The organism is Micromonospora sp. NPDC050495, assembly GCF_040655175.1.
Lineage (GTDB): Bacteria > Actinomycetota > Actinomycetes > Mycobacteriales > Micromonosporaceae > Micromonospora.
The window spans coordinates 113,448-170,402 of sequence record NZ_JBFAJK010000006.1 but is presented as its reverse complement, the minus strand read 5'-3'; the positions used below and the strand labels follow the sequence as shown (position 1 = coordinate 170,402).

53 protein-coding genes (2 of these 53 running past the window's edge) are annotated in these 56,955 nt (G+C 74.2%); 30 read left to right on the top strand and 23 right to left on the bottom strand.

What is annotated here, in order from left to right; all coding sequences use genetic code 11:
* Positions 1-899 carry the 5' portion of a quinolinate synthase NadA gene (nadA, locus tag AB0I11_RS10040; protein WP_357316391.1) on the bottom strand. It extends 277 nt beyond the left edge of the window, so 899 of the gene's 1,176 nt are visible here — the first part of the coding sequence; its start codon is at positions 897-899; its stop codon lies off the left edge, out of view.
* Positions 900-943: 44 nt separating this feature from the next.
* Between nadA and AB0I11_RS10035 the strand changes: the two genes are divergently transcribed.
* The 3 genes from AB0I11_RS10035 (at position 944) to AB0I11_RS10025 (ending at position 3,905) form a co-directional block, all read left to right on the top strand.
* The gene (locus AB0I11_RS10035) at positions 944-2,104 is read left to right on the top strand and encodes a glycerate kinase (RefSeq protein WP_357316388.1); all 1,161 of its coding nucleotides are present in this window, start codon (positions 944-946) and stop codon (positions 2,102-2,104) included.
* Between the two features lie 233 nt (positions 2,105-2,337).
* On the top strand, positions 2,338-2,706 hold the full coding sequence (erpA, locus tag AB0I11_RS10030) for an iron-sulfur cluster insertion protein ErpA (RefSeq protein ID WP_107079767.1): 369 nt from the start codon (positions 2,338-2,340) through the stop codon (positions 2,704-2,706).
* A gap of 221 nt (positions 2,707-2,927) precedes the next feature.
* The gene (locus AB0I11_RS10025; RefSeq protein ID WP_357316384.1) at positions 2,928-3,905 is read left to right on the top strand and encodes a carbohydrate kinase family protein; all 978 of its coding nucleotides are present in this window, start codon (positions 2,928-2,930) and stop codon (positions 3,903-3,905) included.
* 37 nt (positions 3,906-3,942) lie between these two features.
* Here AB0I11_RS10025 and AB0I11_RS10020 read toward each other — a convergent pair whose 3' ends face one another.
* The gene (locus AB0I11_RS10020; RefSeq protein ID WP_357316381.1) at positions 3,943-4,173 is read right to left on the bottom strand and encodes a sulfurtransferase TusA family protein; all 231 of its coding nucleotides are present in this window, start codon (positions 4,171-4,173) and stop codon (positions 3,943-3,945) included.
* A gap of 173 nt (positions 4,174-4,346) precedes the next feature.
* Positions 4,347-5,498 (bottom strand): aminotransferase class V-fold PLP-dependent enzyme, encoded by a 1,152-nt coding sequence (locus AB0I11_RS10015; protein ID WP_357316378.1) that lies wholly within the window; start codon positions 5,496-5,498, stop codon positions 4,347-4,349.
* Between the two features lie 170 nt (positions 5,499-5,668).
* On the opposite strand from AB0I11_RS10015, the gene coxB reads away from it, so the two are divergent.
* Both coxB and AB0I11_RS10005 read left to right on the top strand, forming a co-directional pair.
* Positions 5,669-6,640, top strand: a complete 972-nt coding sequence (coxB, locus tag AB0I11_RS10010; protein WP_357316375.1) for a cytochrome c oxidase subunit II — start codon at positions 5,669-5,671, stop codon at positions 6,638-6,640.
* 10 nt (positions 6,641-6,650) lie between these two features.
* Positions 6,651-7,076, top strand: a complete 426-nt coding sequence (locus AB0I11_RS10005; RefSeq protein ID WP_357316372.1) for a cytochrome c oxidase subunit 4 — start codon at positions 6,651-6,653, stop codon at positions 7,074-7,076.
* Between the two features lie 263 nt (positions 7,077-7,339).
* On the opposite strand, the gene AB0I11_RS10000 is transcribed toward AB0I11_RS10005, so the two are convergent.
* From AB0I11_RS10000 to AB0I11_RS09985, 4 genes are all read right to left on the bottom strand, one after another.
* Complete coding sequence (locus AB0I11_RS10000; RefSeq protein WP_357316369.1) at positions 7,340-7,549, bottom strand: hypothetical protein; 210 nt, start codon at positions 7,547-7,549, stop codon at positions 7,340-7,342.
* A 127-nt stretch (positions 7,550-7,676) separates the two neighbouring features.
* Positions 7,677-8,723: an anthranilate phosphoribosyltransferase gene (trpD, locus tag AB0I11_RS09995; RefSeq protein WP_357316366.1), complete on the bottom strand. Its 1,047-nt coding sequence runs from the start codon at positions 8,721-8,723 to the stop codon at positions 7,677-7,679.
* 136 nt (positions 8,724-8,859) lie between these two features.
* Positions 8,860-9,258 carry a hypothetical protein gene (locus tag AB0I11_RS09990; RefSeq protein ID WP_357316363.1) on the bottom strand — a complete coding sequence of 133 codons (399 nt, stop codon included), beginning with the start codon at positions 9,256-9,258 and terminating at the stop codon, positions 8,860-8,862.
* Positions 9,259-9,336: 78 nt separating this feature from the next.
* Positions 9,337-10,290, bottom strand: a complete 954-nt coding sequence (locus AB0I11_RS09985; RefSeq protein WP_357316360.1) for a cytochrome c oxidase assembly protein — start codon at positions 10,288-10,290, stop codon at positions 9,337-9,339.
* 108 nt (positions 10,291-10,398) lie between these two features.
* On the opposite strand from AB0I11_RS09985, the gene AB0I11_RS09980 reads away from it, so the two are divergent.
* The 5 genes from AB0I11_RS09980 (at position 10,399) to AB0I11_RS09960 (ending at position 15,580) form a co-directional block, all read left to right on the top strand.
* Positions 10,399-10,998, top strand: a complete 600-nt coding sequence (locus AB0I11_RS09980) for a heme-copper oxidase subunit III (RefSeq protein ID WP_357316357.1) — start codon at positions 10,399-10,401, stop codon at positions 10,996-10,998.
* Positions 10,999-11,069: 71 nt separating this feature from the next.
* A complete protein-coding gene (locus AB0I11_RS09975) occupies positions 11,070-11,903 on the top strand; it encodes a c-type cytochrome (RefSeq protein WP_357316354.1) in 834 nt (277 codons plus the stop codon).
* Between the two features lie 67 nt (positions 11,904-11,970).
* A complete protein-coding gene (locus tag AB0I11_RS09970) occupies positions 11,971-13,062 on the top strand; it encodes a Rieske 2Fe-2S domain-containing protein (RefSeq protein WP_357316351.1) in 1,092 nt (363 codons plus the stop codon).
* A complete protein-coding gene (locus AB0I11_RS09965) occupies positions 13,059-14,690 on the top strand; it encodes a cytochrome b N-terminal domain-containing protein (RefSeq protein WP_357316348.1) in 1,632 nt (543 codons plus the stop codon). The genes AB0I11_RS09970 and AB0I11_RS09965 overlap by 4 nt, the downstream gene beginning before the upstream one ends.
* A gap of 209 nt (positions 14,691-14,899) precedes the next feature.
* The gene (locus AB0I11_RS09960) at positions 14,900-15,580 is read left to right on the top strand and encodes a DUF4142 domain-containing protein (protein ID WP_357316345.1); all 681 of its coding nucleotides are present in this window, start codon (positions 14,900-14,902) and stop codon (positions 15,578-15,580) included.
* 117 nt (positions 15,581-15,697) lie between these two features.
* Here the strand turns inward: AB0I11_RS09960 and AB0I11_RS09955 are convergent, their stop codons facing one another.
* From AB0I11_RS09955 to AB0I11_RS09935, 5 genes are all read right to left on the bottom strand, one after another.
* Positions 15,698-15,985, bottom strand: a complete 288-nt coding sequence (locus AB0I11_RS09955; protein WP_357316341.1) for an Lrp/AsnC ligand binding domain-containing protein — start codon at positions 15,983-15,985, stop codon at positions 15,698-15,700.
* A gap of 52 nt (positions 15,986-16,037) precedes the next feature.
* On the bottom strand, positions 16,038-16,898 hold the full coding sequence (locus AB0I11_RS09950) for a sugar phosphate nucleotidyltransferase (protein WP_357316338.1): 861 nt from the start codon (positions 16,896-16,898) through the stop codon (positions 16,038-16,040).
* 500 nt (positions 16,899-17,398) lie between these two features.
* Positions 17,399-17,938 (bottom strand): NUDIX domain-containing protein, encoded by a 540-nt coding sequence (locus AB0I11_RS09945; protein ID WP_357316335.1) that lies wholly within the window; start codon positions 17,936-17,938, stop codon positions 17,399-17,401.
* Between the two features lie 49 nt (positions 17,939-17,987).
* Positions 17,988-19,778: a RelA/SpoT family protein gene (locus tag AB0I11_RS09940; protein WP_357316332.1), complete on the bottom strand. Its 1,791-nt coding sequence runs from the start codon at positions 19,776-19,778 to the stop codon at positions 17,988-17,990.
* A gap of 129 nt (positions 19,779-19,907) precedes the next feature.
* Complete coding sequence (locus AB0I11_RS09935) at positions 19,908-21,665, bottom strand: DEDD exonuclease domain-containing protein (RefSeq protein WP_357316330.1); 1,758 nt, start codon at positions 21,663-21,665, stop codon at positions 19,908-19,910.
* Positions 21,666-21,791: 126 nt separating this feature from the next.
* Here AB0I11_RS09935 and AB0I11_RS09930 point away from each other — a divergent pair, with 126 nt between their 5' ends.
* The 4 genes from AB0I11_RS09930 (at position 21,792) to AB0I11_RS09915 (ending at position 26,387) form a co-directional block, all read left to right on the top strand.
* Positions 21,792-23,228, top strand: a complete 1,437-nt coding sequence (locus AB0I11_RS09930) for an NYN domain-containing protein (protein WP_357316327.1) — start codon at positions 21,792-21,794, stop codon at positions 23,226-23,228.
* Between the two features lie 131 nt (positions 23,229-23,359).
* The gene (locus AB0I11_RS09925) at positions 23,360-23,569 is read left to right on the top strand and encodes a hypothetical protein (RefSeq protein ID WP_357316323.1); all 210 of its coding nucleotides are present in this window, start codon (positions 23,360-23,362) and stop codon (positions 23,567-23,569) included.
* A gap of 437 nt (positions 23,570-24,006) precedes the next feature.
* The gene (locus tag AB0I11_RS09920; RefSeq protein ID WP_357316319.1) at positions 24,007-25,266 is read left to right on the top strand and encodes a M48 family metallopeptidase; all 1,260 of its coding nucleotides are present in this window, start codon (positions 24,007-24,009) and stop codon (positions 25,264-25,266) included.
* Positions 25,263-26,387 carry a glycosyltransferase family 4 protein gene (locus AB0I11_RS09915; RefSeq protein ID WP_357316315.1) on the top strand — a complete coding sequence of 375 codons (1,125 nt, stop codon included), beginning with the start codon at positions 25,263-25,265 and terminating at the stop codon, positions 26,385-26,387. Before AB0I11_RS09920 ends, AB0I11_RS09915 begins: the two co-directional genes overlap by 4 nt.
* A 127-nt stretch (positions 26,388-26,514) precedes the next feature.
* On the opposite strand, the gene AB0I11_RS09910 is transcribed toward AB0I11_RS09915, so the two are convergent.
* Positions 26,515-28,632, bottom strand: a complete 2,118-nt coding sequence (locus AB0I11_RS09910) for an MMPL family transporter (RefSeq protein ID WP_357316312.1) — start codon at positions 28,630-28,632, stop codon at positions 26,515-26,517.
* Between the two features lie 160 nt (positions 28,633-28,792).
* Here AB0I11_RS09910 and AB0I11_RS09905 point away from each other — a divergent pair, with 160 nt between their 5' ends.
* Positions 28,793-30,097 (top strand): histidine kinase, encoded by a 1,305-nt coding sequence (locus AB0I11_RS09905; RefSeq protein ID WP_357316309.1) that lies wholly within the window; start codon positions 28,793-28,795, stop codon positions 30,095-30,097.
* A complete protein-coding gene (locus tag AB0I11_RS09900) occupies positions 30,049-30,723 on the top strand; it encodes a response regulator transcription factor (RefSeq protein WP_357316306.1) in 675 nt (224 codons plus the stop codon). Before AB0I11_RS09905 ends, AB0I11_RS09900 begins: the two co-directional genes overlap by 49 nt.
* 8 nt (positions 30,724-30,731) lie before the next feature.
* On the opposite strand, the gene AB0I11_RS09895 is transcribed toward AB0I11_RS09900, so the two are convergent.
* The 5 genes from AB0I11_RS09895 to AB0I11_RS09875 all read right to left on the bottom strand — a co-directional run bounded on the left by AB0I11_RS09895 (position 30,732) and on the right by AB0I11_RS09875 (position 37,704).
* On the bottom strand, positions 30,732-32,420 hold the full coding sequence (locus AB0I11_RS09895; protein WP_357316597.1) for a bifunctional diguanylate cyclase/phosphodiesterase: 1,689 nt from the start codon (positions 32,418-32,420) through the stop codon (positions 30,732-30,734).
* An 82-nt stretch (positions 32,421-32,502) separates the two neighbouring features.
* Positions 32,503-33,315 (bottom strand): SAM-dependent methyltransferase, encoded by an 813-nt coding sequence (locus AB0I11_RS09890; RefSeq protein ID WP_357316303.1) that lies wholly within the window; start codon positions 33,313-33,315, stop codon positions 32,503-32,505.
* A 204-nt stretch (positions 33,316-33,519) separates the two neighbouring features.
* Positions 33,520-34,188, bottom strand: a complete 669-nt coding sequence (locus AB0I11_RS09885) for a response regulator transcription factor (RefSeq protein ID WP_007072219.1) — start codon at positions 34,186-34,188, stop codon at positions 33,520-33,522.
* Between the two features lie 7 nt (positions 34,189-34,195).
* Entirely contained in the window at positions 34,196-35,887 is a 1,692-nt protein-coding gene (locus AB0I11_RS09880; RefSeq protein ID WP_357316300.1) for a GAF domain-containing sensor histidine kinase, read from the bottom strand.
* A gap of 14 nt (positions 35,888-35,901) precedes the next feature.
* The gene (locus AB0I11_RS09875; protein ID WP_357316297.1) at positions 35,902-37,704 is read right to left on the bottom strand and encodes an AMP-dependent synthetase/ligase; all 1,803 of its coding nucleotides are present in this window, start codon (positions 37,702-37,704) and stop codon (positions 35,902-35,904) included.
* 177 nt (positions 37,705-37,881) lie between these two features.
* On the opposite strand from AB0I11_RS09875, the gene AB0I11_RS09870 reads away from it, so the two are divergent.
* The 6 genes from AB0I11_RS09870 to AB0I11_RS09845 all read left to right on the top strand — a co-directional run bounded on the left by AB0I11_RS09870 (position 37,882) and on the right by AB0I11_RS09845 (position 43,128).
* Positions 37,882-38,337, top strand: a complete 456-nt coding sequence (locus AB0I11_RS09870; protein ID WP_357316294.1) for an SRPBCC family protein — start codon at positions 37,882-37,884, stop codon at positions 38,335-38,337.
* A 41-nt stretch (positions 38,338-38,378) separates the two neighbouring features.
* Positions 38,379-39,032: a hypothetical protein gene (locus tag AB0I11_RS09865; protein ID WP_357316291.1), complete on the top strand. Its 654-nt coding sequence runs from the start codon at positions 38,379-38,381 to the stop codon at positions 39,030-39,032.
* 73 nt (positions 39,033-39,105) lie between these two features.
* The gene (locus AB0I11_RS09860) at positions 39,106-40,053 is read left to right on the top strand and encodes an ROK family glucokinase (RefSeq protein WP_357316287.1); all 948 of its coding nucleotides are present in this window, start codon (positions 39,106-39,108) and stop codon (positions 40,051-40,053) included.
* A gap of 1 nt (position 40,054) precedes the next feature.
* Complete coding sequence (locus AB0I11_RS09855; RefSeq protein ID WP_357316282.1) at positions 40,055-40,756, top strand: endonuclease/exonuclease/phosphatase family protein; 702 nt, start codon at positions 40,055-40,057, stop codon at positions 40,754-40,756.
* Positions 40,757-40,859: 103 nt separating this feature from the next.
* Positions 40,860-42,263, top strand: a complete 1,404-nt coding sequence (locus AB0I11_RS09850; RefSeq protein ID WP_357316279.1) for an NAD(P)-binding domain-containing protein — start codon at positions 40,860-40,862, stop codon at positions 42,261-42,263.
* Between the two features lie 40 nt (positions 42,264-42,303).
* Positions 42,304-43,128, top strand: a complete 825-nt coding sequence (locus AB0I11_RS09845) for an alpha/beta fold hydrolase (RefSeq protein WP_357316276.1) — start codon at positions 42,304-42,306, stop codon at positions 43,126-43,128.
* Positions 43,129-43,142: 14 nt separating this feature from the next.
* Here AB0I11_RS09845 and AB0I11_RS09840 read toward each other — a convergent pair whose 3' ends face one another.
* Positions 43,143-44,561 (bottom strand): trehalose-6-phosphate synthase, encoded by a 1,419-nt coding sequence (locus AB0I11_RS09840; RefSeq protein ID WP_357316273.1) that lies wholly within the window; start codon positions 44,559-44,561, stop codon positions 43,143-43,145.
* A gap of 163 nt (positions 44,562-44,724) precedes the next feature.
* Positions 44,725-45,576: a DUF308 domain-containing protein gene (locus tag AB0I11_RS09835; RefSeq protein WP_357316269.1), complete on the bottom strand. Its 852-nt coding sequence runs from the start codon at positions 45,574-45,576 to the stop codon at positions 44,725-44,727.
* 329 nt (positions 45,577-45,905) lie between these two features.
* Between AB0I11_RS09835 and AB0I11_RS09830 the strand changes: the two genes are divergently transcribed.
* On the top strand, positions 45,906-46,598 hold the full coding sequence (locus AB0I11_RS09830) for a lysophospholipid acyltransferase family protein (RefSeq protein WP_357316266.1): 693 nt from the start codon (positions 45,906-45,908) through the stop codon (positions 46,596-46,598).
* Between the two features lie 230 nt (positions 46,599-46,828).
* Here AB0I11_RS09830 and AB0I11_RS09825 read toward each other — a convergent pair whose 3' ends face one another.
* Positions 46,829-50,410, bottom strand: coding sequence for an adenylate/guanylate cyclase domain-containing protein (locus AB0I11_RS09825; protein WP_357316262.1), 3,582 nt, complete (start codon positions 50,408-50,410; stop codon positions 46,829-46,831).
* Between the two features lie 187 nt (positions 50,411-50,597).
* On the opposite strand from AB0I11_RS09825, the gene AB0I11_RS09820 reads away from it, so the two are divergent.
* Positions 50,598-50,816: a hypothetical protein gene (locus AB0I11_RS09820; RefSeq protein ID WP_357316259.1), complete on the top strand. Its 219-nt coding sequence runs from the start codon at positions 50,598-50,600 to the stop codon at positions 50,814-50,816.
* A 182-nt stretch (positions 50,817-50,998) separates the two neighbouring features.
* On the opposite strand, the gene AB0I11_RS09815 is transcribed toward AB0I11_RS09820, so the two are convergent.
* Positions 50,999-51,691 carry a Crp/Fnr family transcriptional regulator gene (locus tag AB0I11_RS09815; protein ID WP_046571116.1) on the bottom strand — a complete coding sequence of 231 codons (693 nt, stop codon included), beginning with the start codon at positions 51,689-51,691 and terminating at the stop codon, positions 50,999-51,001.
* 247 nt (positions 51,692-51,938) lie between these two features.
* Between AB0I11_RS09815 and AB0I11_RS09810 the strand changes: the two genes are divergently transcribed.
* The 4 genes from AB0I11_RS09810 (at position 51,939) to proC (ending at position 55,111) form a co-directional block, all read left to right on the top strand.
* Entirely contained in the window at positions 51,939-52,436 is a 498-nt protein-coding gene (locus AB0I11_RS09810; RefSeq protein ID WP_357316254.1) for a polyadenylate-specific 3'-exoribonuclease AS, read from the top strand.
* A 71-nt stretch (positions 52,437-52,507) separates the two neighbouring features.
* Positions 52,508-53,011, top strand: coding sequence for a pyridoxamine 5'-phosphate oxidase family protein (locus AB0I11_RS09805; RefSeq protein WP_357316251.1), 504 nt, complete (start codon positions 52,508-52,510; stop codon positions 53,009-53,011).
* A 179-nt stretch (positions 53,012-53,190) separates the two neighbouring features.
* Positions 53,191-54,219, top strand: coding sequence for a 6-phosphofructokinase (locus AB0I11_RS09800; RefSeq protein ID WP_357316594.1), 1,029 nt, complete (start codon positions 53,191-53,193; stop codon positions 54,217-54,219).
* Positions 54,220-54,292: 73 nt separating this feature from the next.
* Complete coding sequence (gene proC / locus AB0I11_RS09795; RefSeq protein WP_357316248.1) at positions 54,293-55,111, top strand: pyrroline-5-carboxylate reductase; 819 nt, start codon at positions 54,293-54,295, stop codon at positions 55,109-55,111.
* A gap of 67 nt (positions 55,112-55,178) precedes the next feature.
* Here the strand turns inward: proC and AB0I11_RS09790 are convergent, their stop codons facing one another.
* Positions 55,179-55,898: a YoaK family protein gene (locus AB0I11_RS09790; protein WP_357316245.1), complete on the bottom strand. Its 720-nt coding sequence runs from the start codon at positions 55,896-55,898 to the stop codon at positions 55,179-55,181.
* A 448-nt stretch (positions 55,899-56,346) separates the two neighbouring features.
* Here AB0I11_RS09790 and AB0I11_RS09785 point away from each other — a divergent pair, with 448 nt between their 5' ends.
* Both AB0I11_RS09785 and AB0I11_RS09780 read left to right on the top strand, forming a co-directional pair.
* Positions 56,347-56,649 (top strand): urease subunit gamma, encoded by a 303-nt coding sequence (locus AB0I11_RS09785; protein ID WP_357316242.1) that lies wholly within the window; start codon positions 56,347-56,349, stop codon positions 56,647-56,649.
* Between the two features lie 44 nt (positions 56,650-56,693).
* Positions 56,694-56,955: the 5' portion of an urease subunit beta gene (locus tag AB0I11_RS09780; protein WP_357316238.1), read on the top strand. It continues 221 nt past the right edge of the window; the window shows 262 of its 483 coding nt (coding positions 1-262); the start codon lies at positions 56,694-56,696; the stop codon falls past the right edge of the window.

Here is a 56,955-nt window from a genome sequence, read left to right as displayed (position 1 = left end):
GTCCGGATGATGTACTCGGTCGAGCCGACGTGGTCGGCGGCGGTGACCACCTCGTGCCGGCACTCCGGGTGGACCAGCACGTTGACCCCCGGCACCCGCTCCCGGACGTCGTTGACGCTGTCCAGCGTGAAGCGGCCGTGCACCGAGCAGTGCCCCCGCCAGAGGATCATCTTGGCGTCGCGCAGCTGCTCCGGGGTGAGCCCGCCGCCCGGCTTGTGCGGGTCGTAGAGGACGCAGTCGTCCAGCGAGAAGCCCATCTCCCGCACCGCGGTGTTGCGGCCCAGGTGCTGGTCGGGCAGGAACAGCACCTTCCGCCCCTGCTCGAACGCCCAGTCCAGGGCCCGCTTCGCGTTCGACGAGGTGCAGACCACGCCGCCGTGCCGGCCGACGAAGCCCTTGATGTCCGCCGACGAGTTCATGTACGTCACCGGGACGGTGTCGGCCGCGACGCCCAGGTCGGTGAGCACGTCCCAGGCGGTCTCGACCTGGGACAGCACCGCCATGTCGGCCATCGAGCAGCCGGCGGCCAGGTCGGGCAGGATCACCTTCTGGTTGTCCGTGGTGAGGATGTCCGCGGACTCGGCCATGAAGTGCACGCCGCAGAAGACGATGTACTCCGCGTCGGGTCGGGCGGCCGCCTCCCGGGCCAGCTTGAACGAGTCGCCGGTCACGTCGGCGAACTGGATCACCTCGTCGCGCTGATAGTGGTGCCCCAGCACGAAGACCTTCGTGCCGAGCGCGGCCTTGGCCGCCGCCGCCCGGGCCACCAGGTCCGGATCGCTCGGCGCGGGTAGGTCACCCGGACACTCCACGCCACGCTCGGTGGCGGGATCGCTGCCGCGGCCGAGGAGCAGCAGCGCAGTGGCGGTGTTGGAGGGTTCAACCCAGGTCGAAGTCACGCCTCCCATCGTCCCACAGCGCGGCGGCCGTGCCGGCGTCCCCGATGTGGCCTGCCACACTGCTCGGCATGCGCGTGCTGCTCTGCCCGGACAAGTTCGCCGGCACGCTGCCGGCCCCGGAGGTGGCCGCCGCGGTGGCCGAGGGCTGGCGGGAGGTCGCCCCCGGCGACGAACTGCTGGTCCGACCGCTCGCCGACGGCGGGCCGGGCTTCGTCGCGGTGCTCGCCGAGGCGCTCGGCGGGCGGCGGCTGGCGGTGCCCACCGTCGACCCGCTGGGCCGCCCGGCCGCCGGTGAGATCCTGCTCACCGACGACGGCAGCGCGTACCTGGAGAGCGCTCAGGCCTGCGGACTGCACCTGCTGTCGGCCGCCGAGCGGGACCCGAAGGCGACCACCTCGTACGGGCTCGGGCTGCTGGTGGCCGCCGCCGTCGAGGCGGGAGCGCGCACCGTGGTCGTCGGGCTGGGCGGCTCCGCCACCAACGACGGGGGCGCCGGCATGCTCATCCCGCTCGGTGTCACCCCGCTGGACGAGGCGGGCCGGGCCCTGCCGTACGGCGGGGCGGCCCTCGCGGCGGTGGCCGCGCTGGACGGCGCGCCCCGGATCCGTGGCGCCGCCCTGGTCGCCGCCACGGACGTGGACAACCCGCTGCTCGGGCTGCACGGAGCCAGCAACGTCTACGGCCCGCAGAAGGGCGCGAGCCGGGCCGACGTGCTGCTGCTCGACGCCGCGCTGGAGCGCTGGGCCGCGGTGCTGGAACGCGACCTGCCCGGCTGCCCGCCCGGCTTCGCCGCGCTGCCCGGCGCCGGCGCCGCCGGCGGCCTCGGCGCGGCCGTGCTCGCGCTGGGCGGGCGGTGCGAGTCGGGCATCGGGCTGGTCACCCGGGCCATCGGGCTGGACGCCGCGCTGGACTCCGCCGACCTGGTGATCACCGGCGAGGGCTCGTTCGACCACCAGTCGCTGCGCGGCAAGGTGGTCGCCGGGGTGGCCGGAGCCGCCCGGGACCGCGGGCTGCCCTGCGTGGTGCTGGCCGGCCGGGTGAGCACCGGGCGGCGGGAGGCGGCCGCGGCCGGGGTGACCGACGCGTACAGCCTGGTGGAGCACTTCGGCGGCGAGGAACACGGCGGGCTGGAGGCGGCGATGGGCCGGCCCGCGGAGGGGCTGCGGGCGCTCGGCGCCCGGCTGGCCCGGCAGTGGAGCCGCTGACCCCCCCCGCCGTGCCGCGCGCCGGCCGTGCCGTCGGGGCGTCGGTCCAGGGCGAGCGTCGGGCCCGCGCGGCGTCGGCCGGCGCGGCGCCGCCCGAGGAGTCCGTGGTCACGCCGCCGGGTGACCCGGCCGGGAGCGGCGTACGATCGGATCTGGACCACACCGGGAATCACTGGCGGACGCGCGACGTTGGCCAGTGCGTCCGGACCCATACCGCGCAGGGAGATTTCCACGTGACCACGCCAGCGCAGACCGAGTCGACCGAGGCCAAGGCCCCCAGCACCGTCGTCCTCACCGACGTCGCGGCGCAGAAGGTCAAGGCCCTGATCGAGCAGGAGGGCCGTGACGACCTGCGGCTCCGGGTCGCCGTGCAGCCGGGCGGCTGCTCCGGCCTGCGGTACCAGCTCTTCTTCGACGAGCGCTCGCTCGACGGTGACGTCGTCACCGACTTCGGTGGCGTCGAGGTCGTCGTCGACCGGATGAGCGCGCCCTACCTGGCCGGTGCGACGATCGACTTCGCCGACCGGATCGACGCCCAGGGCTTCACCATCGACAACCCGAACGCCGGCAGCTCCTGCGCCTGCGGCGACTCGTTCAGCTGAGTCGACGCCGGCGCGACGGCACCTGCCCGAACGGCGGGACCACCCAGCATGGGGTGGTCCCGCCGTTTTGTCGTACCGGCAGGTGTCCGTCCGGCCGGTAGGTGTCCGTCCGGTGACGTCCGGATGGGCGGGGCCGGGCGGGCGGGCGACCTTCCTCCGTCCGGCCGTCCGGACCGACCGGTAGGCTGACCGGCGCCGTGCTCCCGACCACGAGGGTTGACATGAAGATCGCCGTGACCGGCTCGATCGCGACCGACCACCTGATGAGCTTCCCCGGCCGGTTCGCCGACCAGCTCCTCGCCGACCAGCTCGACAAGGTCTCGCTGTCCTTCCTCGTCGACGAGCTGGTGCTCCGGCGCGGCGGCACCGCCGCCAACATCGCCTTCGGGATGGCGCAGCTCGGGCTGCGCCCGGTGCTGCTCGGCGCGGTCGGCGCCGACTTCGCCGACTACCGCTCCTGGCTGGAGCGGCACGGCGTGGACTGCGACTCGGTGCACGTCAGCGAGGTGGCGCACACCGCCCGGTTCGTCTGCACCACCGACACCGACATGTGCCAGATCGCCTCGTTCTACGCCGGCGCGATGAGCGAGGCCCGCAACATCGAGCTGGCCCCGGTCGCCGGCCGGCTCGGCGGCCTCGACCTGGTGCTGGTGAGCGCCAACGACCCGGCCGCGATGCTCCGGCACAGCGCGGAGTGCCGGGAGCGCGGCTACGCCTTCGTGGCCGACCCGTCCCAGCAGCTCGCCCGGATGGACGGCGGCGACGTGCTCGGCCTGATCGACGGCGCCGACTACCTGATGACCAACGAGTACGAGAAGTCCCTGCTGCAGAGCAAGGCGGGCCTGTCCGACGCGCAGCTGCTGGAGCGGGTGAAGGTGCGGGTCACCACGCTCGGCAAGCAGGGCGTGGAGATCGCCGGCCGGGACGTCGACCCGATCCGGGTGCCGATCGCCCGGGAGATCCACGCGATCGACCCGATCGGCGTCGGCGACGGCTTCCGGGCCGGCTTCTTCGCCGCCCTGAACTGGGGGGTCGGCCTGGAGCGCGCCGCCCAGGTGGGCTGCCTGCTGGCCACCCTGGTGCTGGAGAACTTCGGCGGCCAGGAGTACGAGGTCCGCCGCGACCTGTTCGTCAAGCGGCTCGCCGAGTCGTACGGCGACGAGGCCGCCGAGGAGGTCCGCCCGCACCTGCTGCCGTGATCCCGGCCGGGCCCGCCCCGGCGGGCGACCGGTCCGGTCAGCGGATGCGGCGGACGTCGTAGGCGTCCGGGTGGGCGGCGAGGAACTCCTGGCCGCGCATCCGGCACCAGGCCGGGATGTCCACGGCCGCGGCCGGGTCGTCGGCGAGCACCCGGACCACCGCGCCGACCGGCAGCTCGGGCAGCCGGCGGGCCAGGTGGATCACCGGCAGCGGGCAGCGCTGGCCCCGGCAGTCGAGCGTCTCCTCCGGCTCACTCCTCGCGCTCACAGGCCCTCCTTCGTTCGCGACTGCGGGGCTCGCAGGAGCGGCTCACTCCTCGCGCTCACCGGCCCTCCTTCGTTCGCGACTGCGGGGCTCGCAGGAGCGGCTCACTCCTCGCGCTCACCGGCCCTCCTTCGTTCGCGACTGCGGGGCTCGCAGGAGCGGCTCACTCCTCGCGCTCACAGGCCGGTCACTCCCGCCTCGGCGCGCAGGTCCGCGACGATCCCGGGCAGCTCGGCGAGGAACCGCTCGACGTCGGCCTCGGTGGTCTCCCGGTGCAGCGACACCCGAACGTTGCCGTGCGACAGCACCCCCATCGCCTCCAGCACGTGCGACGGGCGCAGCGTCGAGGAGGTGCACGACGAGCCGGAGGAGACCGCGAAGCCACGCCGGTCCAGTGCGTGCAGCAGCGCCTCGCCGTCGACGTAGAGGCAGGAGAAGGTGACCAGGTGGGGGAGGCGGTCCACCGGGTCGCCGACCACCTCCACGTCCGGCACCTCGGCGGCCACCCGGGCCCGGATCCGGTCCACCAGGGGCGCCAGCCGGGCCGCCTCCGCCGCCGCGTCGGCCGCCGCCGCGCGCAGGCTCGCCGCCGCCGCGACCACCGCGGGCAGGTTCACCACCCCGGGGGTACGCCCCGACTCCCGCTCGTCGGCGGGGAACGGCGACTCCCAGCGGGTGCCCTTGCGCACCACCAGGAGCCCCACGCCGGGCGGCCCGCCCCACTTGTGCGCGCTGGCGCTCAGCACCGACCAGCCGGCCGGCAGCGGCGCCCGGCCGGCCAGCTGGGCCGCGTCGACGTAGAGCGGCACCCCCGCCTCGGCGCACAGCTCCGCCGCCGCGGGCACCGGCTGCACCGTGCCCACCTCGTGACTCGCCCCGATCAGCGCGGCGAGGGCCACCCCGGGCGCGGCCACCGCCGCCGCCCAGGCGTCCAGGTCCAGCCGGCCGAGCCGGTCCACCGGTACGGAGACCGCCGTGCCGCCGGCGGCCAGGTGCCGTTCGGCGGCGTGCAGCACCGCCGAGTGCTCGATCGCGGAGTGCACCAGCCGCGCCCCGACCCGGCGCCGGCCGGCCAGCCCGCCCAGCACGGCGGCGTGCGCCGCGGTCGTACCGCTGGGGGTGAAGGAGAGCTCGTCGGCGCGGACGCCGAGGGCCTGCGCGGCGGCCTCGCGGGCGGTGTCGAGCAGTTGGCGGGCCCGGCGGGCCTGGCCGTAGAGCCGGGCGGGGTCGGCCCAGCCGTCGTCCAGCGCGGCCAGCAGCGCCTGTCGCGCGACCGGGTGCAGCGGCGCGGCGCTGGCCGCGTCCAGGTAGACCGGGGCAGCGTTCACGAGTACCGACGCTATCGTGCCGGTACGGCCAAGATCCCCCCGATGGGGGCGGACAGTGACCCCAAGACGGTCCGGCCAGTCATGGTCGAGTAATCTGCGACCGTCGGTGACGCCTTTGCCGTCGGTGTTGACGAAACAACCACCGCGGCGCGCTAGGGAGGCAGGACCAGGTGGTCGCAAGGAGTTCGGAGGTACGGCCGTCGGCCGTACGGCACAGCGCTTCCCCGGGGGCCGGTGGACGCCGGCGGCGTGGTGCTGGTCGACTCGCCGGGCTCGGTCTCGGCGGAGCGGCGCTGCTGGTTCTGCTCACCGGCTGTGACGTCGGCAAGGCGTTCGGCGGCTTCGGCTGGCCGCAGGGGGGCATCACCCCCGAGTCGCACCGCATGTACGACCTGTGGATCGCGTCCTGCATCGCGGCCCTCGCGGTGGGCGTGTTCGTCTGGGGCCTCATCTTCTGGTGCGTGATCCGCTACCGGAAGCGCGGCAACCAGCTGCCCGTGCAGACCCGCTACAACCTGCCGATGGAGTTCCTCTACACCATCGCGCCGGTCCTCGTGGTCTCCGTGCTCTTCTACTACACCGCGGTGGTGCAGACCGACGTGGTGAAGGAGTCGAAGAACCCCGACGTCACCGTCGAGGTCGTTGCCTTCAAGTGGAACTGGCAGTTCAACTACCGCGACGGTCAGGGCCGCGACGCCAACACGGTCGCCTCGGTGCTGGGCACCAGCGAGGTCATCCCGATCCTGGTGCTGCCGACCGGCAAGTCGATCCGGTTCGAGGAGCAGAGCCGCGACGTCGTCCACTCGTTCTGGGTGCCGGAGCTGCTGTTCAAGCGGGACGTCATGCCGGGCAACATCCGCAACACCTTCGAGGTCTCCAGCCTCGACCAGGAGGGCCACTACGTCGGCCGCTGCGCCGAGCTGTGCGGCAGCTACCACGCCTTCATGAACTTCGAGCTGCGGGTCGTCTCCCCGGAGAAGTACGAGCAGTTCCTGGCCGCCAAGAAGGCTGGCAAGTCGACCCAGGAGGCGCTCCAGGCGATCGGTGAGGACCCGTACGCCACCGAGACCGAGCCGTTCAAGACGCGGCGGAACACGGCCAACTTCAACCCGTCCGACGCGACGGCTGGCGCGGGAAGCTGAGGGGTCCGGCATGAAGACCGAGTGGAAGATCTTCCTGATCGTCTCGACGTTCCTCTTCGGCGTCGCGATCCTCTACGGCGCCTGGACGTACGGCGAGGGCGGCCGGGTGGAGTGGGTCGGCACCGTGGCGCTGCTCCTCTCCGGCCTGCTGACCTCGATGTGCGGCGGCTTCTTCTGGTTCGTCTCGCGCCGGATCGACCTGCGCCCGGAGGACCGGGCGGACGGCGAGATCGCCGACGGCGCGGGGGAGATCGGCTTCTTCAGCCCGGGCAGCTACTGGCCGTTCGGCCTGGCCCTGGCCGCGTCGATCGCCGGCCTCGGCCTGGTGTACTGGCAGATGTGGCTGCTCGCGGTGGGCCTGCTCGCGGTGGTCTTCGCCGCCTGCGGCCTGCTCTTCGAGTACTACACCGGCACCCGCCGCACCGCCGAGCACTGACCCGACGACACCCGCAACGGCCCGCGTCCCGACGGACGCGGGCCGTTGCGTCTTTCCCGCCGACCCGGTCGGCGTCGGCGTCGGCTGGACGCTCGGGAATCGGCTTGGGGGCTCGGGCGTCGGCTTGAGGGCTCGGGCGTCGGTTGGACGCTCGCGCGGCGCCCGGCGCGGGCGGACGCCGGGGGCGCCCGGCGTGGGTGGACGCCGGGGGACGCCAGGGGCGGGCGGACGCCGGGGGACGCCAGGGCGCTAGCGGGCGGCGGTCAGGCGGCGCGGGAGTGGGTCTCGCGGGCGCCGCCCGGGCGGCGGCGCAGGCGCGGCGGGCGGAGGGCGAAGGTGGCGATCAGCACGGCCGCGCCGCAGCCGGTGCAGACCAGCTCGGGGCAGTCGGCGCCGTGCCCGTCGACGCAGGGCGGAGCCTCGAACGGCACGACGTCCTGGCAGGCGTCGCAGTGGAGTTCGCGGTCCGACACGGGCCTCTCCTCTCGTTCCGGTGCCCGCCGGGGACGGTGCCCTTTCGGCGGAAAACGGAGAATTACTCCCGTGTAGTTTGGCACGCGGGTCCGACACGTCCGGCCGGACCCGCCCTCCGTCGCCGGCTCAGAGGGACCGGGTGACCTCGAGCCAGCGCTCCAGGGTGGCCGCCGCCGCGCCCGAGTCGATGGACTCCGCGGCCCGGGCCATGCCGGCGCGTACCGCCTCGTGCAGGTCGCCGTCGAGCGGGCCCTGGGTGGCCAACGCCACGCCGGCGTTCACCAGCACGGCGTCGCGTACCGGGCCAGTCTCGCCGGCCAGCAGCCGCCGGGCCACGCCGGCGTTGTACGGGGCGTCAGCGCCTCGCAGGTCGGCCAGGGTGGACCGGGGTACCCCGAGGTCCACCGCGTCCAGCAGCGCCTCCCTGACGGTGCCCTGCTGGGCCACCCAGAGCCGGGTGGGGGCGGCCGTGGTGAACTCGTCCAGCCCGTCCTCGCCGCGCATCACCACCACCGAGTCGCCCCGGGCGGCGAAGACGGCCGCCATCACCGGTGCCATCCGCAGGTCGAAGCAGCCGACCGCGCCGGCCCGGGGGCGGGCCGGGTTGGTCAGCGGGCCGAGGAAGTTGAACGCGGTGGGCACGCCGATCTCCCGGCGGACCGGGCCGGCGTGCCGCATGCCCGGGTGGAAGCGGCCCGCGAAGCAGAAGGCGATGCCGGCCTCGGTGACGCACCGGGCCACCTGCTCGGGCGTCAGGTCCAGCGGCACGCCGAGGTGTTCGAGCAGGTCGGCGGTGCCGCACGAGGAGGAGGCGGCCCGGTTGCCGTGCTTGACCACGCGGACCCCGGCGCCGGCCGCCACCAGGGCAGCCATGGTGGAGATGTTGACCGTGTGGGCCAGGTCGCCGCCGGTGCCGACCACGTCCAGCGCGGTGGCCCGGACCTCCTCCGGCAGCTCGACCGGCACCGCCCGGTTGAGCATCGCCGCCACCAGGCCGGCCAGCTCGGCCGGGGTCTCGCCCTTGGCCCGCAGCGCCACCACGAAGCCAGCCACCTGGGCCGGGCTGGCGGCGCCGGTGATGATCTCGTCCATCGCCCAGGCGGCGTCGGTGGTGGAGAGCTCCTCACCGCGCAGCAGCGCGTTGAGCAGCAGCGGCCAGGTCCGTTCGCCCATGGCGGGCCTCCCGAGCGCGTGGAGGGCGGGTGTGGCGGCCGATCCGCCCGGCGGCGCCGCCCGGGCGGCGGCTCAGGACCGGATCATGGCCGGAGGGGCGGCACGGCCGCGTCGCCGTGACGCCGAGGGTGCGAGATCAGGCCGCGGCGGCGGTGCGCTGCAGCAGTTCCGCGACGGTGGTGCCGGCGGTCACCGGGTCGAGCGGGTAGGTGAGGGTGGCGTCGACCTCGGCGTACGCGGCCAGCCAACGATCGGCGGCCCGGGCGATCACCACGCAGGTCGGCGGGGCGTCGTCCCGGTCGTCCTTGACCTGGCGGGCGATCCCGATGCCGCCGCCGGGACTGGCCTCACCGTCGAGCAGGAGCAGGTCGATCTCGTAGTCGTCGACCAGCCGGATGCACTCGGCGTACTCGGACGCCTCGGCGAACTCGATCTGGAGCCCCGGCGCGGGTCGGGTGCCGACCGCGAGCCGCATCCGGTCGCGGACCTTGGGGTCGTCGCTGTAGAGCAGGACGGTGCACAGACGATCGCTCATGCCTTACTTGCTCCCACCTCGTAGCTGCCCGCTGATCGTAGCGGGCGTCACATCCGGCCCGTCGCTCCGCCCTGTCGGTCAGGCGCTCGCCTCCGCGGCGCGCTCGCGGGCCTCCTGGCGGTCCAGTTCGCGGTCCAGCCGGCGGGCCTCCCGCTCGGACTGCTTGATCCACTGGACCACCAGCACGGCCAGCATGGTGACGCTGACGAACTCGCCGCCGGCCCAGAGCACCCCGCCGGCGACCACCTGGTCGTTCCACGGGTCCGACCAGCTCAGGTGCAGCGACGGGTACCAGTCGCCGCCGAACAGGGTGGTGCTCTGCATGATGGTGAGCCCGAGCACGGTGTGGAACGGCACGGAGAGCACCATCAGCAGCGCCCGGGCCGGGTACGGCCAGCGCCCGGGCAGCGGGTCCAGGCCGAGCAGCGGCCAGAAGAAGACGCAGCCGGTGGCGATGAAGTGGGCGTGCACCAGTTCGTGCGCCCAGTCGTGCGCGAGGGTGTACCCGTACAGGTCGGTGAAGTAGAGCGCGAACGGGTTCACCACGAAGATGGCGAAGGCCACCAGCGGGAAGCTGTAGACCCGGGCGACCCGGCTGTGCACGATCGCCAGCAGCCGCTTGCGGGGCCGCAGCGGCAGGGTGCGCAGGGCCAGGGTGATCGGCGCGCCGAGGGCCAGGAAGATCGGCGCGACCATGGCGAGCACCATGTGCTGCACCATGTGCACCGACAGCAGCGTGGTGTCGTAGGCGCCCAGGCCGCTGAGCGTCACCGCGGCGATGCCGCCCAGGCCCGGGCCGAGGAAACAGATCGTACGGATCGCCGGCCAGCGGTCGCCGCGCAACCGCAGCCGGTACACCCCGTAGAGGTACAGGCCCGCGGCGAGCACCAGCGCGAGGCCGAGCCAGTTGTCGAGCTGGACCTCGGTGAAGACCCGGGCGACGGTGAACGGCGGGACGCTCCCGCCGCCGTCGGCCAGGGTGGTCGCGACGGCACTCGAGGTGGCGGCGAAGATCGGATCGACGTGCAGCACGCTTTTCAGGGTAGGTCAGGCGAAGCGGACCACCCCGATCGGGCCACTGTTGGCGCAGGTTTGCCACCCCGCTGATCGTCGGTCCCGGTCAAGGGCAATAATGACCGCGTGACTGCGGCCCCAGCCATTGACAAGAGCCGGATCCACTCCCTGACGCGACCCAACATGGTCAGCGTCGGGACGATCGTGTGGCTCTCCAGCGAACTCATGTTCTTCGCGGCGCTGTTCGCGATGTACTTCTCGATCCGCGCGGCGGCGCCGGAGCAGTGGGAGAAGCACACCGAGATCTTGAACATCCCCTATGCGACCACCTTCACGGTGATCCTGGTGCTCTCCTCGGTGACCTGCCAGCTCGGTGTCTTCGCGGCCGAGAAGGGCGACGTGCACGCCCTCCGCCGGTGGTTCACCCTCACCTTCGTGATGGGTCTGATCTTCGTCCTCGGCCAGGCGAACGAGTACCGCAACCTGGTCCACGAGGGCGTGAAGATCAACGCCGACGGGTACGGGTCGATGTTCTACCTGACCACCGGCTTCCACGGCCTGCACGTGACCGGCGGTCTGATCGCCTTCATCATCTTCATGGTCCGTACGACCATGGGCCGGTTCACCCCGGCGCAGGCGACGTCCGCCATCGTCGTGTCCTACTACTGGCACTTCGTCGACGTCGTGTGGATCGGGCTCTACGCCATGATCTACTGGCTCCAGTGATCTTGGCGCGTCACGAACCGCGCCGCTGCTCCGTCCCCTGAGACAAGGTCAACCGGTTAAGGACACAGGTCATGACTTCTGACAACGACCGCCGACGCGGTCTGCTCGCGCGGCTGCGCGGGCGGCCCGTAGCGCGCAGCAGGGGCCGCCGCCGGCTGGGTGCCGCGGTCCGGCTGGCCGCCGCGCTGATGCTGGCCGGCGGCGCCTACACCGCCTTCGCCCCCGGTGTGCAGGCGCAGGACAACCCGCCCCTGAGCGCCGCCGCGAACGAGGGCAAGGCGCTGTTCGACGTGAGCTGTGTGACGTGTCACGGTCGCAACGCCCAGGGCGTCGAGGGTCGCGGTCCGAGCCTGATCGGCGTCGGATCGGCCTCGGTCGAGTTCCAGGTCAGCAGCGGTCGCATGCCGATGGCCCGGCAGGAGGCCCAGGCCATGCGCAAGCCTCCGCAGTTCACCGACGAGCAGGTGCGCCAGCTCGGCCAGTACATCCAGGAGCTGGGCGGCGGCCCGCAGGTGCCGAACGGCAACCTGCGCGAGGGCGCCAACGTGTCCACCGGTGGCGAGCTGTTCCGGATCAACTGCTCGCAGTGCCACGCCTTCGGCGGTGGCGGCGGCGCGCTCTCCTCCGGCAAGTACGCGCCGAGCCTGCACCCGGCCAGCGACCGGCAGATCTACGCCGCGATGCTGAGCGGCCCGCAGAACATGCCGGTGTTCGGTGACAACCAGATCACTCCGGAGCAGAAGGCGGACATCATCGCCTACATCCAGGAGACCCTGAAGCACGACCAGGACCAGGGCGGTTTCAACCTGGGCCGGTACGGCCCGTCGACCGAGGGTCTGGCGATCTTCCTGGTCGGCATCGTCGCGCTGGTCTTCGCGAGCCTGTGGATTGCGGGCAAGTCGTGACCGAGCGGATCATTCGTTTCAGTGCTGTGACGCCGACCCCCGGCGTCACCCGTAGCGAGGTGACGGCATGAGCACCCACACCGAGCACCAGGCCCCGCAGGGCCGGGAGCCGCTCGACGTGAACGACCCCCGGGTGTCCCGGTTCGACATCGTCCAGGAGGGCGCCCGGCGGGACGACATCGAGATCGTCCACTACGAGCCGCAGGTGGTCGCGGGCAGCCGGGCCGAGCGCCGGGTTACCCGTACCGTCGCCTCGTTCTTCCTGCTGACCGGCCTGGCCGCCACCGCGTTCCTGATCATCTACATCTGGTGGCCCTGGCAGTGGGAGGCCGGTCGCGGCGGCGACAAGCTCTACACCCCGCTGCTCGGTCTGACCCTCGGCGTCGCGCTGCTCGGCATCGGCTTCGGCATCCTCACCTGGGGCAAGAAGCTGCTGCCCAAGGAGGTCTCGATCCAGGACCGGCACGACCAGCCGGGCCCCCCGGAGGAGCGCAAGATCACCGGCCAGACGATGCTCTACATGGCCGACGAGATGGGCGTGCGGCGCCGTCCGCTGCTCGGCATCTCGCTGCTCGCCGGCCTGGCGCCGGTCGGCGCGGTCGCCGCGGCGCCGCTGATCGGCGGGCTGATCAAGAACCCGCACGACAACAACCAGATGTTCACCACCGGCTTCGCGCCGGCCGACGGCGGCAAGACCAAGATCCGGCTGATCCGCGAGGACGGCCGGCCGATCCGGCCCGCCGACGTCAGCGTCGGCGGCCAGCTCACGGTCTTCCCGGGCGTCGACGGCGGAGTGAGCAACAAGTACGCCGACTCGCCCACCCTGCTGATCCACCTGCGCGAGGACGACGCGCAGAAGTCCCGCGCGGCGAACGCGACCAAGGGACACGGCGACTTCATGTGGGGCAACTTCGTCGCGTTCTCCAAGATCTGCACGCACGCCGGTTGCCCGGCCAGCCTCTACGAGCAGCAGACCAACCGCCTGCTCTGCCCCTGCCACCAGTCGCAGTTCCTCATCACCGACAACGCCAAGCCGGTCTTCGGCCCGGCGAACCGGCCGCTGCCGCAGCTGCCGATCGAGGTCGACGAGGAGGGCTTCTTCGTGGCGAAGTCCGACTACACCGAAACCATCGGTCCCGACTTCTGGGAGCGGCCATGAAGCGCCGAAAGTTTGATCCGGCCGCGCTGCCGGCCAAGACCGCCGGAGCGGTGGACGACCGCTTCCAGGTGGCCACCCCGCTGCGCAAGCTGCTGAACAAGGTCTTCCCCGACCACTGGTCCTTCCTGCTGGGCGAGATCGCGCTCTTCTCGTTCATCGTCCTGCTGCTGACCGGTGTCTTCCTGACCTTCTTCTTCGAGCCGGCGATGACCGAGGTGGTCTACGACGGCAGCTACGCCCCGCTGCGGGGCACCCCGATGTCCGCCGCGTACGCCTCCAGCCTGGACATCTCGTTCGATGTCCGGGGCGGTCTGATCATGCGGCAGATGCACCACTGGGCGGCGCTGCTGTTCATGGCCGCGATCGTGGTGCACATGCTGCGGGTTTTCTTCACCGGCGCGTTCCGCAAGCCGCGGGAGACGAACTGGATCATCGGCTCGCTGCTGTTCTGGGTCGGCTTCCTGGCCGGCTTCACCGGCTACTCGCTGCCGGACGACGGCCTCTCCGGCACCGGCCTGCGGATCGCCTCCGGCATCATCCTGTCGATCCCGGTGATCGGCTCCTGGGTCAGCTCGTCGATCTTCGGCGGGGAGTTCCCGGGCACCATCATCATCAGCCGCTTCTTCATCGCCCACGTGCTGCTCATCCCGGCCCTGCTGGTGGCGCTGATCAGCGTGCACCTGGGCCTGGTGTTCAAGCAGAAGCACACCCAGTGGCCCGGCCCCGGCCGGACCAACGAGAACGTGGTCGGCGAACGGATGTTCCCGCGCTACGCGCTCAAGCAGGGCGGCTTCTTCATGGTCGTCTTCGGCGTGATCGCGCTCTTCGGCGGCCTGTTCCAGATCAACCCGATCTGGTACTTCGGCCCGTACGAGGCGTGGGTGGTCTCGGCGGCCAGCCAGCCCGACTGGTACGTCATGTTCCTCGACGGCTCGACCCGCCTCATGCCGGCCTGGGAGATCTCCATCCCGATCGGCGACGGGTACGTCATCCCGCCGCTGTTCTGGCCGACGGTCGTGCTGCCGGGAATCCTGGTCGGCCTGTCGACGATGTACCCGTTCCTGGAGGCGCGCCGCCTCAAGGACTACAAGCACCACAACCTGCTCCAGCGGCCCCGGGACGTACCGGCCCGGACCGGCGTGGGCGCCATGGCGGTCGCCTTCTACATCGTGCTGACCCTCTCCGGCGCCAACGACGTCATCGCCGACAAGTTCCACATCAGCTTGAACGCGATGACCTGGGCGGGCCGGATCGGGCTGCTGGTCGTCCCGCCGCTGGCCTACTACTTCACCTACCGGCTCTGCCTGGGTCTCCAGCAGCACGACCGGGAGGTGCTGGCCCACGGCGTGGAGACCGGCATCATCAAGCGGCTGCCCGACGGCCGGTTCGTCGAGGTCCACCAGCCGCTCACCGCGGTCGACGGGCACGACGGCCACGGCCCGGCGCTGGACTACGTCGGTTGGGTCGTCCCCAAGAAGATGAACCGGCTGGGGGCCCTCGGCCCGGCCATCCGGGGCTTCTTCTACCCGATCGAGAAGCCGGCCGAGGCGCCGGTCTCGCCGGGGCACCCGCCGGTCGAGCCCCGAGCGGAGCGCGAGGAGATCGGCAGCGGCGAGAGCCGGCGCTGACCCCCGAGAGCCGACACACCGTGGCGCCCGCCGGATCTCCGGCGGGCGCCACGGCCCGTTTCCGGGCCGTTCGTCCCGTCCCGCCCGTCAGGTGACCGGCGGTGCCGCTCCGCCACCTCGCCGCCCCCCGACACGGACGGGTGGAATCGCAGGAATAACCCCGGTCAGCCGGGTATCCGTGCGGTCCAACGTCTCAAGGGGGGGAAAGCATGTTGGGAATCAAACGCCTGGGCCTGCTGGCCGCGCTGGTGCTCGTCGGCCTGGCACCCGCAGCGGCCGCGCAGGCCGCGGCGCAGCCGTCGACGCAGGACACCCAGTACCTGCAGGCGGTGCACCAGGTCAACCTGTTCGAGATCACGGCAGGTAACCTGGCGCAGCAGAAGGGCAAGAACCAGCAGGTCAAGGACCTGGGCAAGATGTTCGTCACGGACCACACGCAGCTGGACCAGACGGTGCAGTCCACCGCGCAGCAGCTCAACGTCCAGCTGCCGGGCGACCCGACGGCCGACCAGCAGAAGGTCCTCGACAAGCTGAACAACGTCAGCGGCGCCGAGTTCGACAAGGCGTGGGTGACCGCCCAGCTGGCCGGCCACGTCCAGGCCATCCAGGCCACCCAGACGGAGATCTCGCAGGGCTCCGAGCAGTCGGTGGTCCAGATCGCCCAGGACGCCCTGCCGGTGCTCCAGGCGCACTACGACGCCCTGGTGGCCTTGGCCCAGACCCTGGGTGTCCCGGTCCCGCAGGCCAGCGCCAGCGGCACGCCCAGCCCGGGTGGTACCGAGTCGCCGGCTCCGGGTGGCACCGAGACCGAGTCGCCGGCTCCGGGTGGCACCGGCACCGAGGAGCCCGCTCCGGGCACCACGGAGACCCCGGTGCCCGGCCAGAGCTGACCCACCGCACGGCCGACCGTGGCCGGCCCGCCCCGCCGGGGTGGGCCGGCCACCGGCGTGCTCAGCCGGCCGGCGGGCGTGCTCAGTCGGCGTTGGCCCGGCCACCGGCGGGCGTGCTCAGTCGGCGTTGGCCAGCCCGATCGCGAACGCCTCCTCCAGGTCGTGCTGCGAGTACGCCCGGAACGCGATGTGCGACTGCGTGTTGATCACGCCCGGCACCTTGGAGATGCTGCCGGCGATGACCTGGGCGATCTGGTCGAACTCGCGGACCCGCACCATGGCGATCAGGTCGACGTGCCCGGCCACCGAGTAGACCTCGCTGACACCGGGCAGGTTGGCCAGGGTCTCGGCCACCTCGGGAATGGAGTCGGTGGCGCAGTCGATCAGCACGATCGCGGTGATCACGGGACATCTCTCCGTTCGTCGGCGTCGTCGCCCATGCTAGAGGTTGTGCCGTTCACGCCGTCCCCGGCCGCTCGATTCGCCCCGCCGGGACGGTCAGGTCCGCGCCGACCCGGATCGCGTCGGTGAGCCGCTCGTCCGCCCGTACCGTCGCGCCGGGCCAGACCACCGCCCGGGTGACCGCGCCGCGCACGATCGCGCCCGCCCCGACCACCGCCCGGCGCACCGGCCCGGTCACCGTCGCCGACGGGTCGACCAGGCAGCCGTCGCCGGCCGCGTGCAGGTTGGCCGCCAGGTAGTCGGCCGGGGTGCCGGTGTCGACGAAGACACCGCGGTAGGGCACCACCTGCAGCGCGCCGGCGGCCTCCGCCGGCCGCCACACCGCCCGGACCAGGTCACCGAAGGTCGCCGGCAGGTCCCGGACCAACCGCCACGGCAGCAGCGAGAACCCCACGAACCGGTGACCGCTGAAGGTGCCGGGGGCCGCCGGGTCGTCGGCCGGCTGGCCGAGCAGGCGTACGCTCCGCCCGTCCCAGCCGTCCAACAGCGCCGCCACGTCCGGCCCCGGCGGGGCGTCCGGATCCGCCAGGTACGCGTCGGCGTTGCCGACCAGCACACCCCGGCCGGCGATCCAGTCCCGCAGGTTGCCCAGCCCGCCCGCGGTGCCCAGCGGCGCACCCGGCTCGACCGAGAGCCGGGCCCGGTCGCCGACCCGGGCGACCACCTGCTCGCCCAGGTAGCAGGCGTTCACCGCGACCCGCCCCGGGCCGGTCAGGCCGAGCCCGGCGAGCCGGGCCAGGGCCCGGTCCAGCAGCGGCACGTTGCCGACCGGGCAGAGCGCCTTGGGCACCCGCTCGGTCAGCGGTCGCAGCCGGGTGCCCTCGCCGGCGGCGAGCACCACCGCGCAGACGTCCACCGCCGCCCGCCAGCCCGGGCCGCTCGACCCCGTGCCCCGGGACCCGCCGGACCCGCCCGCGCCGTCCGGACCACCGGGTCCGTCGGGCCTGCTGGTCCGGTCCGGGCCATCGGGTCGGTCGGATCGGTCCGGGCCATCGGGTCGGTCGGATCGGTCCGGGCCATCGGGTCGGTCCGGGGCGTCGCGTCTGTCCGGTCGGTGGGGCCGGTCCGGGCCATCGGGCCGGTCCGGGACGTCGCGTCTGTCCGGTCGGTCGGGCCGGTTCGAGTTGTCGCGCTCGTCCGGTCGGTCGGGTCGGTTCGGGCCGGCGGGGTGCCCACCGGCGGCGGAACCGTCCCGGTCGTCGCGGTGGTCCAGGTCGTTCGGGCCGTCGGGGCCGGTGGGGCGCTCGCCGCCGGCAGGGCCGGTGCCGGCCCGGCCAGCCGGGCCCGCGGGTCGGTCCGGGCCGGCCGGGCCGGTCGCCCGTCGTGCGCCACCCGGCCGGCGCGGGCCGGGGCCGGTCACGAGCCGGACGGCGGCGCCGGCGGCGTGTCGCCGGCGCGCGGGCCGATGCCGTAGTGGGCGAGCAGGTTGGCGGTGGCCCGGCTCAGCCGGGGCAGGTCGTCCAGCGGATGCCAGGCCGCCTCGTAGACCTCGGCGCCGTCCACCCTCAACTCCGTCGTGGAGGCCGGCACCTCGGCCTCGAAGACCACGTCCACCCAGCCCTTGGCGTGCACCACCGCGTTCGGCACCGCCGGGCGGAGCCGCTCCGGGGCGAGCCGGACGCCAGACTCCTCGTACAGCTCGCGGGCCGCGCCGACCACCGGAGCCTCGCCGCGCTGGAGCAGGCCGGCCGGGAGGGTCCAGCTGTGTCCGGGCGGCTGGCGCAGCAGCAGGATCCGCCCCGCCCCCTCGGCCTCGGCGTCCCGGACCAGCGCGACCGCGCCGACGATGTACTTCGGCACGGCGAGACGGACCAGCCGCCGCCGCAGCGGCACGGGCAGCCGGTAGAAGAGCTGGTAGCCGAGGGCCCGTCCGGTGGCACGCGCGCGGGGGATCATGCCCGTAAGGCTAGTTGCCGCGCGGCCCGCCCGGGCGACGGGCGTTCACCTACTGGCGGTGGTCGACCAGATCGATCAGCTGCTCGACCACGGCGTCCGGCTCGACCGCCCGGTCGAAGACCGCCACCAGCAGGGTCTCCAGGTCGGGGTAGCCCAGCTCCTCGGAGAGGCGCAGCAGCGGCAGGTCGCTGGCCAGCCCCCGGTTGTGCTTGCGCAGGGTCAGGCCGATGGTGGCCCGGCCCAGGCGTACCTTGTCGGCGATCGAGATGCCCGGCTCGGTGTGCTCGGCGAACCAGCGGTTGATCTGCATCTGGGCGTGCGGCGACTTGACGAAGCCCAACCACTCGCGGCGCGGCCCGCGTGGGGCCGCGTCGGCCTCGAACCCGCTCTCCGCGTCGTTCTCGGTGAAGATCTCCACCACGTCGCCGTCCTCCAGTTCGGAGGAGAGCGGCGCCAGCCGCCCGTTGATCCGCGCGGCGAGGCAGTGGTCGCCCCGCTCGGTGCCCAACTCGTAGGCGAGGTCGACCGGGGTGGCGCCGGCCGGCAGGACCACCTGCCGCCCGTCGGCGACCACCTGGATCTGGGCCTCCGCCAGGTCGCAGCGCAGCGACTCCATGAACTGCGTCGGGTCGACCGTCTCCTGCTCCCAGTTGAGCACCCGGCGCAGCCAGGTCAGCTCGTCGGCGCGGTCGGTGGCCCGGCCGGTCGCCCGGGGGAAGCGGTAGTGCGCGGCGATGCCGTACTCGGCGTCGCGGTGCATCTCCTCGGTGCGGATCAGCACCTCCACGGTCCGGTCGTGCGGACCGCAGACGCTGGTGTGCAGGGACCGGTAGAGGTTGTTCTTCGGCGAGGCGATGAAGTCTTTGAACCGGCCCGGCACCGGCCGCCACAACCCGTGCACCGCACCCAGCGCGGCGTAGCAGTCCGTCGCCGGACCGTCCACCACGATCGCGATGCGGGGCAGGTCGTACGGCGCCGCGTGCCCGCCGGCCACGGTGTCCTTCCAGATCGAGTAGAGGTGCCGGGGTCGGGGCGAGACCTCGGCGTCGACCCGGTTGCGGCGCAACGCCACCTTCGTCCGGGCCACCACGTCGTCGAGGTACGCGTCCCAGCCCGGCCGGTCGTGCACGTGCCGGGCGATCCGCGCGTGCTCCTCGGAATGCAGGTGCAGCAGCACCACGTCGTCCAGTTCGCGTTTGAGGGTCTGGATGCCGAGCCGGTCGCAGAGCGGGACCAGCACCTCCAGCGTCTTGCGGGCGATCCGCTCCCGGGAGGCGGCGGACCGCACGCCGAGGGTGCGCATGTTGTGCAGCCGGTCGGCCAGCTTGATGATCAGCACCCGGACGTCCTTGCCGGCCGCGACGATCATCTTGCGCACCGTCTCCGCCTCGGCGGCCGTGCCGTAGAACGCCTTGTCGAACTTGGTCACCCCGTCGACCAGGTGGGCCACCTCGCCGCCGAAGTCCTCCTGGAGCGCCTGGAGGGTGTAGCGGGTGTCCTCGACGGTGTCGTGCAGCAACGCGGCGACCAGGGTGGTGGTGTCCATGCCGAGGTCCGCGCAGATCTGGGCGACCGCGAGCGGATGGGTGATGTACGGCTCGCCACTCTTGCGGAACTGGCCGCGGTGCATGTTCTCGGCGATCGTGTAGGCCCGGCGCAGCACCGAGGCGTCGGCGTTGGCGTGGATCCCGCGGTGCGCGCGGACCAGCGCGGTGACCGGGTCGTTGTCGGTGGTGGGCCAGGTGAGCAGGGAGCGCAGCCGGCGGGTCAGCGGCAGGTCGCCAGGCTGGGTCGGAAGGGCGCCGCCCAGGGCGGCGCCGTGTCCGGCGTCGACGTCCACCTGGGACACCTCCTCACCCGGGCCCCCAGGGCCGCCCTGACCGACGACCGGGAGCAGGCCCGCGAATCGGGCAGGACTGCACTTCTCCAACAGCCTAAGCGAGGTGACGTCGTCCGATCGGACAGTTGGTCATGAGCGTTCGGTCGAGAGTTGCCGGGACCCTCCGTTCTCCGCCTTCGCCAACAGGGCCCGGAACCGGCCCGCGCCGGTGATCGGGGACGCCCAGCCGGCGGAGGCCTCCACCAGCCGGGTCTCCGGTCGCTCCAACCAGGACAGGATGCGTTCGGTCTCCTCGGCGGTGGCCGCCGGGACCGGACCGTGCCCCGGCAGCACCGTCTCCGCGGTGGCCCGGATCGCGGCGATGGTCGGTCGCGGGTGGACGCCGGGCGGGGAGACGCCCGCGCCGGCCAGCCGGCCGTGCCGGATCAGGGCCAGCTCCCAGCCGCCCCGGGCGGCCGGGCGGGCGGCGGCCAGCTCGGCGATCCCGGTCAGCGCGGCCAACCGCTGCATCCGCACCGCCGCGCGCAGCACCGCGGCCAGCCGGGCACGCACCACCGCCGCCTCCTCGTAGCGCTGGGCGGCCGAGAGCGCCTCGATCCGGGTGAGCAGGGCGTCCACCACCACCCGCGGGTCGTCGGTGGTGGCCGTGCGGAACGGGGCGGCGGCGACGTCCTCGTACTCCGCCGGGCTGATCCGGTGCTCGCACGGCGCCGGGCAGCGACCCAGCTCGGCCAGCGCGCAGGCCGGCATGGTGGTGCGCCGGGAGAGCCGGTGCGTGCACTGGCGCAGCGGCACCGCGTCGTGGAAGCCGGCGGCGGCCAGCTCGGCGGCCTGCTTGGACCGGAACGGGCCGAGGTAGGCGGTGTCGGTCGGGGCGAGGTCGCGCACGATGGACAATCGCGGGTACGCCTCGTCGGTCAGCTTCAGCCAGACCTGCCGCTCCGGATACTTCGAGCGGCGGTTGTACGGCGGCGCGTGCGCCGCGATCAGCCGCAGCTCGCGCACCTCCGCCTCCAGCGAGTGGGCGCACTCCACCGCCTCCACCCGCTCGGCGGCGGCCAGCATCTCGGAGATCCGGGCCCGCTTCTCCGCGGCGGTGAAGTAGCTGCGCACCCGGGTGGCGATGTCGCCGGAGGTGCCCACGTAGAGCGGCCGGTCGTCGGCGGCCCGGAAGATGTAGACCCCGGGCACCTTCGGCAGCCCGTCGGCGAGGTGCCGCTTGCGGCGCTGGGTCGGGGTGACCGCCCGGGCGAACTCGATCGCCTCGCCGACCGTGTCCACCCGGTGGCCGCCGAGCCGCCCGATCAGCCCGTGCAGCACGTCGACGGTGGCCCGGGCGTCGTCCAGCGCGCGGTGGGTCGGCTGGGTGGCGGTGCGGAAGTAGGCCGCCAGGGTGCCCAGCTTGCGGTTCGGCACCTCGTCGCGGGTCAGCACCCGGCGGGCCAGCGCCGCGGTGTCCAGCACCCGCGGGTTCGGCCAGCGGTAACCGTGCTTGACGCAGGCGGCCTTGAGGAAACCCACGTCGTACGGGGCGTTGTGGGCCACCAGCACGGTGTCGGCGATGAACTCCAGGAAGCTCGGCAGCACCTGCTCGATCGGCGGGGCGGGCAGCAGCATGGCCTGGGTGATGCCGGTCAGCACGGTGATGAACGGCGGGATCGGCACCCCCGGGTTGACCAGGGTGGCCAGCACGCCCAGCTCCTCGCCGCCGCGTACCTTGACCGCGCCGATCTCGGTGATGCCGCCGCCGTCGGGCGCGCCGCCGGTGGTCTCCAGGTCGACCACCACGAAGGTGGTCGCGTAGAGCGGCAGCGCGGGGTCGACCCCGCCGCCCGCCACCCGGTCCAGGCCGGCCAGCGCCTCCTGGACGTACTCCGCTGCGGTCACCCGCGGGACGGTAGCGGCCGGGTCCGACACTCCCGTCCCAGCGGTCCCAACCGTCACCGCAGGGTAGGATGAGAGATCGGCTCACTCACCGGGCGGTGGGCCCGTTCGGGGTGGGAGACTTGCCACATGCCCCTCACCGAGCCGCACGACGACCGCTTCTCCGCGGAGGAGCCGGTGGTCGGCGGGCCCGAGATCGGTGAGACCCCGCCCGACCCGCCGGCCGACGCCGGCCCGGACGTCCCGGCCGCGGCCCCCGAGCCGGAGCCCGTCCTCCCCGAGCCGGTGCGCCAGCGGATCGTCACGCTGACCGCCACCGTGCTGCCGGGCCTGCCCGCCGACGAGGTGCCCGTCCCGCTCCGCCGGGTGGCCAAGTTCGCCCCCAACCGGCGGGCCCGGCTCGGCGCCGCGGCCATCGCCGCCCAGCTCACCGCCGACCCGCTGTTCCGGCAGCGGGTCACCGCGCGGGTGCTGGCCGACGCCGGTGACCTCGGTGCCGCGGTCGTCGAAGGGACCGCACCGGCCGCCGCCGACCCGGTCGAGGTGGCCGCCCTGGCCTACCTGGCCCGGCCACGCGGCTGGCGCGAACTGATCGAGGCCAGCGGGGCCGCGGTACGCGCCGAGGCGGACAGCGCGGTCGTCGCCGAGCTGGTCCGGGAGGCCGAGCAGCGGGCCAGCCGCGCCGAGCACGACCGGGCGGTGGCCCGGGTCGAGGCGGAGAAGCTCCGCGACGAGCTGGCCCGGGTCCGGGAGGAGCTGGGGCAGCTCCGCGAGGAGGCCCGCCAACTGGCGCGTACCCTCCGGGAGACCCAGGCCCGGGAGCGCAAGGCCAGCGAGATGCTGGCCACCGAGCGGGGCCGGGCGGCGCGGGCGGCGGCCGACGCGGACGCCGAGCTGCGCCGGGCGCGGGCCCGGCTGGCCGAGGCGGAGGCCGCGGCCGGGCTGGCCCGGGCCAGCGCCAAGGAGGCCCGCTCCGTCGACGACGCCAAACTCTGGCTGCTCCTCGAGACCATCGGACAGGCCGCCGTGGGGCTGCGCCGGGAGCTGGCGCTGGAACCGGTCGACCGGATGCCCGCCGACTTCGTGGCCGACGCGTTCGCCGACCAGTCGGCCACCACCCAGGCCGGCGCGGCCACCCGGGCCCGGGACACCGACGACCCGGCCCGGCTCGACCAGCTCCTCGCGCTACCGAAGGCGCACCTGGTCGTCGACGGCTACAACGTCACCAAGCGCGGCTTCGGCGAGATGTCCCTGGAGCAGCAGCGCAAACGGCTGATCAGCGGGCTGGGCGGGATCGCCGCGCAGACCGGGGACGAGGTCACCGTGGTCTTCGACGGCGCCGAGCGCATCCACGGGCTGCCGCCCGCCCCGCGCGGCGTGCGGGTGCTCTTCTCCCGCAAGGGAGAGACCGCCGACGAGCTGATCCGCCGGCTGGTCCGGGCCGAGCCGGCCGGGCGCCCGGTCGTCGTGGTCTCCTCCGACCGGGAGGTCGCCGACGGGGTACGCCGGCACGGCGCCTACCCGCTGGGCGCGGACTCGCTGGTGCGCCGGCTCGCCCGTTCCTGAGCGCGATGCTCGGGTTCGGGGCGGCTGCTGCCTCGTTGTCCGGTTCTGTCACACCCCTGGCCTAGCGTCGTGGTGACCGACGGTGGTCGGGGGTCACCCGTCCGCCACCGGCGACGCGTCAGGAGGCGTTGATGCGCATCGACTGCGACACCTGCGGGATCCGCGGCGCCGGCTGTTCCGGCTGCCTGGTGACCGCACTGCTCGACACCGGCTCGCCGGCGGCCGACCTGGGCCCCGCCGAGCACCGGGCGATCGAGGTGTTCGCCCGGGCCGGCTTCGAGGTGGAGGTGCTGCCGCCGACCGCCCGGCCCACCCGCCGGCCCCGCCGCCGGATCGCCTGACCACCCGTCCCCGACCACCGCGTACGCCGGCCGGCCCAGGGCCGCGCCGTGCCGTGGGTCGGCCGTGTCGTGGGTCGGCCGTCCCGGGGCCGCGCCCGGTAGTGGGCCGGGAGTGCGCCGGCCTGGCCAGGGCCGGGCGGCGTTCCGGGTCCGGCGGGTGATCGACTCAGGTTGCGGCATATCGGGGCTTCCGTGGGCGTGGAGGCCACGCTTTGCCGCGACTCGCGCGGTCGCCACCGCCGTCCGCCGTCCGCCCGTCCGCCCGTCCGCCGGCCGGCCGGCCGGGTGTCGGGTGGCCGGGCGTCGGGTGGCTGGGCGTCGGGTGGCGGTTCGGTGGGCGCGGGCGGCGGGTCCGGCGGCGGCCGGTCGGGCTTAGGATGAGCGGTCACGGCGGAAGGGAACGGCATGACTCGGGCGCGATACGACGGCGGGGCGCGGTGACCCCGCGCGGCTGGGCGGTGCTCACCCTGGCCGGGCTGGTCGTCGCGCTGGTCGTCGCCGGGGCGGTGCTGATCCCGTGGGGCCGGCCACCGGCCCCCCGCGCCGACCAGCTGGCCGCGCTGCGGTCCCTGCCGGTCGAGCAGGTGACCCGGGGGCGTGCCTTCCACGGCGCGCTGCGCCCGGCCGCGTGGTCCGCGCTGGCTGTCGGCCTGCTGGTCGCCCTGGTGCTGGGGTTCACCCCGCTGGGCGGTCGCCTGGTCGAGCTGGCCGGCCGCCCCTTCGGGGACCACTGGATCGCCCAGGCGGTGCTCGGCGGGCTCGCCGTGCTGCTCCTGGCCGACCTGCTCACCCTGCCCTTCGCGGCCTGGCGGCAGACCGTGCTCGTCCGCTACGGGCTGAGCACCCAGGGCTGGAGCGGCTGGGCGGTCGACCTGGTCAAGTCGTACGCGGTCAGCGCGATCATCGGCGCCCTCGTCTTGCTCGGCTTCTACGCGGTGGTCCGGCTCGCCCCGCGCTGGTGGTGGGCGCTCGGCGCGGCCGGGGCGGCGCTGCTGGTCGTGCTGCTGTCGTTCGTGCTGCCGGTGCTGGTGGAGCCGGTGTTCAACAAGTTCACCCCGATGGAGCCCGGCCCGCTGCGCGCCGAGCTGATCGCGTTGGCCGACCGGGACGGGGTGCCGGTCCGCGACGTGCTAGTCGCCGACGCCTCGCGGCGGACCCGGGCGGTCAACGCGTACGTCTCCGGGCTGGGGCCGACCCGGCGGGTGGTGGTCTACGACACGCTGCTGCGCGAGGCCACCCCGGAGGAGGTGACCAGCGTGGTGGCGCACGAGCTGGGGCACGCCCGGGACCGGGACGTCTGGACCGGCACCGTGCTGGGGGCGCTCGGCGCGGCCGCCGCCGTGGTGGCGCTGTTCCTGATCGGCTCGTGGCCGCCGTTGCTGCGGCTGGCCGGCGTCGACGGGATCGCCCAGCCGCGGGCGTTCCCGCTGCTCATCGCGCTGATCACCATCGCCGGGCTGGTGGCCACCCCGGTGCAGGCCCTGGTGTCGCGGCAGGTGGAGGCCCGGGCGGACGCGCACGCGCTCGCCCTGACCGGCGACCCGGGCACCTTCGAGGCGATGCAGCGCCGCCTGGCCGGAGTGAACCTCGCCGACCCGGACCCGCCCCGCTGGGAGTACCTCTGGTCGGCCAGCCATCCGTCCACCGTGGAGCGGATGGCCGCCGCCCGCGCCTACGCCAGGGGGAGCGGCGGATGAGCCGGACCTTGCTGATCACCAACGACTTCCCGCCGCGCCCCGGCGGCATCCAGTCGTTCGTGCATCACCTCGCGATCCGCCAGCCCGCCGGCTCGGTGGTGGTCTACGCGTCGAGCTGGCGCGGGGCGGCGAAGTTCGACGCCGACCAGCCGTTCGAGGTGGTCCGGGAGCGCACCAAGGTGCTGCTGCCCACCCCGCTGATCGCCCGGCGCGCCGCGAAGCTGGCCCGGGCGTACGACTGCGACACCGTGTGGTTCGGCGCGGCGGCCCCGCTGGGGCTGCTGGCGGCGGGGCTGCGCCGCCGGGCCGGGATCCGGCGCGCGGTGGCCCTCACCCACGGTCACGAGGCCGGCTGGGCGACGCTGCCCGGCGCCCGGTCGGCGCTGCGCCGGATCGGTCGGGGCGTCGACGTGACCACCTACCTGGGCGAGTACACCCGGGTCCGGCTGGCCCGGGTGCTGGACGGGGTGACCGAGCTGCGCCGGCTCGCCCCGGGCGTGGACGTGGAGACCTACCACCCGGCGGTGGACGGGGAACGGGTGCGGGTGCGGCTCGGGCTGGCCGACCGGCCGGTGGTGGTCTGCGTGTCCCGGCTGGTGCCCCGCAAGGGGCAGGACATGCTGATCCGCGCCCTGCCGGAGATCCGCCGCCGGGTCCCGGACGCGGCGCTGCTGATCGTCGGGGGCGGGCCGTACCGGGCGGCGCTGGAGAAGCTGGCCCGGCAGACCGGGGTGGACCGCGACGTGGTCTTCACCGGCTCGGTGCCGTCGGCCGAGCTGCCCGCCCACTACGCCGCCGGTGACGTGTACGCGATGCCCTGCCGGACCCGCAACCGCGGCCTGGACGTGGAGGGTCTGGGCATCGTCTACCTGGAGGCCAGCGCGACCGGGCTCCCGGTGGTGGCGGGCGACTCGGGCGGCGCGCCGGACGCCGTCCGGGAGGGGGAGACCGGGTACGTGGTGCGTGGCCGGGACGTCGTCCAGCTCGCCGACCGGGTGGCCACCCTGCTCGCCGACCGGGACCTGGCCCGCCAGTTCGGCGCGGCCGGCCGGGCCTGGGTGGAGCGGGAGTGGCGGTGGGAGACCCAGGCCGAGCGGATGGCCGCCCTGCTCGCCGGCTGACCGGCCCCCGCCGGCAGCCCAGCGGCGCCCACGAGCACGACGCCCGACGTCGAGCGGGGCCTGGGCACCGTCCGACGTCGAGCGGGCCCCCGGCGCAACGGCGGGCGTTGACCGGGGGCCGCTGCTGTCACGCCGTCAGGGCCGGTTCGGGGGCGGGCGGCGGCGAGGTGGGCTGCGGGGAGCGGCGGGACAGCCGCCCCGGCCACCAGGTGCGGACGCCCAGGTCCAGGGTGAGCGCCGGGATCAGCAGGCTGCGGACCAGCAGCGTGTCGAGCAGGATGCCGACCGCCACGATGACGCCCACCTGCACCGACGGCACGAGCGGCAGCACCAGCAGCGACCCGAAGGTGGCCGCCAGCACGATGCCGGCGCTGGTGATCACCCCGCCGGTGACGGTGAGGGCGCGCAGCACGCCCGGCCGGTGCCCGATCAGCGCGGTCTCCTCCCGGGCCCGGGTCATCAGGAAGATGGTGTAGTCCACGCCGAGGGCCACCAGGAACAGGAACGTCTGCAACGGGACCCCGACGAACAGCCGGGGGTGCCCCATGGCGTCGAGCAGCAGCCCGGCGGCCCCCATCGCGGCGGCGAACGACAGCACCACGCTCGCCATCAGCAGCAGCGGCGCGACCAGTGACCGCAGCAGCAGCACCAGCACCGCCAGGACGACGAGGAGCACCAGCGGGATGACCACCAGGTTGTCCCGGTCCACCGTGCGCCGCTCGTCGAGCAGCGTCGCGGTCCGTCCGCCCACCACGGCCTGCGCCCCGGGCACCGCGTGCACGGCGGCCCGCAGTCCGGTCACCGCGTCCCAGGCGGCGTCGCTGTCCGGGGCGTCGGCGAGCACCGCCGTCACGCGCACCCACCGGCCGTCGGCCGACCGCTGCGGCGCGGCCACCTCGGCGACACCGGGCACCGCGCGGGCGGCGGCCACCACCCGGTCGGCCGCCCCGGCGGCGGCCAGGATCTCGGCGGGCGCCGCCGAGCCGCCCGGATAGTGGGCGGCGATCAGACGCTGCCCGGTGACCGAGCCGACCTCGGTGGTGAAGGACTCGTCGTCGGTCAGGCCGACGCTGAGGTTGCCGATGCCGAAGGTCAGCGCGACCAGCACGGCGGCGGTGCCGAGCCAGACCGCGCGGGGCCGGCTGGCGACCAGGTTGGCGACCCGCCGCCAGCCGCCGTGGTCGGCGGTCCGGTCGCGGGTGTCCGCGTCGGCGCTGTAGCGGGGCACGAACGGCCAGAACAGCCACCGGCCGAGCAGCACCAGCACCGCCGGGAGCAGGGTGGTCATGGCCAGCAGCGCCGCGCCGATGCCGACCGCGCCGACCGGGCCCAGCCCACGGGTGGCCGGCAGGTCCGCCGCGAGCAGGCAGAGCAGCCCGATCGCCACGGTGGCCGCCGACGCGCACACCGCGCCGTACGAGCGGCGCAGTGCCGCCGCCATCGCCCGGTGCCGGTCGGCGTGCCGGCGCAGCTCCTCGCGGTAGCGGGCGATCAGCAGCAGGGCGTAGTCCACGCCGACGCCGAACACCAGCACGGTCAGGATGGTCTGGCTCTGGAAGTCCACGGCCAGCCCGGCGTGCTTGGCCAGCAGATAGACCACCGCGCCGGCGAGCTGGTTGGCCGCACCGACCGCGAGCAGCGGGATCAGCCACAGCACCGGGCTGCGGTAGGTGACCAGCAGGAGCAGGGCGACGGTGAGCGCGGTCGCCAGCAGCAGCGCGCCGTCCATCCCACCGAACGCGTCGAAGACGTCGTGCTCGGCGGCGGCGTCGCCGGTCAGTGCGATGCGCAGGCCCGGCGGGGCGCCGTCGGTCAGCCGGTCCTTCAACGCGCCGACCGCCTCGGCGCGCCGGTCCTCGTCCATGCTGACCGGCAGGGAGAACAGCAGCGCCCGGCCGTCGGCGGCGGGCACCGGTGGGGAGACCACGCCGCCCTCGGCGTACCGGGCGAAGGCCGCCCGGTCGGCGTCGACGCGGGCCCGGTCGGCGTCGGTCAGGCCGGTGTCCCGGACGTAGACGGCGATGGCGAGCTGCCGCCGCGACTCGGGGAAGGCGTCGGCGGCCCGCTGCGCCGCCCGGCTGCTCTCCGCCCCGGCGGGCAACGCGCCGAGCGTCGAGTTGTCCTGCACGTCGCCGAGTTTCAGCGCGAGCGGCCCGGCCACCGCCAGCAGCACCAGCCAGAACAGCAGCACGGCGTACCTGCCCCGGCGGCCGGACGGCAGGCCGGCCAGTCGTTGTGGTGACATCGGTTGTCCTCTCGGTCGGTCACCGTCGGGAACCGGCACGGCCCCCGTCTCATCCCCGATCCTTCGGCCCGGGCCGCCCCCGGTCAGGGGTGTCATCCCGCCGACCCGGGTGGTGCCAGCACCACCGCTTCCGGCGCGGCGGTGCCGGAGAATGGGCGCCGTGGACAGCCGGGTACCCGACCGAATCCGCGCCGGCCTGCGGCCCGCCGCGGTCACCGCCGCGCAGGGGCTGCTGATCGCCCTGCTGTCGCTGACCACGCACGTGCTGCTGGTCGTGTTGTCGCTGGTGGCGCTGCTGCTCATCCCGGCCTTCGGGGTGGGGTTCGCCCTGTTCCCGGTGGTCACCGCGCTGGTCCGGCTCTGCACCGGGCTGCACCGGCGGCTGGCCCGGTGGAGCGGGGTGGAGCTGCCCACCCCGTACCTGCCGGCCCCGCCCGGCGCGCAGGTCGCCACGTGGCGGCGGTTCCGTTGGGTGGTGACCGACCCGGCCACCTGGCGGGACCTGTCCTGGCTGCTGCCCGGCGCGGTGACCGGCGCGGTGTGCCTGGCCGCGTTCGCGCTCCCGCTGTACGGCCTGGAGGGCGCGCTCGGGGTGCCGGTGCTGCTGCACCTGGCCGACGTCTGGTACGGCTACGGGCCGTTCTGGCCGATCGACAACCTGTTCCAGGCGGTGCTCTGCGTCCCGCTGGGGGTGCTGGTCCTGGCCGCCGGGCTGGCCGCCGGGCGCTGGCTGGTCTGGCTGCACCTGACCTTCGCCGGCTTCTTCCTGCCGCCGACCCGGGCCGCCGCGCTGGCGTTGCGGGTCCGCCAGCTCACCGTCACCCGGGCCGAGACGGTCGACGCCCAGGCGGCCGAGCTGCGCCGGATCGAACGGGACCTGCACGACGGCGCGCAGGCCCGGTTGGTGGCGTTGAGCATGAGCATCGGGCTGGCCGAGCAGCTCGTCCAGCGCGACCCGGAGGCGGTGCGCCGCCTGCTCGCCGAGGCCCGGGAGACCAGCGGGCAGGCCCTGGCCGAGCTGCGCGGGCTGGTCCGGGGCATCCACCCGCCGGTGCTCGCCGAGCGCGGGCTGGACGGTGCGGTACGGGCGTTGGCGTTGTCCGTGCCGCTGCCGGTGGCGGTGAGCGCGGAGCTGCCGGGCCGGCCGCCGGCGCCGGTGGAGTCGGCGGCGTACTTCGCGGTGGCGGAAGGGCTGGCCAACGTCACGAAGCACAGCGCGGCGTCCCGGGCGTGGATCACCGTGCGGTACGCCGACGGGCGACTGACCCTGGTGGTCGGTGACGACGGGCGGGGCGGCGCCGATCCGGCGGCGGGCAGCGGCCTGGCGGGTGTCGGGCGCCGCCTGGCGGCCTTCGATGGAACGATGACGGTGACCAGTCCGGTCGGTGGACCCACCGTCGTCACCATGGAGCTGCCGTGCGAGTTGTCATCGCCGAGGATCTCGCCCTCCTCCGGGACGGGTTGACCCGCATCCTCGAGGCGTTCGGCTGCCAGGTGGTCGCGGCCGTCGACAACGGACCGTCGGTGCTGCCCGCGCTCACCACGCACCGCCCCGACGTCGCGGTGGTCGACGTACGGCTGCCGCCCACCTTCACCGACGAGGGGTTGCAGGCGGCCATCCGGGCCCGGGCCGAGCTGCCCGGGCTGCCGGTGCTGGTGCTCTCCCAGCACGTCGAGCGGCTGTACGCCCGGGAGTTGCTCTCCGACCGGCGTGGCGGCGTCGGGTACCTGCTCAAGGACCGGGTGTCGCACGTCGACCAGTTCGTCGACGCGGTGCGCCGGGTGGCCGCCGGCGGCACGGTGATGGACCCCGAGGTGGTCGCCCAGTTGCTGGCCAGCCGGGCCGGCGCGGAGCCGCTGGCGGACCTGACCGCCCGGGAGCGGGAGGTGCTGGGCCTGATGGCCGAGGGGCGCTCGAACGCGGCGATCGCCGGCCGGCTCTTCGTCACCGAGAAGGCGGTCAGCAAGCACATCAACAGCATCTTCAGCAAGCTGCGGATGCCGCCGTCCAACGACGACAACCGGCGGGTGCTCGCCGTGCTGGCATACCTGGACGGGGAGGACGGCCGCCAGCCCCGCGCGCCTGCCTGAGCCGGCGGTCAGGCGCCGGTGCCGGAGAGGGCGGGGGAGCGGTCCAGGTGCTGCCGCGCCGGCCCGGGCCGGCCGAAGTGCCAGCCCTGCGCGGCGTCGCAGCCGATCGCCCGCAGCCGGGCGGCCTGCTCGGCGGTCTCCACGCCCTCGGCGGTCACCGTCACCCGCAGCGCGTGGGCCAGCGACACCAGCGCGGCGAGGATCCGCTCGTCGGTGCGGCTGGCCGGGTCGTCGGCGGGGGCGCGCAGCCCGGTGACGAACTCGCCGGCCACCTTCAGCTCGGTCACCGGCAGGCCCCGCAGGTACGCGAGGTTGCAGTAGCCGGTGCCGAAGTCGTCGATGGCGATCCGGACGCCGAGGTCGGCCAGCACCCGCAGGGCGCGTACCGGTTCCTCGGCGGTGCTCATCATGGTGCTCTCGGTGATCTCCAGCTGGAGCCGCCCGGGCGGCAGGCCGGTACGCCCCAGCAGCGCGCGTACCTCGTCCACCAGCCCCGGCCGGCGGACCTGCTGCACGGCCAGGTTGACGCTGACGAACGGGGCGTCGCCGGCCTGGTCGGCCCACGTCCGGGCCTCCCGGCACGCCTCGGCCAGCACCCAGCCGCCGAGCCGCCCGATCAGCCCGGTCTCCTCGGCCAGCCCGATGAAGCTGTCCGGCCGCAGCACGCCCAGCTCCGGGTGGCGCCAGCGGACCAGCGCCTCCATGCCGAGCACCCGGCCGTCGCGCAGCGCGGTCAGCGGCTGGTAGTCGAGGTAGAACTCGCCCCGCTCCAGCGCGGTGGGGATGGCCGCGGAGAGCGCGTACCGGGCCAGCTCGCGGCGGTTGCGGTCGGCGTCGAAGAGCGACCAGCGGGCGCCGCCGGCCGCCTTGGCCCAGTGCAGGGTGCTGTCGGCGGCCCGCATCAGCTCCACCGGCGTGGTGTCGGCCACCTGCCGCTCCACGATGCCGATGCTGGCCGAGACGGTCAGCTCGTGCCCGTCGACCAGGGCCGGCTCGTTCACCGCGGCGAGCGCCGCCTCGGCCACCCGGACCGCGTCGTCGGTGCCCGCGGTCCGTTCCACCAGGATGACGAACTCGTCGCCGCCCAGCCGGGCCACCAGGTGCTCGCCGAGCGCGCCGCGCAGCCGCTCCGCCACGGCGATCAGCAGTCGGTCGCCGACCTGGTGGCCGAGGGAGTCGTTGACCACCTTGAACCGGTCCAGGTCGAGGAAGCAGACCCCGACCCGGTCGGCGTCGCGGCCCGGTCGGGTCAGCGCGGCGGTGAGCCGCTCGGTGAACAGGGTGCGGTTGGGCAGGTCGGTCAGCGGGTCGTGGGTTGCCTGGTGCCGGAAGCGCGCCTCGCTGTCCCGCAACGCCCGTTCGGCCTGTGCCCGGGCCATCATGGCGGCCCGCCGGATGGTCTCCTGCTCGTCCAGCGTGCGGTCGCGCAGCGCGCGGGCGTACCCGGTGGCGACGGTGGCGAGCAGCCGGGCCATCCGGTCCTCGACGTCCTCGGCGACCAGGCCGAGGTCGCGGACCAGGCGCAGCTGGATGACCTCCACGGTGCGGCCGAGCCCTTCGGCGGAGGCGATGTGCGCGCGGACCAGTTCCGCGCCGACCTGCTGGCCGATGCGCAGGTCGAACGGTTCGGACCGGAGCGCCGCGGCCAGCCGCTCGGTGAGCCGTTGCAGCAGCGCCTCCAGCTGGGCCTGGGTCATCGGCAGGTAGCTCGTGCCGGCGACCGCCTTGGCCCAGGCCCGGGCGAAGGTGCCCGGGCAGGAGCGGCCCCGCCCGGCCGGCTCAGTCACCGAGCCGCCCGACGCCGCCGATGAAGACCGCCTTGGCCGCGTCCTCCGCCTGCTCCGGGGCATCCGGCCGCCACTGCGGCACCCAGACCACGCCCGGCTCGACCAGGTCGAAGCCGGCGAAGAGCGCGGTGAGCTCGGCACGGCTGCGGATGAACAGCTGGCTGTCGGTGCGGCGGTAGACCCGCTCGGCCTCCGCCCGCTCGCCCGTCTCGCCCCGGTCGTCGTCGCTGGCCTGCGACATGACCAGGTAGCTGCCGGGGGGCAGCGCGGACCGCAGGGTCCGCAGGATCTCCTCCGGGCGGTCCTCGTCGGGTACGAAGTGCAGCACCGCCACGATCATCACGGCCACCGGCTGGCTGAGGTCCAGCAGCGAGGTCACCTCGGGATGCTGGAGGATGGCCGCCGGGCGGCGCAGGTCCTCCTGGATCACCGTGGCCCGGTCGTTGCCGGCCAGGATCTCCCGGCTGTGCGCCACCGCGACCGGGTCGACGTCGACGTAGACCACCCGGCACTCCGGGTCGATCCGCTGGGCGACCTCGTGCACGTTGCCGACGGTGGGGATGCCGGAGCCGATGTCGAGGAACTGGCGCACCCCGGACTCGGCGAGGAACTGCACCGCCCGGCGCAGGAACGCGCGGTTGGCCTGGGCCATCAGCGGGGCCTCCGGCACGGCCGCCATCATCGCCTGGGCGGCGGCCCGGTCGGCCGCGAAGTTGTGCGAGCCGCCGAGGTAGTAGTCGTACATGCGGGCGACGCTGGGGCGCTCCATGTCGATCGAGTCGGGTGCCCAGTCCGGCCGCTGCATGCCTCTGCCCCTTTGTTCACAGCGCGCGGGGTCCCGCCCGCGCGACCACCCGGGTATTCTGCCCGCCCGCGGTCGCGGTGCAAAGACCACCGTCGTTGCGTCACTGTCCGATCACGGTACGCGGCCGGGGTTGCCCGGCATGCCGGAGCGGCCCGCGCCCCGGGCGGGTACGCGGGCCGCTGACCGACGGGCGTCGGTGCGGGGTCAGAACTTGGGGGCGTCCGGTGCCTCGAGCAGGCCCAGCCGCAGCGCGGTCATCAGCGCCTGGGCCCGGTTGGCGGCACCCAGCTTCTCGTAGAGCTTCGAGATGTGCGTCTTGGCGGTGGACTCGCTGACGAAGAGCTGCTTGGCGATGCCGGCGACGCTCATGCCGTCGGCGAGCAGCCGCAGCACCTGGCCCTCCCGTGGGGAGAGCTGCGGGCCGGACGGGGCCAGCCGGCGCTTCATGGCCTCGGCCAGGTCGGCGGCGGTGAACGCGCTGGGGGAGGAGGCGGCGTGCCGGGCGGCGGCCACCACCTCGTCGGCCGGGGCGGTCTTCGGCACGAACGCGCTCGCCCCCGCCTCCAGGGCGCCGAAGAGCTGGTCGTCGCCGGCGTACATGGTGAGCACCACGATGCCCATCGAGGCGCTGGACTTACGCAGCGCGCGGGTGGCCTCCAGGCCGCTGCCGTCGGGGAGCCGCAGATCCATGATCACCACGTCCGGCTGGAGGGCGCCGGCCTGGCGCACACCCTCGGCGGCCGTGGCGGCCTCGCCCACGACCTCGAACTGCCGGTCCCGCTCGAAGGCGTGCCGCAGTCCCTTGCGGATCAGGTCGTGATCGTCGACAAGGAGAACCTTGGTACGGGTGGCCGGTGTCGGACTAGTGGTCATCCTCGGGTTACTCCCCTTCTGCTGCTGCGCTGCCGCGCACCTTATCGCGCCGGGGCGAGGAGCCGAGTACCACCGCCACGGTCGTGCCGCTGGGTCGCCGCGGCCTGATCTCCAACCGGCCCCGGATACGTTCCGCCCTCTCCGCCATGATCGCAAGACCATAGTGCCCGTCGGGGCGCTGGTCACCGATGCCGTGACCGTCATCCGACACTTCAATTTGCGCGTACGGCGGGTCGACCTCACAGGTGACCCACAAATTCGACGCGCCGGCGTGCTTGCGCGCGTTGGTGACCGCCTCCTGCGCGATCCGCAGCAGCTCCGCCTCGGTGGCCGCGGGCAGCCGGGCGGTGGACTCGTCCAGCGACAGGTGCACCCGCAGCCCGCCGGACGCGCCGACGGTGCGAGCGTACTCGGCGATCGCGGCGGCCAGGCCGCCGTGCCGGTCCACCTCGCTGCGCAGCTCGAACAGGCTCAGCCGCAGCTCGGTGATCACCCGGGTGACCTCCTGCCGCAGCGTCCGCAGCGACTCGGCGGTCTCCTCGGCGTCGTCGTGCACGGTGGCCAGGGCGTTGTCGATGCCGTACCCGACCATCACCAGTTCCTGGGCGACCCCGTCGTGGATCTCCCGGGCCAGCCGCTGCCGCTCCTCGTTGGTGGCCAGCGAGCGCACCTCGTCGAAGAGCAGCGCGGCCTCCAGCCGCAGCGCCGCCGGCCCGGTCAGCGCGGTCACCCGGGACACCACCGCCGGCGGGTACGCGTGCGGGGCGTCCGCCTCGACCACCACCAGGCCGACCGTCCGCACCCCGGCGACCAGCGGCACGATCAGCGCGGAGACCTCACCGGCATGCCGAGAGCGGGCCTGCGAGCGGGCGGCGGTCTGCGGCTGCTGGCTGGCCCACGCGTCGGCGATGGCGGAGTCCGCGTCGAGGGTGGTCTCCCAGTCGACCCGGTCCGCGCCGATCTGGGCGAGCACCACCAGCCGGCCGCCGCCGGAGGCGGAGAGCACCGCGCCCCGGTCGGTCTTGGCCACCGTCCGCAGCTCCTCCAGCAGGTGCTCGGAGATGCCCCCCGGGTCCAGGGTCGCCCCGGGCAGCTGGCGGGCCACCGTGCGCAGCTGGGTCAGCAGCCGGGTGGCCTCGGCGTACGGCTGGGGCTTGCTCTCCCCGCGCACCCGCACCACCCGCTGGAAGGTGCCGGCCGTGTACAGGCCGAGGCCGGCCAGGATCAGCCACTGGGCGCAGACCGCCAGGTAGCCGAGCTGGCCGAGCTGCGGCTCGCCGCCGACCTCGGTGAACGCGGCGCTGACCAGCAGGGTGGCGGCCGCCACCGCGAGCAGCGCGGCGCCCTCCCGGAACCGCCGGCGCAGCGCCGTCACGGTGACCGGCACGGCCAGGTACGGCAGCACCGCCGAGGCGCCGAGGCCGCCGGTCACCCCGGTCAGCCGGGTGTCGGCGGCGATCTGGCTGGCGGCCAGCCCGAGCACCACCACCTCGGCGAAGCGGCTGAGCAGCCCGAGCAGCCGGTGCTGCGGAGCCAGCACGGCGGGCAGCCCGGCGACGCCCAGCAGGGCGATCCACCACAGCGCCGCGGCGTCGCGGGTGGCGAACAGGGTCAGGGCGGCGACCAGCGCGAGGAGGACCAGGCGGGCGGCCGCGGCGAGCGGCTGCGTCTGGGGCGGGCTGGGTGTGGAGGCGGGCACGTGACGGATCGTAGTCAGCCCCGGTAGATATCCGCGATCTCCGCGGCGTACGTCTTGTGCACGACCTGCCGCTTGACCTTCAGCGAGGGGGTCAGCTCGCCGGTCGCCTCGGTGAAGTCCTGTGGCAGGATCCGGAACACCTTGATCGCCTCGGCCTTGGAGACGGACTGGTTGGCCCGGTCGATCGCGTCCTGGATCTCGGCCCGCAGCGCCTCGTCGTCGCGCAGCCCGGCGACGTCGGTGGTCTCCGGGCGGCCGTGCCCGGCCAGCCACTTCGGCAGGGCCTCCTCGTCGATGGTGACCAGCGCGGCGATGAACGGCTGCCGGTCGCCGACCACCACGCACTGGCTGATCAGCGGGTGCGCCCGGACCTGGTCCTCCAGCACCGCCGGGGCGACGTTCTTGCCGCCGGCGGTCACGATGATCTCCTTCTTCCGGCCGGTGATCCGCAGGTAGCCGTCCTCGTCCAGCTCGCCCAGGTCGCCGGTGCGGAACCAGCCGTCGGCGCTGATCGCCTCCGCGGTGGCCGCCTCGTTGTGCCAGTACCCCCGGAAGATGATCTCACCGGAGATGAGGATCTCGCCGTCGTCGTCGATCCGGATGGTGACGCCCGGCAGCGGCCGCCCGACCGTGCCGATCCGGGTGGCCGTAGGCAGGTTCGCGGCGGCCGCGGGGGAGGTCTCGGTGAGGCCGTACCCCTCGCAGATGGTCACCCCGATGCCGCGGAAGAAGTGCCCGAGCCGCGCGCCGAGCGGCGCGCCACCGGAGATCGCGTCCCGGCACCGGCCGCCCATCGCGGCGCGCAGCTTGCGGTAGACCAGCCGGTCGAAGACGGCGCGCTGGGCGCGCAGCCCCACGCTCGGCCCGTCGGCGGTCTCCAGCGCCTCGCTGTACGCGATGGCGACCTTCTCCGCCCGGTCGAAGATGCCGCCCTTCCCGTCGGCCTCGGCCTTCTGCCGGGCGCCGTTGTAGACCTTCTCGAAGACCCGGGGCACCGAGAGCACGAAGGTCGGCCGGAACTCCTGCAGCTCGTCGACCAGGTTCTTGGTGTCCGCGCAGTGCGCCATGGTGGCCCGGGCCTGCACCACGCCGATCTGGATGAGCCGGGCGAAGGCGTGCGCCAGCGGCAGGAAGAGCAGGGTGGAGGCGCCCGGGCGGAACAGGTTCGGCAGCACCGGCACCGCGTTGGCGATGTCGGCGTACATGTTGCGGTGGGTCAGCACGCAGCCCTTGGGGCGGCCGGTGGTGCCGCTGGTGTAGATGATGGTGGCGATGTCGTCGGCCCGGAGCGTGCTGCGGCGTACCTCGATGTCGGCCGGGTCGACCGCGTCGCCGGCGGTGACCAGCTGGTCCACCGCGCCCAGCTCGATCTGCCACACCTCACGCAGCGCGGGCAGCCGGTCCCGGATGCCGGCGACCAGGGTGGCGTGCCCGGTGGTCTCCACCACCACGGCGACCGCGCCGGAGTCGGCCAGGATCCAGGCGGCCTGCTCGGCGCTGGAGGTCTCGTAGATCGGCACGGTGACCCCGCCGGCGGCCCAGATGGCGTAGTCGAGCAGGGTCCACTCGTAGCGGGTGCGGCTCATCAGCGCGACCCGGTCGCCGGGGTTGACCCCGGCCGCGACCAGGCCGCGGGCCACCGCGACCACCTCGTCCCGGAACTGCCGGCAGGTCACGTCGGTCCAGGCGCCGCCGTCGCCGGCCCGCCGGGCGAACTGCACGGCGTCCGGGGCGACCTCGGCGTTGTCCCAGACCGGGTCGGTCAGGTTGGCCGCGTCGCCGACGGTGACGATCGGCGGGACGGAGAACTCGCGCACCTGCACTCCCTCGTGCTCGCACTGGCCGGGCCGGCCATGGACGGCTGTGTCGAAACCTACCCGGCGCCGTCGCCGAGTGCCGGAGGGAGGTTGCCCGCCCGGCTGCTGGGACACCCCGCGCGCGCCCGGGTGGGGTGGAGCGGCGCGGGGCGGGCGCCCGCCGGGTAGCCTCCCCCCATGGCGGACTCCTCCACCCAGTCGATCATCGTCGGCGCGTCACCGGACGACGTGGCGGCGGTCATCTGCGACTTCCCCCGGTACCCGGAGTGGGCCGAGGCGGTGCGGCGCGCGGAGGTGATCGAGGAGTACGAGGACGGGTACGCCAGCCAGGTCCGGTTCACCATCGACGCGGGCGTGATGGCCGACGAGTACGTGCTGGCCTACGAGTACGCCGAGGACATCTCCCGGATCGAGTGGCACCTGGTGGCGCCCTCGAAGATGCAGAAGTCCCAGCGCGGCTCGTACGACCTGGCCGGGAATCCGGACGGCACGACCACGGTGACCTACACCCTGGAGGTGGAGCTCTCCGTGGCCATGCTCGGCATGTTTCGCCGCAAGGCTGAGAAAATGATCATGGATGCGGCGTTGAAGCAGCTCAAGCGCCGGGTAGAAGCACCCGGTGCGGCCCACTGACCCGACCGGCCGACCGGTCGCCACGGTAGAGGAGCCGACCCATGGGCACCACTGATCCGGGTTCGGCCCGGGAAGAGGCCGAGCGTCTCGTCGCCATGCTGCTGGCCAGCGCCCGGCTGGCCGCCGCCTCGCCCGGGGCCGGTCCCTGGGGTCCGCTCGGTGGGATCCTCTCCGGTGTGCTCGGTCACACCCCCGGCGCGGCCGGCGCCGGCGACCGGGACGCGGCGGCCGGCGGCGGTCCGGGGCGTTTCGCCACCGGATCGGCGGAGTGCTGCGTCTGCCCGGTCTGCCGGGGTATCGCCGCGTTGCGTGACCCGAGTCCCGAATTCGCCGAACGCCTCGCCACCGGCGCGGGTGATCTCGCGGCCGGGGTGGCCAGCCTGCTGCGCGCGTTCGCCCCGGACGGTCCCGCCGCCCCGACCGGGTCGGGCACCGACCAGGCGACCGCCGGGCACCCGAGCGGGGACCACGTGTGGCGCGAGGCGACCCGTACCGGGCATGATTCTCAGCCGGCGCCCGAGCAGGACGTCTGGTCCGCCGCCACCCGCGCGGAGGAGGCGGCCGAGCCGGAGCCCGTCGACGTCGCCGGGCCGGACGTGCCGGCCACCCGCCGGCCGCCGGCCGGCCGACCCGCGGTGCCCGCCTCGCGGGCGTCCGGCGAGGTGGGCGAGGACGCACCAGGCGACGGGGCCTGAGCACCGGACATCCTGACGTCGCACGGCCGGTCCGGCCGACGTCGGGCAGCACAGCAGAGGGGAGTTGGCAGCGGTGACGCTGACCATCGGAGTCGACGTCGGTGGCACGAAGGTGGCCGGCGGTGTCGTGGACGACACCGGCACAGTGCTCGTGCAGACGCGACGGGACACCCCCGCCGACGACGTGGCCAAGACCCGGGACGTCATCATCGAGGTGGTCGCCGAACTGGCCACCGGCCGTACGGTCGAGGCGGTCGGGATCGGCGCGGCCGGCTGGATCGACGCCTCCCGGTCCACCGTGCTCTTCGCCCCCAACCTGGCGTGGCGGGACGAGCCGCTGCGCGCGTACGTCAGCAACGCCACCGGCCTGCCGGTGGTCGTGGAGAACGACGCGAACGTGGCCGCCTGGGCGGAGTTCCGCTACGGCGCCGCCCGGCACGCCGACGACTCGATGGTCATGTTCACCATCGGCACCGGGGTCGGCGGCGGCATCGTGCTCGGCGGTGAGCTGCTGCGGGGCGCCAACGGCATCGCGGCCGAGCTGGGCCACATGCTCACCGTGCCCGACGGGCACCAGTGCGGCTGCGGCCGGCTGGGCTGCATCGAGCAGTACGCCAGCGGCAGCGCCCTGGTCCGGTTCGCCCGCGCCGCCGCCCGCCAGGAGCCGCACCGCGCCGTCGCCCTGCTGGAGCTGGCCGGCGGCGAGGCCGAGGCGGTCACCGGCCCGATGGTGACCGCCGCGGCCAAGGGCGGCGACCCCGTCTCGACGGAGGCGTTCGCGCAGGTCGGCCGCTGGCTGGGCACCAGCCTCGCGGACATGGCACAGATCCTCGACCCGCAGGTGCTGGTGGTCGGCGGCGGCGTGATCGACGCCGGTGAGCTGCTGCTCGGCCCCACCCGCCGGTCGTACACCGACGCCCTGGCCCAGCGCAGCCGGCTGCCCGTGGCCGAGGTACGCCCGGCCGAGCTGGGCAACACCGCCGGCGTGATCGGCGCCGCCGACCTCGCCCGGCGGATCTGAGGTGCCCGGCGGGGGCGTGCCGCTGCGGGTGGTGTCGTACAACATCCACAGCCAGCGGGACGACACGGCCGCGCTGGCCGAGGTGGTCCGGGCCGCCACGCCCGACGTGGTCATCGTGCAGGAGGGGCCCCGGCGGTTCCGGTGGCGGCAGAAGACCGCCACGCTGGCCGACTCGTTCGGCCTCGTGGTGGCCGCCGGCGGGCTGCCGTCGCTGGGCAACGTGCTGCTCACCAGCCTCCGGGTCCGGGTCACCGGCACCCGCTGCCAGCGCTACCCGCTGACCCCCGGCCGGCACCTGCGCGGGGCCGCGTACGCCGAGTGCCGGGTCGGCGGGAGCCGGTTCCTGCTGGCCGGCTCGCACCTGTCCACCGACCCGGCGGAGCGGCCCGCGCAGGCCGCCGCGTTCAAGCGGGAACTGGCCGCCGCGACGCTGCCGGTGGTGGCCGGCGCCGACCTGAACGAGGGGCCGGACGGGCCGGCCTGGCGGACGGTCGCCGAAGGGCTGACCGACGCGGCGGTGGCGATGGACCGGGCCGACCGGCACACCTACTCCTGCGCGAACCCCCGTCACCGCATCGACGCGCTCTTCGTCGACCCGCGCGTCACGGTCGTCGACTACGACGTGCTGGACACCCCGCGTACCCGGCAGGCCAGCGACCACTTCCCGATCCTGGTCGACCTGCTGCTGCCCGCCGCCGGCTGAGCCCCGCCCCGCCGGGCGCGGGCGGGGCTGGACAACGGCGGGCATTCTCGGCAGGATTTCGCACCGACCCGGCCCGCGTGCCGCACAAAGGAGATGTCCCCCGGTGCCCTCCTCCACCGACCTCGGCCGCCCCGACCCGGACTCGGCGGTCGCCCTGACCCGCGACGGCCGCCCGGTCTCCGACCGCGGCGACACCGTCTGCGTGATCGGCGCCGGCGCCAGCGGCCTCACCGCCGTGAAGAACCTCCGCGAACACGGCTTCGGCGTGGACTGCTACGAGCGGGAGACCGGCGTCGGTGGGGCCTGGAACTGGCGGCACGACCGCAGCCCGGTGTACGCCAGCACGCACCTCATCTCGTCCCGGCCGTTCACCCAGTTCCCCGACTTCCCGATGCCGGACGACTGGCCGGACTACCCGCACCACGCCCAGCTGCTGTCCTACTTCGAGCGTTACGCCGACCACTTCGACCTGCGCCAGCACGTCTGGTTCGGCACCGAGGTGGTCCGGGTGGAGCCGGTCGAGGGGGACCGCTGGGACGTCACCACCCGCAGCACCGGCGGGTACGGCCCCGAGCGCACCTCGCGCTACGCGGCGGTGGTGCTGGCCAACGGGCACAACTGGTCGCCCAAGCTGCCCCGCTACGAGGGGCTGGAGCAGTTCCGCGGCGAGGTCATGCACGCCTCGTCCTACAAGGACCCGGCCCAGCTGCGCGGCAAGCGGGTGCTGGTGGTCGGTGCCGGCAACACCGGCTGCGACATCGCCGTCGAGGCCGCCCAGCAGGCCTCCCGCTGCTGGCACTCCACCCGCCGCGGCTACTGGTACGCCCCGAAGTACGTCTTCGGTCGCCCGGCCGACCAGGTCAACGACACCCTGCTGGCGCTGCGCGTGCCGCTGCGGGTACGGCAGTGGCTCTACCACTGGACGCTGCGGCTCACCGTCGGCGACCTGACCCGGTTCGGTCTGCCCAAGCCGGACCACCGCGTCTACGAGACCCACCCGATCGCCAACAGCCAGCTCGTCTACTACGTCGGGCACGGGGAGATCACCCCGGTGCCGGACGTGGCCCGGTTCCACGACCGGACGGTGGAGCTGACCGACGGCCGGGAGATCGACCCCGAGCTGGTCGTCTTCGCCACCGGCTACCTGCCGCGCTTCGAGTTCCTGGGCGGCGGCGTGCTCGGCGACGAGGAGGGCACCGGGCGGCCCCGGCTCTGGCTGAACGCGTTCGCCGCCGGCCACCCCACCCTGGCCGTGGTCGGCCTGGTGCAGCCCGACTCCGGCATCTTCCCCATCGCGCACTGGCAGAGCGTGCTCTTCGCCCGGTTGCTCGCGCTGCGCACCAGCCGGCCGGAGCGGGCCGGCGCGTTCGCCCGCCGGGTCACCGCCGGCGTCGGCGAGCGCTACTCGGGGAAGGTCAAGGACAGCACCCGGCACTGGTTCGAGGTCGGGCACGCCGACTACCTGCGCGCGCTCCAGCGCGCCCTGTACGAGCTGGAGGGCAAGTGACCCGGGAGCGTGCCACGGTCGTGACCGAGGGAGCGGCGCAGTGAGCGCCGAGCGGGTCCGGGTCGTCCGGGCCTGGGAGTGGGCCCGCCCCGAGCGCGCCGCCCGCCGCGAGGTGCTCTCCGCGCTGCCCCCGCTGGAACAGGCGAAACCGCCGCTGCTCTTCGTGCCCGGCTTCGGGCACGGCGCGTGGGCCTTCGCCGAGCACTGGCTGGAGCACGCCGCGTCCCGCGGCTTCCCCGCGTACGCGGTGAGCCTGCGCGGGCACGGCGGCAGCGAGCCGGCGCCGGGCGCGACGCTGCGGTCGTACACCCATGATGTGGTCCAGGTGGCCGCGGGCCTGCCGCGGCAGGCGGTGCTGGTGGGGCACGGCGCCGGCGCCCGGGTCGTCGCGCACGCCCTGGCCCGCTACCCGGCCCGGGCCGCGGTGCTGGTGGCGCCGGTGCTCGGCGACTGGGCGACGTTCGGCACGGCGCTGCGCCGCAACCCGCTCGGCACCCTGCCCGCGGTCCTCGGGGCCGGCCTGCGGCTGAACCGCCGGCAGCTGTTCAGCCGGGAGCTGCCCGACGCCGACGCCCGCCGGTACGCCGCCCGCCTGGGCCGGGCCAGCCGGCGGGCGCAGTGGCAGCTGCTCACCGGCCCGGGGCCCGAGCCGGCGGTGGGCCGCCCGCCGGTGCTGGTGCTGGGCAGCCCGGACGACCGGGTGGTGCCGCCGGCCGCGCTGACCCGGGCCGCCCGCCGGTACGCCTCCGCGCCGCTGCTCTTCCCCGGGATGGGGCACGACCTGATGCTCGACGCCCGCTGGCGGGAGCCGATCGACGCGATCCTGGACTGGCTGGAGAAGGACCCGGCGCCGGCGGCGGGCTGACCGCCGGCGCGCGGTCAGTCGACGGTCGCGAGCCGGCTGAGCAGCGAGCCGGTGTGGTCCAGCGCCCGCAGGTACGACCGGGCCCAGGCGTGGATGTCGTGGTGGTGCAGGTGCGCCCGCATCGCCCGCATCCGGGCCGAGACGTCCTCCGGGGTGGCCCGCAGCGCGGCCAGCAGCGCCTGCTTGAGCCCCTCCAGGTCGTGCGGGTTGACCAGGTACGCCTGTTCCAGCTCGGCGGCGGCCCCGGCGAACTCGGACAGCAGCAGCGCCCCGGTGTCGTCCACCCGGGCGGCCACGTACTCCTTGGCCACCAGGTTCATCCCGTCGCGCAGCGGGGTCACCGCCATCACGTCGGCGATCCGGTAGAGGGCGACCAGCTCGGCCCGGTCGAAGGGCTGGCTCAGGTAGTGGATGGCCGGCTCGCCCACCCGGCCGAACTCGCCGTTGATCCGGCCGACCTGGTGTTCCACCCGCTCCCGCAGGATCTGGTACTGGCCGACCCGTTCCCGGCTCGGCACCGCCACCTGGATCAGCACGGTGCCCGGGATCTTCACGTCCCCGCTGGCCAGCAGCTCCCGGTACGCCTTGAGCCGCTGCTCGATGCCCTTGGTGTAGTCCATCCGGTCGACGCTGAGGATGACGTGCTCCGGGTCGCCGAGGTCCTGGCGCAGCCGGCGGGCCCGCTCGGCGACCTCGGGCCGGGTGGCCAGCGCGGCCATCTCGGCGGTGTCGATGGAGACCGGGAACGCGCCGATCCGCACCACCCGGTCGCCGACCCCGATCCGCCGGTCGGTGGCCGGCAGCTCCAGCACCTTCGTCACGAGCTGGGCGAAGTTGTGCGCGGCCTGGGCCCGCTGGAAGCCGATCAGGTCGGCGCCGAGCATCCCGCGCAGCAGCTCGGCCCGGCGGGGGAGCTGCATGAACAGCTCCGGCGGCGGGAACGGCACGTGCAGGAAGAAGCCGATCCGCAGGTCGGGGCGGAGGTCGCGGAGCAGCCCCGGCACCAGCTGGAGGTGGTAGTCCTGCACCCAGACCAGGCCGCCCGGCTCGGCCACCTCGGCGGCGGCCGCGGCGAACCGCTGGTTGACCCGCTGGTACGCCTCCCACCAGCGGCGGTGGTATTCGGGCTGCTCGACGGCGTCGTGGTAGAGCGGCCACAGGGTGGCGTTGGCGAAGCCCTCGTAGTGGTCGCGCAGGTCCTCGCCGCTGAGCGGCACGGCGTGCATCCGCACCCCGTCCACGGCGGGCAGGCGCGGCGCCGGGCCGGTGCCGCCCGCCCAGCCGACCCAGGTGGCCGGGGTGTGCCGCAGCAGCGGGTGCAGGGCGCTGACCAAGCCACCGGGGCTGCGGCGCCACTCGAAGGCGCCGTCCGGCGCCACACTGTCGTCGATGGGCAGCCGGTTGGCCACCACCACGAGGGGGCTCTGTCGCATCTCGGGCGTTCCGATCAGCAGGGGGGACCGGCCGACGCGGCGAGGAGCGATCCGGACAGCCGGTGCGGGATGTGACGGACAGCGGTATTCCTACTGACCGTAAGTTACACCCCTGTTACGCGATCGGCCCGGGGGCGCGGGCGTCCCGCGATCCGGGCGGCGGTCAGACGACCGCGCCGTCGTCCGGGTCGTGGTCCTCCGGGTCGCCGGGGCGCAGCCGCCAGATCAGCATCACGAACCCGGCCAGGATGCCGGTGAAGCCGAACAGGGTCACCAGCGACGGGTCCACCACCGACAGCAGGGTGGGGGAGAGGAAGAGCAGGAAGCCGAGGACGATGCAGAGCACCCCGACCACGGCGTACTTGGAGAAGCGGGGCAGCGGCGGCGGTGGCGGCGGGGTGTAGTGGTCCTCCTCCCCGCCCGGCAGGTCCGCCCCGAAGGTGTCCAGCCCGTCCAGCAGCGACGGCTCGTCGGCCTGGCCCCGGCCGAGCGACACGCCGGAGATGTCCGCCGCGTACGGCAGACGGCGCACGTCGGTCGCGGTCGGGCCGGCGGTCTCCTCGGCGCGGCCACCGGCGCCTGGGCCCGGGCCGGCCGGGTCGACCGGGTCATCGTCGTCGTCGACGTCCTCGGCGGCGGGCCACGGATGGCTGCCGGCCGCCGGGGTGGTGTGGAAGCCGGCGACGATCCGCGCCCACTCGGCCTCGATGTCCGGCTCGTCGTCGCGGGCGGGCTCCCGGCCCCCCTCGTCAGCCAGCTGGGTGAGGTAGTCCCGGGCGGTGGTCAGGTGCGAGCGGTCGACGTAGAGCCGGTCGACCGGGCGGGGCGGCACCGTCGTGGTGCGGGTGACCGGGTTGAGGTCGGCGGAGGGCTGGAGGTACGCGGCGATGCCGCCGGCGGCCAGCACGTCGAGCAGGTGCTCGCCGACGCGCGGGTCGACGTCGCCCGCGACCGCGTACTCGGCCGCGTCGAGCCCGTTGTCCCGCCGCCCCCGGCGTGCCCCACCCGCTGACACCGGACACCCTCCCTCGCCGCACCGTCGTGCGTCCGCTCCGGCGCTCGATACGCCTGCGACAACCTCGGCCCGGCGGGCGATGTTCCCGGACCGGATGAGGGCCGGCCCGACGCCCTGCCACGACCCGAGGTGGTCGTGCTTTGAATCGTGACACGTCGGGACCCGGTTCCGGGAGTGCGTTGTGGCGTGCCGCTCCCGGTTCGTAGGCTTCTCCCCGACAGTCCCGCTCGCCGACGGCGCCCCGGGCACGGTCCGGGCGTGGCCCGGCGGCCCGCACCGGGGGTCCCGGCGGCCCGGGCGTCACCGTTCCCGGCTGCGGAAGGACCCCGGTGCTGTACTGGCTGCTGAAGTACATCATCCTCGGCCCGCTGCTGCGGCTGATCTTCCGCCCGCAGGTCGACGGGCTCGAGCACGTGCCGGAGTCCGGCCCGGTCATCCTGGCCAGCAACCACCTCTCGTTCTCGGACTCGATCTTCACGCCGCTCATCGTCAAGCGAAAAGTCACATTCATCGCAAAGGCGGAGTACTTCACCGGTAAGGGCCTCAAGGGCTGGCTGACCAGGATGTTCTTCGTCGGCTCCGGGACCATCCCGGTCGACCGCTCCGGCGGCCGGGCCGCCCGCGCCGCGCTGGACACCCAGCTCAGGGTGCTGCGGGCCGGGGGCATCGCCGGCATCTACCCGGAGGGCACCCGCTCGCCCGACGGTCGGCTCTACCGGGGCAAGACCGGCGTGGCCCGGCTCGCGCTGGAGAGCGGCGCCCCGGTGGTGCCGATGGCGATGCTCAACTCGGACGCCATCCAGCCCACCGGGCAGCTCATCCCCAACCTCGGCCGGGTGCGGATCCGCTTCGGCCGGCCCCTGGACTTCTCCCGGTACGCCGGGCTGTCCGGCGACCGGTTCGTCGAGCGGGCCGTGACCGACGAGATCATGTACGAGCTGATGGAGCTCTCCGGCCGCGAGTACGTCGACACGTACGCCCAGAAGGTGAAGGCCACCCCCCGCCAACCCGTCCCCGCCTGACCCCCGCCCCGTCCGCCCTCGCCTCCCGCCCTCGCCCCCCGCCGCCCGTCCGGGCGCCGGGGTGTCCCGGGCGTGGGGCGCGGATTGCGGCGAACCGGCCCCATCCCGCGCCGGGCAGGGCCGACTTGCGGGAGAGCGCGCCTACCGTCCGACCACCTTCCGCCCGACCACCTTCCGCCCGACCACCTTCCGCCCGACCACCTTCCGCCCGGGCGGGCCGCCCGGGCGGGTCAGCAGGCGACGGCGGGGCCGGTGTCCGGCACCGGGCGGCGAGCCAGGGCGAGCAGGCCGGGCGCCTCGTTGCGCTGGGCGAAGGCGCGTACCTCGGCCAGCGGCGCGGCGGCCGCGGTGTCGCCGGCCAGCTCCAACTCGCCCGCCGCGAGGGCGAGCGCCAGCATCCGGTCGGTGACGTCCGGGATCCGGGCGTAGATCTCGGCGCCGGCCAGGTGCAGCTCGCCGGCCCGCCGGTGGTCGCCGTCGGCCGCGGCCACCGCCCCGGTCACGGTCCGCAGTGCCGCCTCCGACCAGGGCGTGCGGTGCTCGATCCGGTCCAGCATGGCGCGGACCCGCACCGCCGCGTCCCGGCCGGCCAGGGCGGCCGCGTACGCCGCCGCGGCGATCCACTCACCGCTGGCCAGCGCCGGCACCGCCGACCACGCGTCGGCCAGCTCGTCGATCAGCTCGGCGGCCTCGTCGGCCCGGCCCTGCAACGCCCGGCAGAGCGCGGCCATGCCGAGCATGGTCCAGCGCGGCCGGTGGAAGCCGCTGCGCCGGGCGCTGTCCAGCGCGGCGGCCACGTCGTCGCGGTGCCGGGGCGACTCCGGCGCGGCGTCGCCCCGCTGGGCCGGCGCCGGCCGGGGCGCCGGCGGTACCAGCTGCCCGCGCAGCACCAGCAGGCACGAGCGCAGGCCCCGGACCTGCATGTCCCAGCCTCCGGTCGGGGTGTCCAGGAACGCGTCGGCGGCGGCGATCAGCCGGCCGAAGTCGCCGTCGAAGTACGCCCGCATCGCCTCGCCGGAGTAGCTGGTGGCCAGGGTCTGCCCGCTGCCCCGGGCCGCCGGAGCGGTGGACAGCAGCGCGTCCGAGCGCAGCCAGTCGCCCTCCTCGCGGACCGCGTACGCCAGGTTCTGCAGGGCCCGGGGCAGCGCGAGCAACTGCTGGGCGCGGCTCGACTCGACCAGCGCGTGCAGCTCGTCCAGGCCGGACCGGTCGCCCGACTGGTAGCGGGCGGTGGCCGCGGTGATCCGGGCGCTGACGTTGACCTCGACCAGCCCGAGCCGCGCCCCGATCCCGGCCGCCGCCTCGGCCGCGACGACCGCCGCGTCCCGCTCGTAGTTGAGCATGTGCAGCCGGCCCAGCTCCGCGTACGCGTCCGCCTTCTGGGCGCTGTCCGGCAGCGGCTCGAACAGGGCGACCGCCCGGTCCAGGCAGGCCACCGCGGCGGCGTGGTCGGCGCGCAGCCAGGCGGCCTGGCCGAGCAGTGTCCAGGCCCGGGCCGCGCAGGCGTCGTCGCCGTGCGCGAGCAGCCGGCCGGCGAGCGCGTGCAGCTGCTCCGGCCCGCCGCCGGAGAGGAAGCCGTTGCCGTCCCGGTAGAACGAGATCTCCGTGCTCAGCAGCTCCAGTTGCAGCCGGCCGACCGGGTCGCTGTCGTCGGCCAGGCCCAACGCCCGGCCGGCGTGCGCGGCGGCCGCGTCCAGCCCGTGCAGGGCGTACGCCCGCCGGGCGGCCCGGTGCAGCGCGGCGCGTGCCGGACCGGCGTAGCGGTGGGTGTCCAGGCCGAGGGTGCGGGCGATCTCGTGGGCGGCCCACCGGTGGTGCGCGAGCACCTCGGCCAGGTCGGTGTCCCGGCTCTCCGACAGCGCGTCCAGCCAGTCCGCGGTCCGCTCGTGCCGGGCCACCCGCTCGGTACGCGGCAACCGCTGGTAGCAGACGTCCCGGACCAGTACGTGCCGGAACCGGAACTCCGGCTGCCCGGCCATCGTGGACGCCGCCTGCTCGTGCACGAAGTCGCGCTGCTCCAGCCGGCGCAGCGCCCGCTCCACCGACTCCACCTGCTGGCCCAGCGCGGCGGCCACCGCGCCCGGCCAGAACTGCACGCCCACCGCCGAGGCGGCCAGCAGCACGGCCCGGTCCTTCGCGTCGAGCAGGTCGACCCGGTTGGCGATGACCGCGTGCACGCTCTCCGGCATCGGCAGGTCGAGGTGCTTCTCCAGCGACCAGCCGCGGCCGGACTGGCGCAGCGCGCCCTGCTCGATGAGCATCCGGACGTACTCGTGGGCGTAGAGCGGATTGCCGTCGGCCACCTCGACCAGCGGGGTGAGCATCTCGGCGGGGAACGCGGCCTGGCCGAACATGTGCGCGTAGAGCGCCGCGATGCCGGTGTCCCGCAGCGGCGGCAGGGTGATGGTCACCGAGCCGGTGATCGTCCCCGCCCAGGTCGGGTCGCGGTCGACCAGCTCCGGGCGGGCGGTGCAGAGCAGCAGCAGCGGCGCGTCCCGGGCGGCGGCGCCGAGCAGGTCGACGAAGCGGAGCATCGCGTCGTCGGCCCAGTGCAGGTCCTCGAAGACCAGCACGGTGGGGCGCCGGGCGGCGAGGGCGAGCAGGAAGCGCCGCCAGGCCGACTCGGCCTCCTCGGCCGGCAGGGTGGGCCCGGCCAGCCCGACCAGGGGGCGCAGCGCGTCGACCACCCGGTCCCGTTCCGCGGTGCCGACCAGTTCGGCGACCGCGCTGGTGAGCCGCTGCGCCGCGGCGGACGCCGGGTCGGTGTCGAGGATGCCCGCCTCGGTCTTCACGATGTCGGCCAGCGCGGCGAAGGTGACGTTCTCCCCGAACGGCGGGCACCGCCCGGTACGCCAGGTGAGCGGCTCGTCGACCAGCCGCTCGGCGTGCCGGTGCAGCTCGCGTACCAGCCGGCTCTTGCCCAGGCCGGCCCGGCCGAACACGGTGACCACCTGCGGCAGGCGGTCCCGCAGCGACCGGTGCAGGGCGTTGACCAGCATGCCCAGCTCGTGCTCGCGGTCGATCAGCGGTGTGGTGTCGGGCTCCCGCTCGGTGGGCTGGCGACGGACCGGGGCGAGGGCGAGCCAGACCTCGGTGGGGGTGGAGCGCCCGCGCAGGGTGATCGGGGGCTGCTCCTCGTAGCGGATGGCGTCCTTGGTCAGCGCGTGGGTGGCGCCGCAGACCAGCACCCCGCCGGGCGGGGCCACCGACTGCATCCGGGAGGCGGTGTTGACCACGTCGCCGGCCACGATCGCCTGCCCGCCGTCGCGGGCCGCGGCCACGTCCACCAGCGCCTCGCCCGTCGCCACGCCGACCCGGAAGCGCAGCTCGTCGTGGCCGGTCGGGGCGAAGCGGGTGAGCACCCGCTGCAACTCCAGCCCGGCCCGTACGCAGCGCAGCGCGTCGGTCTCGGTGGCCACCGGGGCGCCGAAGAGCGCCATCACCGCGTCCCCGATGTACTTCTCCACGACCCCGCCGTACTGCCCGACCACCCGGCGGGCGGCGGAGAAGAAGCCGGTCTGCATGCCGCGGACCTGCTCCGGGTCGGCCCGCTCGACGTACGGGGTGAAGTCGATCAGGTCGACGAAGAGCACGCTGACCCGGCGGCGGTCCTCCTGCGGCGCCGGCACCGGCTGCTTGGCGCCGGTCCGGGGCGCCCCGCACGAGGTGCAGAACGTCACGTCGGCGGCGAGCGGTCGCAGGCAGTGCGGGCAGACGGCACCCAGCTCCGCGCCGCAGCCCCCACAGAAGCGGTCGCCGTCGGCGGCGGTACGTCCACAACGGTCACACAGGGCGGAGATGACAGCCTCCACTGATCTTCCGGCCGGGCCGGCCGGGACGCCACCCCCCGCGGCGTCTCTCCGGTGAGTATCGCGGCTGGCGGGACTGTCAGGTACCGGGCTGTTGGCTTGTGGACACTCGTCCGGGCAGTCAGTGCGGCGGTACGCGGACTACATTCATGCCGCCGGGACGACGACGACCGCGATCAAGGGGGACACCATGGTGTACGTGAAGCTGGAGAGCGACTGGACCGACGCCGACGGAGTGGCGCACACGGCGGGCGAGTCCGTCGACGTGGACGCGGCCACCCTGGCCTCCCTCCAGGCCGAGGGCATCGTCAGCGAGGGGTTCGGTGGCGGCGGCAAGGACGGCACCGACTGGGCCGGCCCGACCGGCACCACCACCAACTGGGCGGGGCCGACCAGCACCACCCCGTGACAGCGCGCGGGTGAGCCCGACGACGCGGCCGTGGCGTTCGACGCCCCGGCCGCGTCGCGCGTTCACCGGCCGGGTCGCGCGTTCACCGGCCGGGTCGCGCGTTCAGCGGCCGGGTCGCGCGTTCACCGGCCGGGTCGCGCGTTCAGCGGCCGCGTCGTGCGTTCACCGGTCGGGGCGTGCGTTCAGCGGTCGTTCATCCCGGCGCGGCGGCGCAGCGCGGCCACATCCGTCACCACGATCCGGCGGCCCTCGGTACGCAGCCAGCCCCGGCTGGCGAACGAGCCGATCGCCTGGTTGACGCTCTGCCGGGAACCGCCGGCCATCTCGGCGAGCTGGCTCTGGTTGAGCTCGATCGTGATCATCGGGGCCTGGCTCTCGCCGGCCAACCGGACCAGCGTCTTGGCCACCCGGCCGGGCAGGTCGAGGAAGACGTGGTCGGCGTTCTGCTCGGTGAGCCGGCGGATCAGCTGGCCGAGCGAGCGCATCACCGCGTCGAGGATGCGCGGGTTGGAGTGCACCAGCTCCATGAACGCGGGGCGGGACAGCGCGAGCGCGGTGCAGTCCTCGATCGCCTCGGCGGACGCCGAGCGGGTGGAGGCGTCCAGCAGGGACACCTCGCCCAGCACGTCCGGCGGGCGGATCACCGACAGCACGGCGCGTTCGCCGGTCGGCGCGGTGCGGAACACGGCCACGGCGCCCCGCCGCAGCACGATCAGCGACTCGCCGGGGTCGTTCTCCACGAAGAGCAACTGACCCTTGCGGTACGTACGCGGCACGGCCGCGGCGATGACCCGCTGCCGCACCTCCGGCTCGAGCCCGGCGAACATCTCCACGCCCGTGAGCGCGTCACCCGGCTCCGGCAGGCGAACCTCCACGGCCCAACCCCTCCCCGGTCAAGGACCCCAACTCGCACACCGGGTGAACCTGTCATCCCCGGTACGAGGCATCAGAACCGGTTCGGCGTCCGGTAGCGGTACACATCAGATCATGACGGTCCGGTCGCTTGCTGTACACCCCTGGAGACACTTCCGTGACCCTGCGCGGGCCCTCGGCGCTGGGCCGATGACCTCGACGGACGCCCCGGCGGCGGGCGGGCGGCGGCGGTGGGCGAGGATGGTGGGGATGGTCTACCGCTATTTCTACGACTGCGAGTTCATCGAGGACGGCCGGATCGTCGACCTGGTGTCGATCGGCGTCGTCGACGAGCACGGCCGCGAGTTCTACGCGGTCTCCACCGAGTTCGACGACTCCCGGGCGGTGCCCTGGGTGCGCCGCAACGTCCTCGACAAGCTCCCCTCGCCGGCCGACCGGGCCTGGCGGTCCCGGGAGCGGATCCGCGACGACCTCTACGAGTTCCTCATGGCCCCGGTCCGGGACCGGCCGGGCGAGCAACTGGAGCTCTGGGCCTGGTACGCCGCGTACGACCACGTGGTGCTGGCGCAGCTGTGGGGGGCGATGCCGGCGCTGCCCCGGGAGATCCCGCGGTTCACCAAGGAGCTGCGCCAGCTCTGGGACGACCGGGGCCGGCCGCGGCTGCCCGAGGCCGAGGCGGACCGGCACGACGCGTTGGTCGACGCCCGGCACAACCTGGCCCGCTGGCGGGCCATGACCGCGCGGTGACCTGTCGGCAGGTTTGACCGGTTCTGTCCTGGGCACGGGTCGAGATCAAGTCGAGCCGAGGGAGAGCCGCCATGAGCAACCGAGCGACCGGCGTCGAGGACGCCCGCCATCGGGTCACCGAACTCATCCGGGACGCCCGCATCTGCCTGCTGACCACCACGGCCGTGGACGGGCGGCTGGTCAGTCGCCCGATGGGGCTGCAAGCGGCGGAGTTCGACGGTGACCTCTGGTTCTTCACCTACGCCAACTCGGCCAAGATCCGTCAGATCCGGGTGAACCCGCAGGTCAATGTCGGCTTCTCCGACCAGCGGCACCACGCCTGGGTGTCGGTGGCCGGCACCGCCGCCGAGGAGTGGGACCGCGACCGCGCCGAGCGGCTGTGGCACCCGCTGCTGCGGACCTGGTTCCCGGACGGCCCCGACACCCCCGGGCTCACCCTGCTCAAGGTGCACGCCGGCACGGCCGAGTACTGGGACTCGCCGGGCGGCGCGATGGTCACCCTGGTCGGCCTCGCCCGGGCGGCGGTGACCGGGCGTCCGCCCCAGCCGGGCGAGAACCGCGAGGTCGGCTACTGACCGGTAGCCGTCCGATGGGCGCGCCGCGGGCCGGGGCGCGGTGTCGGCGGACCCCGGCGCCGACTACAGTGCGCAGTGACGGCCCGCCCCGGGCCGGCAACGGCGCCGATGGTCTGACCTGACACATATCCTGGGGCTTATCCGGGCTTCACCTGATGCTCCAGGAGGATGAGCAGATCATGCGTATCGGCGTGCTCACCGGCGGCGGCGACTGCCCAGGTCTCAACGCGGTGATTCGGGCGGTCGTCCGCAAGGGCGTCGCCACCTACGGTCACGAGTTCGTGGGCTTCCGGGACGGCTGGAAGGGCCCGCTGGAGGGCCTGTCCAAGCCGCTGGGCATCGCGGAGGTGCGCGGGATCCTGCCGCGTGGCGGCACCATCCTCGGCTCGTCCCGGACCAACCCCTTCAAGATCGAGAACGGCGTCGAGCGGATCAAGGAGAACCTCGCCGCGCAGGGCGTGGACGCCCTGATCGCGATCGGCGGCGAGGACACCCTCGGCGTGGCCACCAAGCTCCACGAGCTGGGCGTGCACGTGATCGGCGTGCCGAAGACGATCGACAACGATCTGGGCGCCACCGACTACACCTTCGGCTTCGACACCGCGGTCAACATCGCGATGGAGGCGATCGACCGGCTGCACACCACGGCCGAGAGCCACCACCGCACCCTGGTGGTCGAGGTGATGGGCCGGCACGCCGGCTGGATCGCCCTGCACGCCGGCCTCGCCGGTGGCGCCAACGTGATCCTGCTGCCGGAGCGGCAGTTCGACGTCGAGCAGGTCGCCGGCTACGTCGAGAAGCGCTTCCAGCACCAGTACGCCCCGATCGTGGTGGTCGCCGAGGGCGCCCAGCCGATGGAGGGCCAGATGGTGCTGCACAACCAGGAGCTCGACGCGTTCGGCCACGTCCGCCTCGGCGGCATCGGCCAGTGGCTCGCCGAGCAGCTGGAGGCGAAGACCGGCAAGGAGGCCCGCACCGTGGTGCTCGGCCACATCCAGCGCGGCGGCACGCCCACCGCGTTCGACCGGGTGCTGGCCACCCGGCTGGGCCTGCAGGCCATCGACGCTGCCCACGAGGGCGACTGGGGCAAGATGGTCGCGATGCAGAGCACCGACATCGTGCGGGTCCCGCTCGCGGAGGCCACCCGGGAGCTGAAGACCGTGCCGCTGGAGCGGTACGCCGAGGCCGAGGTCTTCTTCGGCAGCTGAGCGACGGCCGGTGGCGCGGCGGACCCGGAGCGGGCCGCCGCGCCCCGCCGCACGGCGAGAGGGGTACGGCGTCATGGCACCCGAGGTGCACACGGTCGCGGTGATCGGCGCGGGCAAGATCGGTGAGCTGATGCTCTCCGGGCTGCTCCGCTCCGGCTGGCCGGTCGAGCGGCTGCTCGCCACCGCCCGGCGGCCGGCCCGCGCCGAGGAGCTGACCGCCCGCTACGGCGTCCGGGTGGTGGACAACCTCACCGCGGTGGACGAGGCGGAGGTGCTCGCCGTCTCGGTGAAGCCGCAGGACGCCGGGGCGCTGCTGGACGAGATCGGCCCCAAGGTGCCGGCCGACAAGCTGGTCATCTCGCTCTGCGCCGGCCTGCCCACCGCCTTCTTCAACCGCCGGCTGCCCGAGGGCACCCCGGTGGTCCGGGTGATGACCAACACCCCGGCCCTGGTCGACCAGGCGATGAGCGCGATCTCCCCGGGGGCGTACGCCACCGGCGCGCACCTGGCCCTGGCCGAGGAGATGTTCAAGCCGCTCGGCGCCACCCTTCGGGTGCCCGAGTCCCAGCAGGACGCGGTGACCGCGCTCTCCGGCTCCGGCCCGGCCTACTTCTACCTCCTGGTCGAGGCCATGATCGACGCGGGCATCCTGCTCGGCCTGCCGCGTCAGGTGGCGCACGAGCTGATCGTGCAGACCGCGATCGGCTCGGCGGTGATGCTGCGCGACTCCGGCGAGCACCCGGTCAAGCTCCGCGAGGCGGTCACCTCGCCGGCCGGCACCACCATCTCCGCCATCCGTGAGCTGGAGAACCACGGCGTACGCGCGGCCATGCTGGCGGCCCTGGAGGCGGCCCGCGACCGGGCCCGCGAACTCGCCGCCCAGGCCGACTGAGCCCACGGTCCGCGCGGACCCGGCGCGGGGAGTGCCGCGCCGCTGGTCCACCCGGGCGGGCGGATGATCACGGGTGGTCGGCGTCCCGACGGACGATCAGGGTCAACGCGCCCAGCGCCAGCGCCCCCCAGAGCGGCACCCACCGCGGCTCCCGCTGGACCACGGTGCCGATCGCGCCCCCGGCGGCGTAGCTGGCGATGGCGAGCAGCCCGAGCAGGGTGCCGGTCCGGGCCCGCGCGCGCCCGGCGCCGCCGCCGACAAGCCAGGCGACCGCGTGCTCGCCGGTCTTCGCGGTCGTGCCCGACTGGTACGTGACGGAGGTGGCGATGCCGGCGGTGCGACTGAGCAGCGTCGTCAGGCTGCCCATGGCGAACGCCCCGGTCGCGGCGAGCACCGCGCGGGAGGTGGGGCCGGGCCGGCCGTGGGCGAGCAGCACGTTCAGCACCACCCAGAGCGCCATGGTGAGTTCGACGGCCACGATGTTGACCAGCGGCACCGGCCAGCGGGTCACCGTCTCCCGGAGCCGGTCCACGATGCCGGCGCCGAGGGCGAAGGCGACCAGCGAGGCCGCCGAGGCGGGCCAGCCCGGATGCGCCCCGGCGGGCCCGATGCCGAGGAAGACCGCGTTGCCGGACTGGTTCGCGACGAAGGCGCCGTAGCGGAGGAAGGCGAAGGCGTCCAGGGCGCCGGCGGTGCCGATGGCGAGCACCAGGGCCAGGATCGGGTGCCGGAATTCCCGGTAGGAGTCCGTCAGGTCGTCCCGGCGCGACGGCGACGAACGGTTCACGGGTTCCTCCGTTCGGGACCGGCGGCGCGGGGCGGCCCGGCGCCGACCCGTCGCCCGTGCGGAGTCGGAACGACCTGTCCGGGGCGAACCTTACATCCAGCCGTATACCGGTCTTTCCGGATATGCCATACGGGCGCGGGCGCGGGCGCGGGGCGCGGTGCGCGGGGCGCGGTGCGCGGTGCGCGGGGCGCGGTGCGCGGGGCGCACTCGCGGGTCCGAGCCCTCCAGCGGATCCATTCGGCCCTCGCGCGCCGGGTCGGACTCGGCGATCAGCCACTTATGGGGGATATCTGGGCAGGTAGCACGAAACTCCGCTAAAAGGCCCAAGTGCTCATACCGTGACTAGTTGACGGGCGGGTGAGGGGCGTTGCCGGCCACCGCCGGCCCCGTCCGTGCCGGGCCAGCCGGATGCGACCCGGATCAGCGACAGCACGCGAAGGACCACACAGTGCATCTCACGCCGAAGGAATTCGACAAGCTGACGATCCACACGTTGGCGATGGTGGCCAACTCGCGCCGGGCGCGCGGGGTCAAGCTCAACCACCCCGAGGCCGTGGCGGTCATCTGCGCGGCGGCCCTGGAGGGCGCCCGCGAGGGCAAGACCGTCGAAGAGGTCATGAACGACGCGCGCAACGTGCTCAAGGCCGACGACGTGATCCCCGGCGTGCCGGAGATGATCCCGATGCTTCAGGTCGAGGCGGTTTTCACCGACGGATCCCGGCTGATCACCGTCCACTCACCCATCCAGTAAGAGCAGCGACCGGAGGCGGCGGCCTCCGGCAGAGCGGGGGCGACATGGCGAAGCAACACCCGGGCCCGAACTCGAAGCACCTCCGGCCCATCGGCGGTTACAAACTCAGCGACCAGCCCCTGGAACTCAACGCCGGGCGGCCGGTGACCGAGGTGGTCGTGCAGAACACCGGCGACCGGCCCATCCAGGTCGGTTCCCACTTCCACTTCTTCGAGGCCAACCGCTTCCTCGAGTTCGACCGGCCGGCGGCGTTCGGCAAGCGGTTGAACATTCCCGCCACCACCTCGATCCGGTTCGAACCGGGCG

Coding starts and splice junctions, on each gene's coding strand:
- AB0I11_RS09890 (WP_357316303.1), bottom strand. CDS start 33,315: ATGCAGCGGCCGGACTGGGCACCCGACTCGATCGACATGGAGCGCCCC.
- AB0I11_RS10035 (WP_357316388.1), top strand. CDS start 944: ATGTGGCCTGCCACACTGCTCGGCATGCGCGTGCTGCTCTGCCCGGAC.
- AB0I11_RS09925 (WP_357316323.1), top strand. CDS start 23,360: ATGCGCATCGACTGCGACACCTGCGGGATCCGCGGCGCCGGCTGTTCC.
- AB0I11_RS09805 (WP_357316251.1), top strand. CDS start 52,508: ATGAGCAACCGAGCGACCGGCGTCGAGGACGCCCGCCATCGGGTCACC.
- AB0I11_RS09885 (WP_007072219.1), bottom strand. CDS start 34,188: ATGACCACTAGTCCGACACCGGCCACCCGTACCAAGGTTCTCCTTGTC.
- AB0I11_RS09810 (WP_357316254.1), top strand. CDS start 51,939: ATGGTCTACCGCTATTTCTACGACTGCGAGTTCATCGAGGACGGCCGG.
- trpD (WP_357316366.1), bottom strand. CDS start 8,723: ATGGGCGAACGGACCTGGCCGCTGCTGCTCAACGCGCTGCTGCGCGGT.
- AB0I11_RS09970 (WP_357316351.1), top strand. CDS start 11,971: ATGAGCACCCACACCGAGCACCAGGCCCCGCAGGGCCGGGAGCCGCTC.
- AB0I11_RS10025 (WP_357316384.1), top strand. CDS start 2,928: ATGAAGATCGCCGTGACCGGCTCGATCGCGACCGACCACCTGATGAGC.
- AB0I11_RS09820 (WP_357316259.1), top strand. CDS start 50,598: ATGGTGTACGTGAAGCTGGAGAGCGACTGGACCGACGCCGACGGAGTG.
- AB0I11_RS09870 (WP_357316294.1), top strand. CDS start 37,882: ATGGCGGACTCCTCCACCCAGTCGATCATCGTCGGCGCGTCACCGGAC.
- AB0I11_RS10005 (WP_357316372.1), top strand. CDS start 6,651: ATGAAGACCGAGTGGAAGATCTTCCTGATCGTCTCGACGTTCCTCTTC.
- AB0I11_RS09910 (WP_357316312.1), bottom strand. CDS start 28,632: ATGTCACCACAACGACTGGCCGGCCTGCCGTCCGGCCGCCGGGGCAGG.
- AB0I11_RS09945 (WP_357316335.1), bottom strand. CDS start 17,938: ATGATCCCCCGCGCGCGTGCCACCGGACGGGCCCTCGGCTACCAGCTC.
- AB0I11_RS09960 (WP_357316345.1), top strand. CDS start 14,900: ATGTTGGGAATCAAACGCCTGGGCCTGCTGGCCGCGCTGGTGCTCGTC.
- AB0I11_RS09930 (WP_357316327.1), top strand. CDS start 21,792: ATGCCCCTCACCGAGCCGCACGACGACCGCTTCTCCGCGGAGGAGCCG.
- AB0I11_RS09915 (WP_357316315.1), top strand. CDS start 25,263: ATGAGCCGGACCTTGCTGATCACCAACGACTTCCCGCCGCGCCCCGGC.
- proC (WP_357316248.1), top strand. CDS start 54,293: ATGGCACCCGAGGTGCACACGGTCGCGGTGATCGGCGCGGGCAAGATC.
- AB0I11_RS09965 (WP_357316348.1), top strand. CDS start 13,059: ATGAAGCGCCGAAAGTTTGATCCGGCCGCGCTGCCGGCCAAGACCGCC.
- AB0I11_RS09865 (WP_357316291.1), top strand. CDS start 38,379: ATGGGCACCACTGATCCGGGTTCGGCCCGGGAAGAGGCCGAGCGTCTC.
- AB0I11_RS09895 (WP_357316597.1), bottom strand. CDS start 32,420: ATGACCCAGGCCCAGCTGGAGGCGCTGCTGCAACGGCTCACCGAGCGG.
- AB0I11_RS09990 (WP_357316363.1), bottom strand. CDS start 9,258: ATGAGCGATCGTCTGTGCACCGTCCTGCTCTACAGCGACGACCCCAAG.
- AB0I11_RS09840 (WP_357316273.1), bottom strand. CDS start 44,561: ATGCGACAGAGCCCCCTCGTGGTGGTGGCCAACCGGCTGCCCATCGAC.
- AB0I11_RS09975 (WP_357316354.1), top strand. CDS start 11,070: ATGACTTCTGACAACGACCGCCGACGCGGTCTGCTCGCGCGGCTGCGC.
- AB0I11_RS09800 (WP_357316594.1), top strand. CDS start 53,191: ATGCGTATCGGCGTGCTCACCGGCGGCGGCGACTGCCCAGGTCTCAAC.